The organism is Ruegeria sp. BHSA118 (assembly GCF_059613405.1).
The window spans coordinates 1-42,664 of sequence record NZ_JBXWSM010000035.1 but is presented as its reverse complement, the minus strand read 5'-3'; the positions used below and the strand labels follow the sequence as shown (position 1 = coordinate 42,664).

Genomic DNA, 42,664 nt, shown 5'->3' with positions numbered 1-42,664 from the left:
GATCAAGTTCGCGCGGTTGATGTTTCGGCCCGCATTCGGCCCGCGCGGCGGAAACAGGACTTTGTCCAGAAACTGGTTGGAAAGATAGAAATAGCCCACGCAACCCGACACGCCGATGGCGATCGTCAGCAGGCCTTGAAGTGCGGGTGTCATGGTGCGCCCATCCGTTTGGCAAGTGGGGCGGCCCTAGGACCGCCCCATGAGTTGGTCACTTGATTGCGTCCCAGGACGCCTGGATTTCACGTGCCACGGTGGCTGCGTCTTTTGCACCCGACGAATAATCCACCATCCCGGTCCAAAAGGTACCTGCCCCGACCGCACCCGGCATCAGGTCAGACCCGTCAAAGCGGAAGGTCGTTGCGTTGGTCAGAATTTCGCCTTGTCCGCGCTGTGAATCATTCGAATAGTTCCCGGGGTCTGCACCCAGATGGGGCGTCAGGAAACCATCCTGCGACATCATGATCTCATGGGCGAAAGGTGTCTTCAGAAACTCCATAAAAGTTTCGGCCGCGGGAGTTGGATTGGTGATTGTGAACAATGTCCCTGCCCCAAGCACCGGTGTCCCCAGATCTTTTTCGGCGTAAGCCGGGAAGTAAAAGAAATCAGCATCCACCCCCAATTCCGTGCCTTCCGGAAAATAGGCGGGGATAAACGAAGCCTGACGATGCATCATGCAGGCCGGCGGACTGTCGAAAAGACCTTTGGGGCTGTCACGGAAATCAATTGCCGCCGTGTCGTCTGCGTCGCCTACAACATAGTCGTCATTGCGGGTAAAGATGCCATATTCCTCAATCGCGGCTACGACGCGGGGATCATCGAATTTCATCTCGTTCGACACCCATTGGTCATAGACTTCAGGTGGTTGCGTGCGCAGCATAAGATCCTCGACCCAGTCCGTCGCGGGCCAACCCGTTGCGCCGCCAGAGGCCAGACCGACGCACAAAGGCGTCTCGCCGTCCTCGACCATCTGATCCATCAGAGCTTTGAACTCCTCCATGGTTTCGGGCACTTCATACCCAAAATCTTCGAAGTTTTCAGGCACATACCAAACCAGCGACTTGACGTTCACATTGAAGAAGAACCCGTAAAAATCGTCAGACCCTTGCGCGTTCTCAAACGTACCCAGATCGACCCAGGATTGACCGGCGGCGAAGTTTTCCCTGATCCAGTCCGCGGTGCCTTCGGCCAATGGCGTCAGATAGCCCTGTTTTGCAAGGTTTGCAGCCAGACCGGGCTGCGGGAACACAGTCAGATTCGGCGCCGAGCCTGCGGCCGCGTCAATCAGGATCTGCTGTTCCAGAGAATCCGAACCCACATAGCTGGAGCTCGCGCCTGTCGCTTCGTCAAAATAGGCCACGAGGTTTTCGAAGGACTTGCCCTCGCCAGCCAGCCAGGGGCCGAAAATGGTCAGGCTTTCGCCGGACAGATCATTTGCGTCGGCAAAGGCCTGAAACCCATCCCAGTCAAAACTGCCCTCGCCGATAGCGTGGATCATCTTACCCTCTGCCTGAACTGATCCGGCCATCAGGGCGAATGCCGCCGCACCTGCGTAAAGCCCGTGTTTCATTAAATCCTCCTCCCAAGCTTTCATGTATTCAAAGACTCACTTTCAAAGCGCTTTGGATACCGTGTGTTATCCGCTAAAATGGGCGCCCTGTCAATATTTTGCTTCCCAGTGCCAAAATTAATTATATTTTCTGCTTTCAACGCAAAACAAGTTGACGGAGACCGCATTTGCCCACAAAACAAAAAAGAGCCACTAAATTGAAGGCGCTTTGAATCGCAAAATGAACCTGAAGCAGCTCTCGGAAGTTCTGGGCCTTTCGCAAACTACGGTCAGCCGGGCGCTGAACGGGTACCCCGAAGTGAGCGAGGACACACGTGCACGCGTTCAGGCCGCGGCGCGCAAACACGGGTACCGGCCGAACAGTCGCGCCAAAGGACTTGCGACCGGACGATCGATGGTGATCGGCCATGTCATTCCCAGCTCGTCCCGACACGAAATGGTCAACCCGATCTTCGGGGATTTCGTCGCCGGTGCCGCAAAGAAATACGCTGAACATGGCTACGACATGATGTTCACCAACGCCGACGACACTTCGATTGAAGAGGCGTATCGGAGTCTCTTTCAGCGCGGCGCGGTGGACGGAGTCGTGCTGCAAGGCCCCAAAGTGAACGAACCACGGATCGAAGTTCTGACCCGCATGGGCGTCCCATTCATCGTGCACGGACGCTCGACCGGCGTCGACGCTCAGTATGACTGGATCGACGTGAACAACAAAAGTTCGTTCATGCGCGCCACGCGCTTTCTGATTGACCTTGGCCATCGCCGTATCGCTCTGATCAATGGTCTGGAAGATATGGATTTTGCCCAACGCCGCCGCGACGGGTATCTCGAGGCGCTTGGGCAGGCCGGGCTTGCGCCCGATGCCGATCTGATGCGCAGCGCTGAAATGACAGAGGTTTACGGCCATCACGAAACGCAAAACATGTTGCGCCTGGAGACCCCGCCGACCGCTATTTTGTGTTCATCAATGATCTCTGCCATCGGTGTACGGCGTGCGCTATCCGAAAACGGGCTTGAGATGGGTACGGATGTGTCAGTGATCGCCCATGACGACGACCTGTCCTATTTGAAGAACGGGCAGGATGTTCCGATTTTCACGGCAACGCGCTCATCCGTCCGTCAGGCGGGTGAAATGGCGGCTGACATGTTGATCCAGCGCATCAAATCCCCGAATGATCCCGTCAAAACGAGGCTGCTGGAGGCCGAGTTGGTCGTGGGCAGGTCAACCGGCCCTGCGCCCAACAGGGTGCAACCATGAAACATGCACGCGCTGATTTTCCCAAAGATTTTCTCTTTGGTGTTGCCACCTCTGCGTACCAGATTGAAGGCCACGCACAGGGCGGGGCGGGGCGGACTCATTGGGATACCTTTGCGGCGTCGCCGGGCAACGTGGTGCGCGGGGAAAACGGCGACGTCGCCTGTGATCACCTGAACCGGTTCGAGCAGGATTTCGACCTGGTGCGCGAAGCCGGGTTCGACTGTTATCGTTTTTCGACCAGCTGGGCACGTGTACTGCCGGAAGGGCGTGGTCAGGTCAATCAGGCAGGGCTGGATTATTATGACCGATTGGCGGACGCTCTGCTGGAACGCGGTATCCGCCCCTGTGTGACGCTTTATCATTGGGAACTGCCGTCAGCGCTTGCGGATCAGGGGGGATGGTGCAATCGCGATATCGCGGATTGGTTCGTGGATTATACGCAGGTCATCATGGGTCGGATCGGCGACCGGATGTTCAGTGCCGCGCCGATCAACGAACCCTGGTGTGTCAGTTGGCTGAGCCATTTTGAAGGCCACCATGCGCCCGGTCTGCGCGATATCCGCGCTGCGGCCCGGGCGATGCATCACGTTTTGCTGGCCCACGGGCGAGCCATTCAGGCCATGCGCAGTCTGGGCATGGGCAATCTGGGTGCCGTGTTCAACCTCGAATGGTCCGAGCCAGCGGATGACAGCGCGGAAGCCCGGCTTGCGGCAGATCGCTATGATGCGATCTACAACCGGTTCTTCCTGGGCGGGGTTTTCAACAAGGAATATCCCCAAACAGCCCTGGAGGGGTTGGAGCCGCACTTGCCCAAGGGCTGGCAGAACGACTTTGAAACCATCGGCACACAGGTCGATTGGTGCGGGTTGAACTACTACACCCGAAAATTGATTGCCCCGGCGGACACCGCGTGGCCCTGCCTGCAAGAGGTTCCCGGGCCATTACCCAAAACGCAGATGGGATGGGAAATCGAGCCCTCTGCCCTCACCCGCTTTCTTGTCAGAACAAGGAAAGACTATACGGGCGCGCTGCCAATCTATATCACCGAAAACGGTATGGCGAGTGAGGAGCGCGTGCAGGACGATGATCGTATCGATTATCTAGACAGGCACCTTGCGGCCGTGCTGGATTCTTTGGCACAAGGTGTTCCGGTGAATGGCTATTTTGTCTGGTCGCTGCTGGACAATTATGAATGGGCCTTCGGGTACGAAAAGAGGTTTGGACTGGTGGACGTGGATTTCGAAACACTTGCAAGAACGCCCAAAGCGTCTTTCATGGCGCTGAAATCCGCCCTGTCCGGGGGTCAGAGCGTCTCTCAGCCGTTAGCGCAACCATTCGGTGCCGTGCACGGGCATTGGAACCTGGTCGCGGATATTGGCGGTACGAACACACGTCTGGGTGTCGTCACGAACGGAGAATTGGCAGATCTTCGAAAACACCCGACAGGGACATTGGAAGACCTGCTGGAGGCGCTCCATAACCTCAGGGACGAGATCGGAACCAACCCACAGGCCGTCGTAGCAGCCGGAGCCGGACCTGTCAGGGACGGAACGATTCAGCTGACCAACGCGAACCTGGATCTTTCGGAAACAGAGTTGGCGAAAGCAACAGGAGCAGAGCGCACCTTTGTCATAAATGATTTCACCGCTGCGGCGTGGTCGGTGGCCGAGGTGACCCGGTCGGATGTTGCGGTCTTGCAGGGTCAGGCAACGCCGCCCGCAGGCACACGGTTGGTTGTAGGGCCCGGAACCGGGCTGGGCGTTGGTGCCTTGCTTTATTCCGAAGGCAGGTATCACACAGTTTCCGGCGAAGGCGGGCACGTGGGTCTGTATCCGCGCCATCGCGACGAAGTTGATATCTTTGAAGCGGCGCGCCGGATCGCACCGGGCTGTTTCTTTGGGGACAGCCTGGCGCTGGAAGCAGAAATGTTCCTGAGCGGAACCGGCCTGCCGATCCTGTATCAGGCGGTTGAATTGGCAGCCGGTCAGGCGCAGACTCAGGCGCGCTTTGCAAAGGACATTCTGAACGATGCCCGCAACGGCACCGATCTCATTGCCGAAAAAGCGGCGCAGATTTTTACCACCCATCTGGGTGCCTTGATGGGTGATCTGGCGGTCACCTTGATGCCGGAGGGAGGCGTTTTCCTCGTCGGCGGCGTTGCCGAGAAAAACCGCTGGCTATTCAGTGACAGTTTCAAGGATGCGTTCAACGGCGGCGGCCGCTTCAGCGACTTGCGCCGTTCCCTGAACCTTTACGTGTCTGAACAGGCAGAGTTCGGGATCATCGGCGCAAACAACTTTTGCAAGAACGCGCTGAGACAGCAACAAGACTAACCGAAATCTCTTACCTAAAAGGACCAAGATATGATCCTGTGCTGTGGTGAAGCGCTGATAGATATGATCTCGGAACCGACCGCGTCGGGCGCATTAGGTTTTGTGCCACATACTGGTGGTGCAGTTCTGAACACAGCCGTCGCGATGGGACGTCTGGATGTTCCAGTAGGGATGCTGACAGGTTTGTCATCGGACATGTTCGGACAGCAACTGATCGATGCGCTGAAAGCGAGCCATGTGGACACAACACATGTGATCATCTCGGACCGTCCCACCACGCTTGCCTTTGTGCAGCTTTCGGATGGGCACGCGACTTACAGCTTTGTTGATGAAAACACCGCGGGCCGGATGTTGCTGCCCGAAGACATGCCCGATCAGCTTCCTGCTGTCTCGGCCCTGTATCTCGGCGGAATCAGCCTTGCGTGTGAACCTTGCGCAGATGCATATGCCGCCCTTCTGGACCGCCACGGTTCCGACCGGGCGGTGATGCTGGACCCGAATATCCGCCCGGATTTCATCAAGGATCAAACCCGGTTTCGAACGCGTTTGAACCGCATGATCTCGCGTGCGGATATCGTCAAGGTTTCAGACGAGGACCTGGACTGGATCATTCCGGGTGCTGAATCCGAAGCCGCGAAAGCGTCCGTGCTGTTGCAGGCGGGTCCTTCCATTGTCATCGTCACGCGTGGCAGCGACGGGGCGCACGGTTACCTGGCGGATGGTTCCGAAGTCTCGGTTCCTGTGAAGCCCGTTGAAGTGGTCGATACGATCGGCGCAGGTGACACGTTCAACGCCGGTGTCCTGACCGAGCTCAGCCGCGCAGGGCATCTGACCAAGTCAGGTCTGCGCGGATTGACGGTTGAAAGCCTGCAAGCAGCCATGGAACTGGGCGCTGAAGTGGCGGCTGTGACCGTTTCCCGAGCTGGGGCGGAACCCCCCTGGGCGTACGAACTTTGATCTGCGGGATGGCATGATGAAACGATCCGAAATCAACCGTATCAAGACCCGGGCACAGGCGTTCATTCAGTCCTTCGGTACCGTGTTGCCACCCTTTGCGGATTGGTCGCCCGAGAAAATGCGCAGCCCACTGGCCGAAACGATCCGCAGCCGCGGGCTGGGATGGGACATTACCGATTACGCCCAGGGCCGTTTCGATGAACTTGGACTGTTTCTGTTCACTCTGCGCAATGGTGAGGCGAAGGATCTGAAATCCGGGCGCGGGATGCTCTATGCGGAAAAACTGTTGATCTCGAAAGAAAATCAGCTTTCTCCGATGCACCGGCATATCATCAAGGCAGAAGACATCATCAACCGGGGCGGCGGCGATCTCGTTCTGGAAATCCATGCGTCGGATCCAAACGGTGGCGTCGACCGCGACAACCCGGTGACCATCCCAAGCGATGCCTGCCCTGTAACCTTGCAACCCGGAGAGCACTTGCGGCTTAAGCCGGGGCAAAGCGTAACTCTGATGCCCGGCATCTGGCACGCTTTCTGGGCCGAGCACGGCGATTGCCTTATTGGCGAGGTATCGACCGTGAATGACGACCGTACGGACAATGTGTTTGAAAGGCCAATCCCACGGTTTTCAAAGGTCGAGGAAGATACCGAGCCGGATTTTCTTCTTGTATCAGACTATTGACACCGTTCGGTCCGGGCTGGCGCAGCAGGGTCGCTGGCTCAACCGTTGCAATTCCGTCCGCCATCCTTTCGCCTGCCGCTTGACAAGCCTGGCATAGCCGGACTAGCTGAGCAGGATGGTTCCGTAAGGGATGAAAATGGGAACACGGTGCGGCGCTGGAATGTGCCAAGTCCGTGACTGCCCCCGCAACTGTAAGCGGTGAGCGACGCCACTTCACCACTGACCCGTAAGGGTTGGGAAGGTCGGCCAAGCAACGACCCGCAAGTCAGGAGACCTGCCATCGCACTATGAACCAACCTGAGGCGGGGCGTCTCGGAAGGAGGCTTGATGGCGCGTTTGCGTAATATCCGGGTATGTGCCCTCTGTCTGCATCTGGCAAACGACGGAGACGGCAATGACCTGCTATTCTGATCACTACGTTCTGATCTGTTCAACATGTCAGGGGACGATGTCTGCCGAAGCCGCGCAAGACGCGCTGGATGCCCGGTTGCCTGATGGTTTTGAAACCCGAATGGTGGCCTGCATGGCAGGTTGTGAACGGGCCATGACCGTCGGATTTCAGGCCCCGGGCAAAGCGCAATACCTGTTTGGCGATATCACGACATCCCGCGACCTGTCTGCCCTGGTCGAATTCGCGATCCAGTTCGGCGACAGTGACGATGACTGGACCAGCGCCTCGGACCGCCCCCCTGCCCTTTTCGCAAAGACCTTATCGCGAATTCCCGCGTTGCCATCCGGGGGGTCATCATGAGTTTTCTGATTGCAGAGAATTTGGAATATTACGCGCTCAATGGCGACATCCTGTTGCAGGACGTGTCCTTTCGTCTGGAAGAAGGATCAATTCTGGCAATCGCCGGGCCGAACGGCGCCGGCAAGACCACTCTGCTGAAACTGCTGTGCGGGATTGAACGGATTGCGTTGGGCGATGTTTGGATAGAAGGACAAAGCCTTCGGACCCTGTCCGCTCGCCAACGCGCCCGCTCCATTGCTGTGGTCGGGCAGCAGGAAATGCCCGACGGGCGGATGCGCCTGCAAGACTACGTTGCTCTGGGGCAAATCCCGATTCAGGGCGAACGTTCGGTGGCTCAGCACAAAGCTGATCTTGAACGGGTGCTGACGACGACCGAACTGTCGCATTTTGCCAACAAAACGATGGGTCAACTGTCCGGCGGAGAACGTCAGCGCGCACATATCGCGCGCGCGCTGGCCCAGAACCCGTCCTTGCTGTTTCTGGACGAGCCAACCAACCATCTGGACCCCGATGCCAAGGGGCACATGCTGTCTCTGGTCGCTGATCTGGGGGTAACGGTCGTCATGATCGTCCATGATTTGGTCATGATCCCGGAATTCGCCACCCATGTGGCGTTGATGAAAGCCACGCGTCTGACGGGGTTCGGGCCTGTTGGCGAAGTTCTGACCCCAGACCGGGTACGTGAGACATTCGGCGTGGATTATCTGTGCTTTCAGCACGAAGGCCGCATGATCCCCGCACTGGACATCCGAAAACGGAAACTGTCATAATAACAGGAGCTTACATATGATGCAGAAACTCTGGCCGGTGGTTGTTTTCGCTGGCTTGACAGGTGGCGCGGCAGCGGAAGCCGTCACCGTGGACAATTGCGGCGAACCGCTGGTTTTTGACTCGGCACCGGAACGTCTGGTCGTGCATGATATGAACATGGCGGATATGGCCTTTGCGCTCGGCCTTCAGGACAAGATCGTGGGTCTTACCGGGATTACGGGCTGGTATAAAACCAGCCCTGACTTTGATGCTCAGCGCGGCGACATCCCAGAGCTTGCCCCCAAATACCCGACGATTGAAAACCTTGTGGCCGTCGAGCCCGATCTGTTTTTTGCCGGTTGGTACTATGGCATGAAACCCGGCGGAGATGTCACGCCCGACACGCTGGAACCCTTTGATATCAAAACCATGATCCTGACCGAAAGCTGCGTGCATCTGGACAAGGATCGCCCCGAGGCCAGTATGAACCTGTTGTTTGATGACGTTCTGCGCCTGGGCAGGGTCATGCAAGTCGAAGACAAGGCCGAGGCGCTGGTTGCCGGCTGGAAGGACAAGTTGTCCGCCATTCAAGCAAAAACAGCCGATCTGGAAAAGCCCCGCGTATTCCTGTTGGACGGACCGGCCGATGCTCCGTTTACCGCCGGCAAGTTCGCCATTCCCGATGCAATGATCGCAGCCGCGGGTGGTGAGAACGTGACGCATGATCTGGATACCAGCTGGGGCCGCACGTCATGGGAAGCTGTGGCAGCGGCTAACCCGGAGTTTCTGGTGTTGCTCGATTATCAGTCCGGCAACGGCGCAGAGGACACTTTCCAGTTCCTCAAGGATCACCCGGTGATGTCACAAACGGACGCGGTAAAGAACGAGCGGTGGATTGGCCTGCGTTACGAAGAACTGACGCCCGGTCCGGCAAATATCGAGGCGATCGAGAAGATGGCGAAGGCGATGCATCCGGAGACCAACTGATATGGTCCAATTGGGCCGTTTGATAGTGCTGGGGGCGGTTGTTCTGACCGCCCTTTTGCTGTTGTCGATCGTCTATGGGACCACCCCAATCCCCGTGCGCGAAGTTTTTACGGCCATCGGTCTCGGAACCGGTCTGATGGAAGGAGACATGTCGCCCTTGCACCGGATCGTCTTCGACCTTCGCCTGCCCCGCGCCCTGTTTGCCGCCGTGATTGGTGCGGGACTGGGCGTCGTTGGTGTCGTTCTGCAAACAACGACGCGAAACGATCTGGCCGATCCGTTTCTGTTCGGTCTGTCCTCGGGTGCTGCTGCCGGCGCCGTTCTGGTGATCACCGTCACAGGGGATGTCCTGGGAATCTGGACGTTGCCTTTGGCGGCGTTTTGCGGTGGTCTGATCGCCTCCGGCATAGTTCTGGCGCTGGTTCAGGGCTTGCGCACGAGCGCACCCGAAAAACTGATCCTGGCTGGCCTGGCGGTGTCCTTTCTGTTTTCCGCGATCACCAACTACCTGATTTTCTCTGGCGACAATCGCGCTGCTCATTCGGTGATATTCTGGATGCTTGGCGGTCTGGGACTGGCAAGATGGGAAACGTTCCCCCTTGTCCTGATCGGATTGGGCCTGATCCTGAGCTATTCACTTTACCGCAGCCGGTGGCTTGACGCGCTGCTGACCGGGGATTTCACAGCCTCGTCACTGGGTATTCCCGTTCAAGGTCTGCGCTTCAGCATGTTCTTCGTTGCCGCGTTGGCGACGGCCAGCTTCGTTTCCGTTGCTGGTGTCATCGGCTTTGTCGGGCTGATGGTGCCTCATATTGCACGCGGTATCGCCGGAACTCTGCACCGAAACCTGCTGATCGTCTCGGCGATCGTGGGTGCGATACTACTGACACTGTCCGATATCCTGTCACGCCTACTTCTGGCTCCGCAGGAATTGCCCGTCGGAATCGTCACAACGTCAATAGGATCACTTTTTGTCTTTTTGTATTTGTTCAAATCTGATCGCGGGAATTAGTTTCCGAAGGTTGGGCAACACTGTCATTTCTCAGCATTGATGAGGTCAAGCAGTTCAGCATGCAGTTCAGGGGTTGCGGCGGAAACGACCGCGCCATCTGAATCGAGGGTCAACGCATGCCCCTGCCAATCGGTCATCACTCCGCCAGCAGCCGTGACCAGAGGTGAGAGCGCCAGATAGTCATAAGGTTGCAGATCGTAATCCACCACAGCATCGACATGCCCCGAAGCAAGCAAGGCATGGGGATAACAATCATAGGCAAATCGGCGCGTCTGCCCTGCATTCATCAGCCGGCTGAACAGGTCAGGATGATCGCGATAAATCTTATCGCCTTCATTCACATACAAAACCGATTGATCCAGACGCGTGGTGCGCGACACCTTTATCGGTCGCCCGTTCAGGCTGGCGCCGTCACCAATCACACCCAAATAGGACTCATGCAAGGCCGGCATTCCGACCAGCCCCAACCGAGGGCGCCCATCCACAAGGTGCGCCAAAAGGAACCCGAACAAAGGATGGCCGGACAAAAACGAACGGGTTCCGTCAATCGGGTCAATCACCCACATATGACGCCCGTCGCCTGCTTCTTGCCCGTGCTCTTCGCCAAAAATGCCGTGCCCGGGAAAATGCTGGTTCAGGTAGGTGCGTACTTCTGCCTCAACTGCCTTGTCGGCCTGCGTCACCGGGCTTTCATCCTGTTTGAATTCAATGCCCAATGATCCCCGAAAAAACCGCATCGCGGACTCCGAGGCAATATCAGCAATCTTCATCGCGTGCTCAGTCAACGCATCTGGGGTTACCATTTCCGGTCCTTTCGGCTGAAGTCATCCAGTCTCCGACGGATGAAAGGTTGTTGGCCCTGAAAGCTGAATGAGAAGTCATGCAGTTCAGTATTCAGATGGGCATGAGGTGTGACAATACTGAAACTTTATCAATGGCTTATGGATCGAAATTCGTCAGATTCGACGAACATTCGGACACTCGGGGCGGATTTGCCCTGTTTGCATGCTTTCCCCATGTATTCCGATCGCTGTGCGTGTGTCGGTTGATCAGCTCTTGCACCCTCGGGTCAGGTTTTCACCCGGCTCATCTGAGGGTCGTAAAGCGGTTGCAGCGTCACTTCGCACGGAACCCTCTGAGTGGCGACATCCAATTCATATGTCCCTGACGTGACGTATTTCGCGTCGACACCCGTGGCGTTTCGGATGTAACCGTAGCCGATCGACTTTCCGACGGTGTAACCATAGCCGCCCGAGGTCAGCCATCCGACCCTTTCGCCATTCCGATAGATCGTTTCACGCCCCAGAAGAACGACGTCGGCGTCAACCGTGAAACATGCCAGCATCTTCTTTACACCGCCGGTTTTTTGCGCCTCAGATGCGGCGCGTCCTTTGAAATCAATATTTTTCCGGAGTTTCACGGCCCAGCCCAAGCCGCTTTCGAACGGCGTGTGATCCGGCCCGATATCCGAGCCCCAGGCGCGATAGCCTTTTTCAAGACGCAGCGATTCAATCGCCCTGTAGCCCGCATTGATCAAACCATGCGGGCGCCCTGCCTCCATCAAGGCGTCATACACGGTCTGTGCATATTCTACCGGCAGGTGCAGTTCCCAGCCCAGTTCACCCACATAAGTCACGCGCAGCGCCTTGACCGGGCACCCCGCAATGCCGATGGTGCGGATCGTGCCAAACCTGAACCCGCTGTTCGAGACGTCATCGCGCGTCACCGCCGCCAGAATCTCACGCGCTTTTGGTCCCATCAATGACAGAACCGCATTCGATGAGGTGATATCGAACAGCTGGCAATTCATGCCCTCGGGAATGCTGCGGTTGATCCAGTCGAAGTCATGAGTGGCATAGCCGGTGCCGGTGACGATATAGAATTCATCATGAGCCACGCGCCCAACGGTCAGATCACACTCGATCCCGCCCTTGTCGTTCAGCATTTGGGTATAGACAAGCGCGCCAACCGGCTTGTCCACATCATTGGCGCAGATCCAGTTCATCGCTGCCAAAGCATCGGGGCCCTTGAGAGCGAATTTGGCGAAAGATGTCTGATCGAACACCACAGCCGCTTCACGTGCCGCTTTATGTTCGCGCCCTACGGCATCGAACCAGTTCTGGCGGCCAAAGCTGTATTCATCCTTGGGCACCTCGCCCTTTGACACGTCCGCGTACCAGTTGGGGCGTTCCCAGCCCAGTTTCTCGCCAAAACACGCTCCCTGCTTTTTCAGCGTGTCATAAAGCGGCGATTTTCGGCAGGGGCGGCCCGAGTCATGTTCCTCATGCGGCCAACCCATTGTGTAGTGCTTGCCATATGCCTCGACAGTACGGGTGCGAACCCAGTCGGTGTCGAAATGCGGGCGGCCAAAGCGGCGGATATCGGCAGACCACAAATCGAAGGGCGGCTCACCCTTGTGCACCCATTCCGCCAGCGCCATGCCCGCGCCACCGCCAGCCGCGATGCCAAAGGCATTAAAGCCTGCGCCGACGAAGAAGTTCCTCAACTCGGGCGCTTCGCCGATGATGAAATTGCCATCGGGCGTGAAACTTTCTGGCCCGTTGGTCAGGGTTTTCACCCCTGCGTTTTCCAACGCGGGTACACGACCCAACGCAAGCTCCATAAGCTGTTCGAAATGATCGAAGTTGCTGTCGAGAAGGGTATAGTGGAAACCTTGCGGAATACCCTTGGTCGCCCAGGGGATCGGGTTCGGCTCGTAGCCGCCCATGACCAGCCCGCCTACTTCTTCCTTGTAATAGGTCAGCCGGTCGGGGTCGCGCAGGGTCGGCAGGTTACCGGGCACGTCGAAAGGTTCTGTCACCATGTACTGGTGCTCCATCGGAACCAGAGGAACGTTGACGCCAAAGCGGCTGGCAAAGGTACGGGACCATTGCCCGGCGCAGCAGATCACCTTTTCACACTCGATCCGACCTTGTTCGGTGATTACCGCGCGAATTTTGCCATCTTCGATCTCGATATCGGTGACTTTGGTATCTTCGAATATCTTCGCCCCGGCCATGCGGGCGCCCTTGGCCAATGCCTGCGTGATATCTGATGGATTGGCCTGACCGTCTGTCGGCAGGTAAGCCGCGCCGATCACGTCAGAGACATCCATCAAGGGCCAAAGCTCCTGCGCCTCGGATGGGGTCAGAAGCTGCATGTCCAGACCGAAGGAATGCGCCGTTGTGGCCTGGCGTTTCACCTCGGTCCAGCGTTCCTCGTTGCAGGCCAGACGCAAGCCGCCGTTCATCTTCCAGCCAGTGCCAAGCCCTGTTTCCTCTTCGATCTTGTTGTACAGATCGACGGAATAACCCAGCAATTGCGTGATATTGGCGTTCGAACGCAACTGACCCACCAGACCCGCGGCGTGGAAGGTGGTGCCCGAGGTCAGTTTCTTGCGCTCCAGCAGCACCGTATCCGTCCAGCCCAGCTTGGCCAGGTGATAGGCGGTCGAGCAGCCGATGATCCCGCCACCGATAATGACGGCTTTGGCTGTTTTCGGAAGGTCGGTCATGTCTGTCCTCAGGTATTTTTGAAATCGGTAAGGGCTGCGCGGAACCGCGCCAGGTTTTCAGCTGTGTAGGCTGCGTAATCAAAGTCGATATCCGAGGTAATCTCGGACACCATGCTCCACATGGTTTCCCGCAGCAGCGAGGCGCATTTCATCGCCGTATAGCGGTGGCGCAGGTCGTCGGTGACGGGGGTCTGGAAATAGGTTGCCAGCATCCAGTCTTCCTGTTCGGGGGAAAGCCCGTTATTCGAGGCCAGTCCGCCCAGATCAAACAACGGCGAGTTGAACCCGGCATAGTCGAAATCGATCAGCCACAAGCGGGTGCCATCATCCAGAAAATTGCCGCAGAGCAGGTCGTTATGTCCGAACACGATGTCATACGGCCCTGCCTCATGTTCCAGGTGCGTGCCTGCGTCGATCAGATCGGGGATCAGCTTTACATGGGCGCTGCCATTCTCGGTCAGCGTTGCGGCATAGTCCCGGATGACGTGGAACACCCAGAATACCAGCGATGGCCCACGCAGGTGTTTCGGCACTTCGACATGACAGGCTTTCACCAATTCCAGAACACGGGGCAGCATGTTCGGATGGCGAACATCTTCTTCCATCAAGGTGCGGCTTTCGATGAATTCCAGCACAGTCAGATCGCCCGAGGAATGCAGCACGGCAGGCGAAAGACCTGCCGCATTGGCTGCCTTGCTGGCGGCCAGCTCGTTGAACCGCATCACCTGATGCAGGGGGATGTCGTCGCCCACACGCACCACATAAGACCCGCTGCCATCCGTAACCTTGTAGTTCATATTGGTGATGCCACCGGTCAGCGGAGTGGCCTCGATCTCTCCCTTCCAGATCGGCAGAGCGCGGATGCGGGTCATCAGGTCGGGATGGCTCATATCAACTCTCCAGTCCAAAGCGGATGCGGGCCTGACGGGCACTGGCATTGATCAACCGATCGGCGATGATGGCGATGAAGGCAATCGACAGGCCGGCCACCAGACCGCGGCCGGTATCGGCCTTGGTCAGGGCGATATAGACCTCCTGCCCCAGATCGCGGGTGCCGACGAGGGCGGTGATCACCAGCATTGACAGCGCCAGCATGATCGTCTGATTGACGCCCAGCAGGATTTCAGGCAACGCCATTGGCAGACGGATATGGCGCAGCAGCTGCCTACGTGTGCAGCCCGAAACCAGACCCGCCTCGATCAGTTCTTCGCCGACCGAACGCACGCCATGGGCGGCATAACGGACCGCCGGGGCCAGCGCATAGAGAACGATGGCGATCAGGGCGGTGAAATCGCCAACCCGGAACAGCATGACGACGGGAATCAGATAGACAAAGCTGGGCAGGGTTTGCAGCGTGTCGATCAGAAGATTGATGACCGTTCCAGCGCGTTTGTTCAGCGCCGCCAGAACACCCAGAGGCACCCCGACCAGCGTCGCCAGAATGACAGATGCGCCGCACAGATACACTGTCACCATCGCCTTTGACCACAGGCCCGACACAAGTATCAGCGAGGCCATTCCGCCACACAGCAACGCCAGCCGCCAACTGCCTGCGTGCCAGCCCAGCAGGGTCAGCATCGCGATGGCCCACGGCCACGGAATACCCAGCAGAACCGTTTTGATCGGGATCATGAACCAGGTCAGGAAGAAGACCTTGATGGCCTCGAACGTGTCGAAATAATTGACGTTCAGGTATTTGACCGTGTTGTCCCAGAACGCGCCCGTCGTGATGGTCTGACCTTCGGGATATTCCAGCAGCAACGGCGAGAACTGGCCCAGCACCCACGTCAGCACCAGCAGGGTCAGCACCAGAACCGTGCGTCGATGACGCGCGATCCACGAGCCCGGCTGTTCATGATGCACCTGCCCCATGCGCTCGGCAAAAGCCTGGCTCAGACGGTCGACGGCGATGGCCAGTACCACGATGGCAATCCCGGCTTCGAACCCTGCCCCAATGTCCAGACGGCGCAGCGCAGCGAGAACGTCAAACCCCAGCCCTCCGGCCCCGATCATCGAGGCGATGATGACCATGTTCAGGGTCAGCATGATGACCTGATTGACACCCACCATCAGGCTGTGGCTGGCCGAGGGCACAAGCACGCGCCACATCAACTGCCGCCGGGTCGTGCCCGCCATGCGTCCGAAATCCAGAATCTCAGGATCCACACCTTTCAGCGCCAGCGTGGTGATCCGCACCATCGGCGGGGTCGCATAGATGATCGTGGCGACCAAGGCAGAGATTGGACCAAAGCCAAACATGAACAGGATCGGCACCAGATAGGCAAAGATCGGGATCGTCTGCATCAGGTCCAGAATGGGCGAGATGATCTTTTCAAAAAGCGGATGGCGATAGGCGAGAATGCCCAACAGCAACCCTCCGCCCGCGCCAATCGGCACCGCGATCAGGACCGAGGCCAGCGTCACCATCGCGCTGTCCCATTGTCCAAAAACGGCCAGATAGATGAAACAGGCCCCGACCAGGGCGGCCAATCCCCAATCGCGGCAATACTGCCCCAAAGCGATCACGGCAGTGATCACCACGATCCAGCTGACCGCGGGCAGGATGACCTGCGCGTCATTTCCCTGACCGCTGACAAAGCCGTCGGCCAGCAGGGCCAATACCAGATTGTAGGGCTGCTCGATCAACCACGCGATGGCGCGGGTGACATCGGTGAAGGACACCGGCCCGATGGCGGCATCCTCGATCAGCCATGTCATCGCCGAGGAAATGTAGGTTTTGAACGGGATCACCCAGGCCGAAGGGAACTTGGTCAACCAGCGCGCATCCAGCGCCTTGCTCAAATCACGACCGAAATAGCCAAGCACGATGGTGACCAGAACAAGCAGCAGAATGGCCATCTGGCTGCGGGTCAGGCGGATCATGCCGTGTCTCCGCCGCCGAACAGAACATGCGCAACGGCCTTGCGGTCAATCGCTCCGACGGGCTGGCCGTCTGCATCCACGACAGGGATCGGCGCATCTGACGCGATAATCCGTTCCGCCACGTCCGAGATGCGCGTGGATTGAGAGATCGGATCGCCCTCGCCCACAGCGCCGGGTGTCATGACACCGCCGACGGTCAGGACCTTGGAACGGGGAATATGTTTCGTGAATTCAGCCACATAACCGGTGGCCGGGTGCATCACCAGCTCTTCCGGCGTGGCGATCTGGATCACCTCGCCGTCCTTCATGATGGCGATGCGGTCGGCCAGGCGAACTGCCTCTTCGAAGTCATGGGTGATGAAAACGATGGTCTTGTGCAACCGCTCCTGCAACCGCAGGAATTCATCCTGCATCTCGCGCCGGATCAGCGGATCGAGGGCCGAGAACGGCTCATCAAGAAACCATAGATCAGGCTCGGTCACCAAGGAACGGGCAATGCCGACGCGCTGCTGCTGGCCACCGGACAGCTCACGCGGATAATAATCCTCACGCCCCTTCAAACCGACCAGTTCCACCACCTCGCGGGCCTTGGCGTCGGCTTCGGGTTTGGGTGTGGCCTGAATCGTCAGCGGGAACATTACGTTCTGCAAAACGGTCAGATGTGGCAGCAAAGCGAAATGCTGGAACACCATGCCCATCTTGTGACGCCTGATTTCGATCAGCTCGTTTTCGCTGGCGCGCAAAAGGTCAGCATCGTCGAACAGAACTTCACCGGCGGTTGGTTCGATCAACCGGGACAAGCACCGAACCAGAGTGGATTTGCCGGACCCCGACAGGCCCATGATGACAAAAATCTCGCCTTCCGAGATCTCGATATTTGCGTTGCGCACTGCGCCGATCACGCCTGCCTTGCGAATATCTTCAGCCGTCGGTTCAGGGGTTGTCCGCAGCAACCGATCTGCGTTGGGGCCATAGAGCTTCCAGACGTTTCGGCACGACAGTTTGGTCTTGGGGGGCATCAGGGGGGTCCGGTTCATTCGTGAAAATGGCCAGAGCGGTCCGAGAGAGCGACAGGCCCGCTCTGGCCAGTGGATTACTTCGAGATCCAGCCAGACCAGCGGTCTTTGTTGGTCTCCATCCACTCTGCAACAACGCTGTCGATTTCCACGCCGTCCAGATCGGCCTTGCCGACCATGGCGCTCATTTCATCATTGTTGATTTTGTAGGCTTCGATGATGTCATAAGCGCCCGGCCATTTTTCGTGCAGGCCAGACCAGGCGGCTTTCCAGATCGGGCCACGCGGCTTGCCGCAATCATAGGCCATGTTCGGGTTCACACCAACCGAAGGGTCGCTGTAACACTCTGGCGTAAATGGCGGAAACTCGACGAACTCGCCTTCGTATTTCGCCGGCGCCCAATGTGGGACATAGACCCACAGAACAATCGGATCCTGTCTTTGATAAGCGGATTCCAGTTCTGCAAACAGGGCCGCGTCGGTGCCCGCATGGACGACTTCGAAATCCAGTTCAAGCGCTTCGACACGCTCGTCATCAAAGCCGCCCCAGGTCACCGGGCCGCCGACATATCGCCCGTTCGGAGCAGTTTCCGCCGTCGCGAATTCCTCAGCGCAGTCTTTCAGCGCCTCCCAATTCGGCAATCCCGGGCACCGTTCCTTCATGTAGCTGGGATACCACCATTCTTCGATCGCCATCAGGCCGGTTTCGCCGACATTGACAACCTTGCCGGTGCCGGTTGCCTCGTCCAGCGCTTCGCGTCCGGTGGTTTCCCAGATTTCCATTGCCAGATGCAGGTCACCCGTCTTCAGACCGGCGAACTGAGCAATGTAATCCGCCTGAACATATTCAACGTTGTACCCGGCTTCCTCCAGGATCGAACCCATGATCTTGGTGTTGATCAACTGCCCCGACCAGTCGTGTAGCGTCAGTTTGATTGGGTCCGTGGACTCAACGGCCAAAGCAGTTGTTGCGGCTCCGGCGGCCAATAGGGCCAGCGCGGAAATTCCCATTTTACAATTCATAACACCTTCTCCCTGTCGTGATTTTTTTCGATGAATCGGTGGTATTGAGTATAGACGACCACATCGTGGGGTTTTGTGTCAATAAAAACCACGTAAAGCCACATAAATTCCTGACAGAGGCAAGTTTCAACGGCTAACCTTTTGTAGAACGTTGCTTTATGTGGGTATTGTGGTATGGCTTAACGTCCCTTATGACGATGCCATCAGAGCGCGAAACATGAACCTGCCGACCACAAACCAACGAGAAGAAGAAATCCTGCGCGCCCTTTTTCGCGCGGGCGGGTCGTGCCGGGTAAGCGTTCTGGCGAATGAACTTGGGGTCAGCCTGGAAACCATTCGGCGAAACGTCCGCAATCTGGAAGAACGCGGCATCGTGCGCAAGGTCCATGGCGGGGTTCATCTTCTCGAAGACATTCTGGAACCGTCGCTGCAAAGCCGCCTGGACAAGAAGGTTGACGCGAAAGAGAAACTGGCGAAAGCGGTTGCCGAGGTCATCAGTGACGGTGACTCCGTTTTCCTCGATATCGGCTCTACTACCGCTTATGTGGCGCAGGCGCTTTGCAACCACAGCGATCTCTTTGTCGTAACGAACTCGGTTTTTGTGGCGCAGGCATTGGCTTCAAGAAACAACAACCGGGTCTTCATGGCAGGTGGCGAGCTGCGGTCGCACGATGGGGGCGCATTTGGTGTTGAAGCTCAGGACCTGATCAAACGTTTGAACGTCCGTTTCGCCGTTCTTTCAGTCGGGGCGGTCAATGCGGATCCGGGCTTTATGCTGCACGATTTGCAAGAAGCAAACCTGGCCCGCGTCGCCATTCAAAACGCACAGGTCCGCATTGTCGTGGCCGATGGCGAAAAGCTGGGAAAGCGCGCGCCGGTTACATTGGAACCTGCCGACAAGATCAATCTGTTCTTTACCGATGTGAACCCGCCCGAGGATATCTACCAGATGCTTTCGGCGAATGAAATCGACCTTGTTGTCGCCGAATAAGCGCCTAACGCTTTTCGGCAATGACCCACACCGGGTGGTAGGTCAGAGGAACCCTGCCGTCTTCTCCGAACTTTTGCACGTAGTCAGCTTCGAACCGGGCCAAGGTGGACCGGGTCCATGCACCCTGAGCCCGGCCATTTACCCCTGTTCTGCGCAAATGCTTCAGCACATCTCTGGGTGTGTCAAAATAGGATGGCCGAACGCTTTGGCCAGCCGTCAGAATTTTGAACGGCTTGTCTATGGCGGCTGCAAGGGTGTCAGGCAGGCAAAGGCCCGGCGCACGGGCTGTCGATCCGATTTGCGCAAGCTCTTGATATTGCAATGGGCCAAACCCCGAAATGGCCAGCCACCCTCCGGGTTCAAGCGCTTCGGCAGCCTTTTGCAGCAAACCGGCCGGATCCTCCATCCATTGGATCATCGAGGCCGATGCGACCAAGTCCAGCTTTGCGGGCCATTCGATCAGGCGGACGTCTCCGCCCATGAAAGCCGCTTTTTCCGCATCTGCCGTCGCCCGAGCCTGCGGCGCGATATCGTTCAGGTAAAGATCGGGAAGGTCAAAGTTCTGCCGCAGCAACCGGGTCAGATGGCCTGTGCCGCATCCCAGCTCGAAGGCCACATCAAACCGGTTCGGCGCGCCAACCCGGCGCATCTCGGAAACCAGCTTGCGGGCAACCCAGGCCTGCTGGCTGGCTGTATCGTTGTAAGTCTGGAAGCTTCGGCTGAAGCTTCGCTGCACCTTGTCTGACAATTGCGCGGTCATGACATCCACTCCGCCCAGCTTTGCCCCGGTTGGAAAGGTATATGCGGAGCAGCGACGCCCTTGACCACATCCGGGGTTGCGGCCCAGGCCATCCTTTGAGCATTGGACGGAATGATCCGGTCCCGCTCTGATATCCAAATCCGATCAAAGCCGGGATCAGGCGCCGAACCACGTTCGATGACCGCGTGAAGTTCCTTTCTTGCCTGCTCGATGTCCAGTTCAGGTATGTCAGCAGACAGTCCGGCGCGTCGGCAGAACTTGATGAAACTTGCCGAAGATAGCTGATCCGCCGTGGCCCGGACAATATCGGGCGCGATGCCTCGGTCTGCGCAGGCAGGATGCAACGTACCGCTGACGGCAACCAGCCGGTCAGGGCGAAACCCTGTGCTGGCCAACCAATGGGCCGCGGATGCGACACCGAAAGAGAACGCAAGCATTTCGACGCGGTCATACCCGGCCAGATCGGGCAAGGGATCATCGAGCCGGGTATAGTCATCCAGCAGCAGAACAGATCCACCTTCGGTCAACCCGCGGAACGGGGCAGCACCCAGCGCCCACCCCGCGAAGACCAATGTCAACTTGCTGTTATCCGATTGCGCCAGCCACCGGTGTTTCATCGCTGCCCTCCGGCCAAAGCGACCATCGCGCTGGTGATCCGGCCGAGCTCATCAGGTGAAACAATGTAAGGCGGCATGCAATAGATGTTGCGCGCAAAGGGGCGCAGCCACACTCCGGTTTCAGGGGCCAGCCGATGAGCGACCGAAGGATCAACCGTTTCCTTCATTTCGATAACGCCAATGGCACCCAGAACCCTGACATCTGCAACGCCCGACAAACCGCGCGCTGGCTCCAGTTCGGTCCGCATCTGGTCTTCGATATCGGCCACCTGGCGTTGCCAGTTCCCCTCGGCCAGAAGTCTGAGGCTGGCCGAACCTGCGGCGCAGGCCAGAGGGTTGGCCATATAGGTCGGGCCGTGCATGAACACTCCGGCCTCACTGTTGCCAATGCCATACGCCACCTGCTTGCTGGTTACGGTAGCAGCAAACGAGATATGCCCCCCGGTCAATGCCTTGCCCAGACACATTATATCCGGGGTGATGCCTGCATGATCGGTGGCGAACAGCTTGCCGGTTCGGCCAAATCCGGTTGCGATCTCGTCGAAAATGATCAGCACGTCATGGGCATCGCACATGGCGCGCGCCGCGCGCAGCCATTGGGGATGATAGAAATACATGCCCCCGGCGCCTTGAACCACGGGTTCAAGGATCAGGGCCGCGAGTTGATCGCCCTTGCCGGCCAGCAGTCGTTCCAGCGCCTCCAATCCGTTCAGCGCCGGGTCTTCGGGCCAGTCATCCCCCAACCGAACCTGGGGACGCGGCAGGAAGTGCTGGATCGACAATGCCCCTCGGAACAGCCCGTGCATACCCGTCACCGGGTCACAGACGCTCATCGCTTTCCACGTGTCACCGTGATAGCCGCCCCGAATTGTGGCAAATTCGAATTTGCGGGTGCGGCCATGGGCCATTTGATACTGCACCGCCATCTTCATCGACACTTCGACCGAGACAGACCCGCTGTCGCAATAGAAAATGCGGTCCAGCCCCTCGGGCAACATGTCGACCATCCTGCGCCCCAGATCAATGGCCGGATGGTGCGTCAGCCCCCCGAACATCACATGAGGCATCTTTTCCAGCTGGGACTGCATGGCGGATGTGATTTCGGGATGCTTGTGGCCGTGGATGGCGCACCACCATGACGACATGGCGTCTATCATCTTTGCGCCGTCCTCCCGATAAAGATACACGCCCTCGGCCCGGTCGATGAGATGCATCGCACCGGGATCGGCCACGTTGGTATAGGGATGCCAAAGGTGGTGGGCGTCAAACTCCAGCGGGGTCACAGAAACCTCCGTATGGTCGCCACGTCTATGGGCGAGAAAGCTTCTGACAAGCTTTTCTGCGTCAGGTCGCCAAGATAAGGCAGACGTCCGAGGTGTCGAACCTTGCTCATTTCGACAATGGTTTGTTCCACGTCGGGCTCCGGATCTCCGACAAAGGCAACGCCGACCACTTCGCACCCAGCGCCTCGGAGCGCCATCAGGGACAACGTGGTATGGTTGATCGTTCCCAACGCCGTGCGCGCGACCAGAACGACCGGGGCCTGCCATTGGGCAATCAGATCCAGATAGTAGGACTTGCGGTTCAGAGGCACCATCAGCCCCCCTGCCCCTTCCACAACCAGCGGCCCGTCAACCTGCGGCAGCGCCAGCCGGGACAGATCGATCTCTATGCCCATATCTTCGGCAGAAAGATGGGGTGAGGCAGGCATGTTCAGGCGATACGCCTCGGGCAACACGTCCACGCCGGACAAGGTGCAGACCGTTTCCGTGTCCGTTGCATCCTCGAGCCCCGATTGAACCGGCTTCCAGTAAGTGGCGTTCAGGGCCGCCGTCAGGCCAGCCGAAAAAACTGTTTTTCCGACGCCGGTGTCGGTTCCGACAATGACCAGAGCGCTCATGCGGCCTCCGATTGGTGGCTGGAGATGGTTGCGAACAAGGTCGAAATGTCCTCGGGGCTGACATTCCCGGTGATAGAGACGCGCAGACGGGATGTGCCTTTTGGAACGGTAGGCGGGCGAATACCGCGAATGTCAAACCCCTGATGTTGCAAAGCCTGTGCCATCGCCATCGTGCGGGCCTCATCCCCAAGAACGACGGGAATGATCTGGCTGTTCAAGGCCGCGTCAGGCACCCCTGTTTCACGGGCGGCATCATGTGCATGACGCAGACGTTTGCGTGCAGCAGTGACCAAATCGTCATTCCCGGCCAGTTCACGCAGGACAGCCCGTACCAGAGCAGCATTCAGAGGGGACGGCGCCGTTGCAAAGATAAAGGGTCGTGCGCGGTTGATAAGGGTATCGATCATCGCCCGCGGGCCACAGATCAGCCCTCCCGAAACTCCAAGCCCCTTGCCGCAGGTGTGCAGGGTCAGAAGGTCAGCGCCCAGATCATGCGCCAGACCTTTTCCATTTGCCCCGAAAACGCCGGTTGCGTGCGCCTCATCCACGATCAGAACTGCCTGGGCTTCACGCGCCAGACATGACAAATCTTCCAGCGGAGCCAGATCGCCTTCCATGGAATAGACGCTTTCAACAGCAATCCATACCTGACCCGGCCCACCAGCGGATTGCCATTCGGTCAGAACGCTTCGCGCATCCGCGACGTCGTTGTGACGAAAAGCGCGCAGATCCGCTCGGCTGGCGCGCATCCCCTCGTGGGCGCTGGCGTGAACCAGTTCGTCATACAAAACCAGATCCCCGGCAGCAGGCAGGGTGGAAAAGATTGCCTGATTGGCCTGAAACCCTCCACCCATGAACAATGCGGCCTCGGCCCCAAAGAACGCAGCTGCTTCGTGTTCCAGCGCCTCATGCTCTGGGTGATTTCCCCGCAGCAGCCGCGAGCCGCCCGAGCCGACGGGCACGCCGCGCGCCAGCGCCGCCTGTGCGGCCTCTTGCAACAGGCTTGACCCGGCCAAGCCCAAATAGTCGTTGGACGCAAAATCCAGCCCGCGCGCCGGGATCAAAACCCGGCGGCGGTGCCGGGCTTCCAGCGCATCGAGCATGGACTCTAGTCGTTCGACTGCTTTCATTCGGCGGCTTCCGTGCGCTTATGGTCTTCAGCCGTTTCGGCCTGAAGGCCAAGTTTTGCAAACAGGATCGAGTCGGTGTCTTCTTCGGGGTTTTCCGCTGTCAAAAGAGTTTCACCGACAAAGATGGAATTTGCGCCGGCGAAGAAGCACATCGCCTGCATCTCGTCACTCATGTCGCTGCGCCCGGCGGACAATCGAACATAGGCTTTGGGCATCAGGATGCGAGCGGTTGCGATGATCCGCACAAAGTCGATTGGATCAACCGGTTCCGCATCAGCCAGCGGGGTATCAGCCTGTGGCATCAGCATGTTGATCGGCACCGAATCCGGCGGCGGGGTCATGTTGGCCAAAGTCAGCAACATGTCGATACGGTCGCCAGTGTGTTCGCCCATCCCCAGAATACCACCCGAGCAGACCTTGATTCCGGCTTCCTGCACCCGGTTCATCGTGTCGATCCGGTCCGCGAAAGTACGGGTGGTGATCACTTCGGAATAATAACGTTCGGACGTATCGATATTGTGGTTGTAATAGTCCAGCCCGGCATCGCGCAGCTGCACCACCTGGGTGTCATCCAGCATGCCCAGCGTCATGCAGGTTTCCATGCCCATCGCCTTGACGCCTTCCACCATGGCAACCAGAGCAGGCATATCGCGCGGCTTGGGCTCGCGCCAGGCTGCCCCCATGCAGAACCGGGTCGCACCACCGTCGCGGGCCTTTTTGGCCTCGGCCAGCACACGCTGAACCTCGATCAGTTTCGATGCAGGCAGGGTGGATCCGTTGCGGGCCGATTGCGAGCAATAGGCGCAATCTTCGGCGCACCCACCGGTTTTGATCGACAGCAGCTTAGAGGTCTGGATCTTGTTCGGATCAAAGTGCTCGCGGTGCACGGTCTGTGCCCGGAACAATAGGTCCATCAACGGGAGGTCATGAACAGCTTGCGCAGACTTTCGGGTCCAGCCGGAATGAGGGATGATCATTTTATCTATAAAACTTCCTGCAGCTTGCGTTGCCGTGGATTTATTATCGATAAAATCTGAAGACGCAACCGTGTTGGCGCAAACGATCCAAAATCAAGCGGAAATGCCGCGCTTTTCAGAAATCAAGACCCAGATCAACGGTTCGGGCGGAATGCGTCAGCGCTCCGGACGAGATGTAATCGACCCCGGTCGCCGCAATCGATGCGACCCGGTCCAACGTCACATTACCGCTGGCTTCGGTCTTCATCCGCCCGTCCACCATGGCAACCGCTTCGCGCAGCATTTCGTCATCCATGTTGTCCAGCAATACGACGGATGCGCCGCTAATCCTGAGGACTTCGGCCAACTGGTCCAGTCGATCGACTTCGATCTCTACGGCCATCATGTGGCTGGCTTGCGCTTTGGCGGCCTCGAGAACCTGACGTACACCCCCGGCGGCGGCAATGTGGTTGTCCTTGATCAGGATCGCGTCAGACAAAGAGTAGCGATGATTGAAACCGCCGCCATGCAGCACGGCCTGTTTTTCGACGATGCGCAGTCCGGGCGTGGTTTTGCGGGTACAGGTCATGCGGGCATTCGTGCCCTTTGTCTGCTGAACAAAGCTGGCAGTTTTTGTGGCAATACCGGTCAGGCGACCGGCAAAATTCAGCGCGACCCGCTCACCCGACAGGATCGAGGCCGCGGAACCTTTGATGGTCATCAACGTGTCGCCGCGCCGACAGGGCTGGCCATCCTTGACTAGCACCTCAACGTCAAGCGTCGGGTCGACCAACCGGAACGCAATCGTCGCCACCTGCATGCCCGAAACGACGGCGTCCTCACGTGCATTCAGCCGGGCCGTATAAGTCGCGTTCGGCGGGATCACGGCGCGGGTGGTGACGTCACCGTATGCTCCCAGATCCTCCATCAGCGCCGTACGGATGACGGGTTCGAGGATCAGATCGGGCAGGGTCGCAAAACTCATGGTATTTCCTTGCAGGCTTCGGCGCGAATGTGCAGCGCGTCGCTAAGATACATCCGGGATCGTTTGCCGGGGCCGTCGGCAGTTTCCGGAAAGTCGGATCGCTCATGCGCGCCGCGGCTTTCTTCGCGCTGCAATGCCGCCGCGGCGATCAGGGTTGCTGTGGCACACATGTTTCTGAAGGACGGGCATGTGCCATGCTGCTCTTCGAGCGTGGCAATCCTGCGCAATGCCCGGCATAACCCGGCGCGGTCACGTACCACGCCAACATCGCGCGACATGGTCGTGCGCAACAGACTGACCGCATCGGACGTATCAGGGATGTCAGCTTGATCAAATCGAAGGGTCACAGGTTCCGACCCGGAAGTGTCCGGCATCGAACGCGCAATGTCCTCGGCACAGATGCGTGCAAACACCAATGCTTCGAGCAAACCGTTCGAGGCCAGCCGGTTGGCGCCGTGAAGGCCGGTCGAAGACGCCTCGCCGCATACCCACAACCGGTCCAACGTCGCGCGGCCATCGGTACCTGTGGCAATCCCGCCCATGTGGTAATGCGCTGCCGGCGCGACCGGGATCGCATCCCGTACCGGATCGATTCCGTTGCGCGCGCAATATGCGGCAACCGCCGGGAAAAGTTCGTTGATTTGCGCGCCCAAAGCCTTGCGGGTATCCAGCATCGGGCGGTTGCCAGCCTGTACCTCGGCAAAAATCGCGCGGGCCACAACGTCGCGCGGGGCAAGCTCGGCATCAGGATGAACGGCCTGCATGAAACGCTCGCCGTGCTTGTTTATCAGTATTGCCCCTTCTCCGCGCAGGGCCTCGGTCGCCAGCGGGGCTGGGTCTTCACCCACGTCCATGGCGGTGGGGTGGAACTGCACGAATTCGGCGTCGGCAATCATTGCCCCGGCCCGTGCGGCCATTCCGATGACCTGCCCCCGGATGCGGGCCGGATTGGTCGTCAGGGCAAAAAGCCCGCCAGAACCGCCGCCCGCCAACAATACGGCAGATCCACGAAGCGTCACAGGCGCGGATCCGCCTTCCGAGGCGTCCTGTAAAACCACGCCCACCACGCGCCCATCCGTCACTTCCAGCGCAACGGCAAGGACCCCTTCCAACACCTGCACCGAAGCAGTTTCGTGCACTCGTTCGATCAGGGCGGCCATGATTTCACTGCCGGCCTGATCCCCCTTTACCCGCACGACACGGGCGAAACTGTGCGCGGCCTCACGGGACAGGACGTACCCGCCACCCTCGGTGCGATCAAATGGTGTGCCCAAAGTGGTCAGGTCCAGAATATAGTCCCGCGCCTCTCGCGTCACCAAATCCGCAACGTCAGGATCGACGGTGCCTGCCCCGGCATTGACGGTATCAACGGCGTGGCTTTCCGGACTGTCGGCCAGGTCCATCGCCGCCGCCACGCCACCCTGCGCCCATGCCGAACTTGCACCTTCGCCCAAGGGATCAGGAGAGATGATCACCACAGGTCGCGGTGCCAGTTTCAGCGCAGCATAAAGCGCGCCAATCCCGGCCCCGACAATAATGACGCGATCCGTGGTGATGTCGGTCATTGCCGATCAGATGCCGAGCTTGCGGGACAGATCAATCATCGCCTGAACAGATTTACGGGCCTTGTCTGCCACGTCTTCGGCGACCTCGACCTGGCCGTCCATCGTGTGCAGCGCATAGAGGATCTTTTCAAGCGTGATCTTCTTCATGTACGGGCACATATTGCACGGCCCTACGAAATCGACCTCGGGCAGTTCATCCGCGATGTTCGACGCCATCGAACATTCGGTGATCAGCATCGCCTTTTCAGGTTTCTCATCATGCACATATTTGATGATCCCGCTGGTTGAACCGGAATAATCCGCCTCGGCCACCACATCCGGCGGGCATTCCGGGTGCGCAATCAGGCGCGTTCCGGGGTTCCATTCGCGGAAGTCGCGCAGGTCCTGTGCGGTGTATTGTTCATGCACAATGCAGGAACCGGGCCAATACACCACGTTCTTGTGGCTTTGATTGGCAACATTCTGCGCCAGATACTGATCCGGCGTCATGATGACCGTATCGCTCTCCATCGCATTCACGATTTGCAAGGCGTTCGACGAGGTGCAGCAGATATCCGAGGCCGCTTTGACCTCGGCCGTGGTGTTCACGTAAGACACAACCGGCGCGCCGGGGTATTTGGCCCGCATTTCGTCGATTCCTTCGGCAGTAATCGATTCTGCCAAAGAACAGCCCGCTTCCATGTCGGGCATCAGAACAGTTTTCCCGGGGCTCAGAATTTTCGATGTCTCGGCCATGAAATGAACCCCGGCCTGAACGATCACATCCTCTTCCACCTCACTGGCCTTGATCGCCAGTTGCAGGCTGTCACCCACGAAATCGGACACACCATGATAGATTTCCGGTGTCATGTAATTGTGCCCAAGGATCACGGCGTTACGCTCTTTCTTGAGCGCGTTGATCGCCCGCACATATGGCGCATAAATTGCCCAATCCGGCGGGCTGATCACACGATCCATACGGGCAAACGTGTCTTTCATCTCATTGGCCAACGTGGCCGATGGGGCGAGGTCATAGACGTCCGAAAGAACAGTGCGGACTTGTGCAATATCGAGCAACGGGCGAGCCACCTTTGTCAGTTGTCGTTAGCCTGGCGGGCTGCTTAACGGCTTAGCCCTAGCGGAAACATCCCCGGTTCGAAACCGGAAAATGAGACGTTAGCGCTAAGCCATGCAGACAAATTCAAAGATGAATGGCAAATCAGCCCAGAATCCCCGGCAGGCGCAGCCCGTGTTCACGCGCGCAGGCCCTGGCATCCTCATAACCCGCATCTGCGTGACGCCAGACGCCAGAAGCCGGATCGTTCCACAGAACCCGTTCGAGACGTTTGGCCGCTGCATCGGTTCCGTCGGCGCAAATCACGACACCCGCATGTTGGCTGAAACCCATGCCAACGCCGCCTCCGTGGTGCAGCGAGACCCATGTCGCGCCCGAGGCGGTATTGACCAGCGCGTTCAGCAGCGGCCAATCCGACACGGCGTCCGAGCCATCCTTCATCGCCTCGGTTTCACGGTTCGGCGACGCGACCGAGCCGCTGTCGAGGTGGTCACGACCGATGACGACTGGTGCCTTCAACTCTCCGGTTCTGACCATCTCGTTGAATGCCAGCCCAGCCTTGTGGCGATCGCCCAGTCCGATCCAGCAAATCCGCGCAGGAAGGCCCTGAAAGGCGATGCGCTCCTGCGCCATGTCGAGCCAGTTGTGCAGATGAGTGTTTTCGGGGAACAGTTCCTTCATCTTTGCGTCGGTTTTGTAGATATCCTCGGGATCACCCGACAGCGCGCACCAGCGGAACGGGCCGATGCCGCGGCAGAACAACGGGCGGATATAGGCGGGCACGAAACCGGGAAAGGCAAAGGCGTTTTCCAAGCCTTCGTCCTGCGCCATCTGCCGGATGTTGTTGCCATAGTCCAGGGTTGGCACACCCGCGTTCCAGAAATCGACCATGGCGGCTACGTGTTGCTTCATCGACGCTCGGGCTGCCTTTTCCACGGCCTTGGGGTCGCTTTCCCTCTTGTCTTTCCACTGCGCCATGCTCCAGCCCAATGGCAAATAGCCGTTGACCGGATCATGGGCGCTGGTCTGGTCGGTCACGATATCGGGGCGCATGCCGCCCGCCTGCATGCGACGGTAGATTTCGGGAAAAATCTCGGCGGCATTGCCCAGCAAACCGACCGATTTCGCCTCGCCCGCCCTGGTCCAGCGGTCGATCATTTCCAGCGCTTCGTCCAGCGTCTCGGCCTTTTCGTCGAGGTACTTGGTACGCAACCGAAAGTCGATGCTGTCCGGGTTGCATTCCACGGCCAGACAACAAGCCCCTGCAAAGACAGCGGCCAGAGGCTGCGCGCCGCCCATTCCACCCAGTCCCCCGGTCAGGATCCACTTACCTGTCAGGTCACCGCCATAGTGCTGACGCCCGGCCTCGGCAAAGGTTTCATACGTGCCCTGCACGATGCCCTGTGTGCCAATATAGATCCACGAGCCAGCGGTCATCTGGCCATACATCATCAGACCTTTCTTATCGAGCTCGTTGAAGTGGTCCCAATTTGCCCAATGCGGCACGAGGTTCGAGTTCGCGATCAGCACCCGAGGCGCATCGGCATGCGTCCGAACGATGGCGACCGGCTTGCCGGACTGCACCACCAGCGTTTCATCCTCTTCCAGATCCTTCAGGCTGGCAACGATGGTGTCAAAATCCTTCCACGTCCGCGCCGCGCGGCCAATTCCGCCATAGACAACCAGCTCATGCGGGTTCTCGGCCACATCCGGGTGCAGATTGTTCATCAGCATCCGCATCGGGGCTTCGGTCATCCAACTTTTGGCGTTCAGTTCAGGCCCTGTCGGGGGATAGATGTCACGGGTGTTTTTACGAGGATCGGTCATCGGGCAAGCTCCAATGCAGTGTCGTGGATAGCGTCAAGAATGTCTTTGAGCCACCGGCGCAGGCGGTCGGCTTTGTCGGTGTCAAATGCCCAGGGCGGCGCTTCAGTTTTTAAGTAGGCCGACTGAGCCAACTCCATCTGGATCGCGTGAACCCCTTCCGAGGGGCGCCCATAATGGCGCGTTGTCCATCCGCCCTTGAACCGCCCATTCAGAACAGCCGTATAGGGCGAGGACGCCGCGAATTCATGCGTTATGGCTTCGATCTCCGGTGCGCAGGTCGCCCCATTGTTCGTACCGATGCTCATATCGGGCAAAGTACCTTCGAACAGAAAAGGAATATGACTGCGGATCGAGTGGCAATCATACAGCACCGCAACCCCATGCGCCGCCTTCACGCGTTCCAGCTCGGCCTTCAGGGCGGCATGATACGGTGCATGAAAAGCTTCCCGTCGTTCGAGGATATCCTTTTCGGAAGGCGGGATGTCCCAGATGCCCTGGCCGTCAAAATCCGTCAGCGGCACAAGAGAGGTCGTGTTCTGGCCGGGATAAAGCGACACGCCCGATGGGTCCCGGTTGGCGTCGATCACATATCGGTGGAAGGTCGCCCGAACCGTGGTCACACCGGGCAGAAGTCCTTCATACAAGGTATGAATATGCCAATCCGTATCCGCCAAAGTCTTGCCCCGCGCATTCAACTTGGCTTCGATCGTGGCCGGAACATGGGTACCGGTATGTGGCAGACCCAGCACGATGGGGCTGTCACCGCGCGAAATCTCGACCGGGCCGCTCATGCGCCAAGTTCCGGCATGGCGATGCCTGTGCCACGGGCAATCTCACCACTGGCAATCAGGGCTGAGGCTGCTTCGATCTCGGGCGCCATATAGCGATCGTCACCCAAGGCCGGCACCACCGCACGCAGCCGTGCCATCACGGCCTGCAACGTTTCGCTCGTAGGCAGTGGCGCGCGGAACTCGACCCCCTGTGTGGCACACAGCAGCTCGACCCCCAGAATGCGTTCAAGATTGGCAACCATCTGCCCCAATCGCCGCGCACCATGGGCCGCCATCGAAACGTGATCTTCCTGATTGGCCGATGTGGGCGTCGAGTCCGTCACGCATGGATTGGCCAGATGCTTGTTTTCGCTCATCAGTGCGGCGGTCGTCACCTCAGCGATCATATAGCCCGAATTCAGACCCGGATTAGGCGTCAGAAAAGGCGGCAGATCAAAGCTGAGCGCTGGATCGACGATCAACGCAATGCGGCGTTGTGCAATTGCCCCGATCTCGGCCACGGCAAGCGCAATCATGTCTGCGGCAAACCCAACGGGTTCGGCATGAAAATTCCCGCCCGAAACGATCAGACCGGTTTCCGAAAGAACCAGAGGATTGTCCGTCGCCGCGTTGGCCTCGATTTCCAGCGTTGTTGCGGCCTGCCTCAGCACATCCATCGCGGCCCCCACCACCTGAGGCTGGCAGCGGATACAATACGGGTCCTGAACCCGGGTATCGCCATCCCGATGGCTTTCACGAATGACCGATCCGGCCAGCAGCGCTCGCATGGTCACGCCGGCCTCAATCTGCCCGCGATGCCCGCGAAGCGTGTGGATTTCCGGTTGCAACGGGGCGGTCGAACCCATGATCGCATCCGTCGTCAGCGCCGAAGTAACCAGCGCGCTTTGCGCCGCCTGCCACGCGCCAAACAGGCCGGACAGTGCAAAGGCCGTCGAAAACTGGGTGCCATTGATCAGCGCCAGCCCTTCTTTGGGCCCCAGTTCGATCGGTTGCAGACCCGCTTTGGACAGCGCTGCGGCACCGGGCATCACATCGCCACCGAATTTGGCCTCACCAGCGCCCATCATGACGGCAGCCATGTGTGACAAGGGCGCAAGATCACCCGAAGCCCCGACCGAACCCTGCGCCGGGATTATCGGGGTCACACCTTTGGACAACATCCCTTCCAGCAGGGTGATCACCTCTGGCCGAACCCCCGAGGCCCCGCGCCCCAGGCTCAGCAATTTCAGAACCATCATCAATCTGGCAAGGGCGCGCGGGATCGCAGGGCCCACGCCGCAGCAATGGCTAAGGATCAGGTTGCGCTGCAAGGTTGCTGTGTCCTCGGCCGCGATTTTGACGCTCGCCAATTTCCCGAACCCCGTGTTCACGCCGTATACGGCGACCTCTCCCGCCGCCGCATCGGCGATGCGCTTGTGCGCTTCTTCGACGGCCGGGTGGCAAGCGGGGTCCAAACGAACAGCGCGCTCTTCGCGAAAGACCTGTTCCAGTTGCGACAGGGTAACGGTGCCCGGGGTAAGGGTGAGGGTCGTCAAAATATTCCTCCGAATATGCGGGTATGAAGAGGGTTGAAGCCGATGCGATAGGCCAACTCCGCAGGATGTTCGACATTCCAAACCGCCAGATCAGCGCGCCGCCCAGCTGAGATCTGACCGCAGTCAGCCAACCCGAGAGCACGGGCCGCGTGAACCGTCACGCCTTGCAGGGCCTCCTCTGGCGTCATGCGAAACAGGGTGCATCCCATGTTCATCGCCAGCAACAGCGAGGTCATCGGCGCCGAACCGGGGTTGCAATCCGTGGCAAGCGCCATGGGCACAGCATGCCGGCGCAACAGGTCAATCGGTGGCGCCTGTGTTTCGCGCAAAGTGTAGAACGCCCCCGGCAGAATAACGCCAACGGTACCGGCCTGCGCCATGCCCCGAACACCTGCTTCATCAAGATATTCTATATGATCTGCCGATAGCGCGCCGTATCCGGCAGCCAGTTTTGCGCCGCCCAAATTCGACAATTGTTCGGCGTGGATCTTGATCGGCAGGCCAAGCTCTGTCGCGACATCAAAAAGCGGGATCAACTCTTCCGGTTGAAAGGCGATGCCTTCACAGAAGGCATCGACCGCGTCGACCAATCCCTCGGCATGAGCGGCGCGAAGCGTGGGAATGCACACCTGGTGAATGTAGTCCGACGCCCTGCCCTCATAGTCCTGAGGCACCGCATGAGCCCCCAAAAAACTGGTTAGAACACGGACGGGGCGATGATCGGGCAACGACCGAGCCGCGCGCAACATGTTCAATTCAGTATCGTCATCCAATCCGTAACCGGATTTTACTTCGATGACCGATACCCCTTCGGCCAGCATCGCGTCCACACGCGGCAATGCTTTTGCGACCAACTCTTCCACTCCGGCTGCGCGCGTGGCTTTTACCGTCGAGATGATCCCACCCCCGGCGCGCGCAACCTCTTCATAGCTCGCGCCGTTCAGGCGCATTTCGAACTCTTCGGCGCGATGGCCACCGTGAACCACATGAGTGTGGCAATCGATCAGGGCGGGCGTAACCAGGCGCCCACCCATTCGATCCCGTGGCTGGTCGGCGAAACGTGATGGAAGATCAACAACAGGGCCGACCCATGCGATGCGCCCGTCCTGCAGCGCGATCGCGGCATCCGAAACCAAACCGTATGGCGCGCCGCCTTCGGTCATCGTTGCGGCGTCAAGATCCGTCAAAACCCGCGTTTGCGTCTGCATGTGACTCCCAACCCCCGTGCATTTCCTTCTTTTCTAGTACATTTCTATCATTTATATGTCTATGCATAAAATGAGGTGAAAAATGGCTATCTTCGCTAATCGAGCATTTCTGAGCACCGGTTGGGCTACGAACCTGCGGATAGAAATCAGGCAAGGGCTGATAGTGTCGCTGCAACAGGACGCGGCGGCGCAAGAGGGCGATACATGCATCGACACTTTGCTGCCTGCGCTGGCCAACTTGCACAGCCACGCGTTCCAGCGCGCGATGGCAGGGATGACCGAATATCGAAAGGCCGGTCGCGACAGCTTCTGGACGTGGCGGGAACTGATGTATCGTTTCACCGCGCATCTGACGCCCGATCAGGTGCAGGCGATTGCCGCTCTGGTCTATATGGAGATGCAGGAAGCCGGCTATGCCTCGGTTGGTGAATTCCATTATCTGCATCACCAGCCAGACGGCACACCTTATGGCAATCTTGCTGAGTTGTCCCAGCGGATCATGGCCGCTTCGGCCGAGACGGGGATCGGGCTGACGCATCTGCCCGTACTTTATTCCTATGCGGGGGTCGGCGAGCAACCGCTGGAAGCGGGCCAGCAACGATTTGGTAATGATGTGGACCGCTATCTGGCGTTGGTCGAACAGGCGCAGGCGGCACTGGGCGATCTGCCGGATGACTGTCAGATAGGCATTGCCCCGCATTCCTTGCGCGCGACGTCACCGAAAGATCTTGCCCGGGTTCTGGACGCTAAAACGACGGGACCTGTTCACATTCACATTGCGGAACAACCCATGGAAGTTGAACAGGTTCACGAGGGTCTGGGCGCCCGCCCGGTGGAATGGCTGCTGAACAATGCATCGGTAAACCAGCGCTGGTGCCTCATCCACGCCACTCATATGACGGAAAAGGAAACCCGCGATATGGCCGCAACGGGCTCGGTCGCTGGGCTTTGCCCTATCACAGAGGCCAATTTGGGGGATGGCCCCTTCAATGGCGCCGTCTTTCTTGAAGCCGGTGGTCGTTTCGGGGTCGGGTCGGATTCAAACGTGTTGATTTCGATGACAGAGGAACTGCGTACGCTGGAGTATTCTCAACGCCTGCGAGATCTGTCGCGCAATGTCCTGGTCGAAGGGGACGGTTCGGTTGGACAGACACTGTATTGCAATGCGGCTTTGGGTGGTGCGCAAGCCCTGGGGCGCGCGGCGGGTCAGATCGCAGAAGGGAAGCTGGCGGATCTTGTTGCCATTGACAGTCAGGATCCCGCGCTTTGTGCCCTGCGTCCTGAACAGTTGCTTGACGGGTTGGTCTTTGCCGCGAAGGATCACGTAGTGACCGATCTGTGGTCGGCTGGTCGCCATCAGGTACGCCAGGGCCGTCATATTGCTCGGGATCGGATCGTATCTGACTATCGGCGGGCCATGGCCGATCTCCTGCCGAGGCTGTGAGCTTGCTGCCGCCTTTACGGGCTGACAGAAATGGCCTCATAATAGCAATATGTTTATACGTAATTGGATGAACACCTCGTGACCGATCAAAAACATCTCGGCTTTCAAGACATTCGGGACGAAGTCGTGAATCGCATTCAGACCCGTGTCTGGCCGCAGGGCAGCCTGTTGCCCACCGAGATGGAACTGGCAGCCGAATTCGGCGTTGCACGGGCGACGGTCAATCGGGCCCTGCGGGAACTTGCCGAACAGGGAATTGTCACCCGCAAACGCAAGGGTGGCACGCGTGTTGTGACCACACCGGTAAAGCAGGCGAAATTGCCGATCACTGTCGTTCGGCAGACCATCGAAGAAATGAACGCCGAATACCGCTATGCTCTGGTCAGCCGAACACTGATCGATTGCCCCGCGTGGTTGCAGGCAAAGTTGAGCATCCCGGAAGGTGCGCAGGTCGTCCATCTGCAATGTATGCACCACGCCGACAACCGTCCATTCCAGTTCGAGGAACGCTGGATCAACGCCAGCACCGTGCCTCAGGTTCTCGACGAAGATTTCCTGACCACCGGGCCGAATGAATGGCTGCTGTCCGAGGTGCCGTTTTCAAACGCTGAAATTGCCTTCTCTGCCGTCCCCGCAACAGGGCATTTGCAGGAGTTTCTGGCGGTACCGCCCGGCACACCGTTGTTTCAGTTGGAACGCACGACATGGTTTCGCAGCGATCCTGTTACTTTCGTGCGCATGACTTTCCACCAGGGATACCAGATGCGCACCACGTATTGAGGCCAGAGCACCGAACAGGTTTTGACATATGAGAAAAACCTTATCGCTTCGATCCCACCTTTCTGCCTGTTGTGGCAGTCACCTTTGCCCGCTCAGCTTCCGAAGCGGTCGAGTTTTGGTTCTCGTTGTCGGGCCTATAGGTCGGTATTACGCCAACCGGGGGATTTTCCAGAATGTAGGCGCCAATTCTCGCCAGCATTGGAAATCTGGGGCAATTGGGACGGGTGGCGACGCCAAGATCCCCCAGTTGTCTGGGCCCGTTGAACGGGATGAAACACAAAGGCCAGTTATTCCGCTTGAACTGCTCGGCAGCCAAGGCCGAGACAATTGTACAATCGTCGGAATGGCAAATATGGCGGCAGAACGTCTCAAACCTCAGCGCGGTCAGGTCGAAACGCTTGCTGATCCGGGTTGCTCCATCTTGTTTGGGGGGGCATCGGTGTCATCGGTCAGGACGTGATCTCGAACCAGGTCGAGACCGATGTAATGTTTTCAATAGTGAATGTCATTCGCTCGGATGATGGCGACGTGATTGTCGGTAGCGATCTGACCAATGCGCTGAACGGCGCGGACGGCGATGAACTGCTGATCGGTGAAGGCGGTGATTTCGCATCCGGATTGTTCAGGCGGAACACCAGATCAGTGAATTGCAACTGGCCCTGATCAGCCAACAAAAACTTCGGTACGAAGGGATTGCCCAATAGCTGGCTGCCGTTGAAATGCAGCTTGATCTGGTCCGTCCTCAATCTACTGGGGCCGCGGATCGCCGCAAAACGATCGAGATTCTGGCCCCGACCAGCGGCCGGGTCGTCAATCTGGCGGCTTCGACCATTGGCGGGGTGATCAGACCCGGAGAGCACATCATGGAAATCGTGCCTGCCGGTCAGGAGTTGATCGTAAACACAGGCGAACGTGCGGTGATTGCGTATCAGGCACAGCCTGTCAGCAAGCGTCTGGCCAGAACTTTCATCAAGTAAAGGGTTTTACAAGACTTACATCTTTAAACTGTTGTGTATCGAGTGTTTTGGTGAGTGAGCGATGGCCTGCGCCCCTGTTCCGGGCGCGGGCCATCACTTTTGTGGATCAGACCCCGTAACGGGCAAGAAACATGTCAACGGCCTGAGCAGCGACCTGATCTATTTCTTCCTGGGTAAACGTGTTTTGAATGCCAAAAGCCGCCCGGGTCCAGATCCGCACTTTGCACAGTTCGGAAAACTGCTCGGCAGCGATATGTACATCATCAATGGCCAATTCGCCCTTGGCCACGGCTTTTTCCAGATACTCGGCCATCTGTCGCTGGCCGTTTTGCGGCCCTGCCTCATAGAACGCACGGCCAAGTTCAGGAAACCGGTCGCGTTCGGCAACGCAGATCCTGAAAACCTGCTGCGCGAAATCTGACACAAGGAAGGCCGTCAATTGCGTCGCCGTGATCTGAAGCACTTCGCGGGCAGGCTTGGTTTCGTCGATCATCGAGATGACCCGCTCGGCCATCAGGCAGCATTCTGTCTGGGCCACTTCCATGAACAAAAGGCGCTTGTCCGGGAAATAGCTGTAAAGCGTTGCCTTTGACACGCCAGCCGCGCGGGCAATGTCATCCACACTTGCCCCTTCAAACCCATCCGCCATGAAAACCTCTCGAGCCCCGCGCAGAACCTGGTCGAATTTACGGCCGGTGCGCAGGATGGTGGCGGTCTGGGTCATGTCTTCTCCTCGATCGATAGCCGCGCCAGTTTATAAACCGTTCGGTTTAGATACAACGATTCTCGAATATTTCAGCGAAGCGGAGGTTGCATTTGCTTTGATGTCGGGTACTTGCAGCGCGTTCAAACCGTGCTAGGACTGGGCCCATGGTCGAAATCTTTCTGCGCACCCTTCCGTTTTTCGCGATTATCGGCCTGGGCTTTTGGGCGGGGCGCACGCGGTTCTTCACGGCTGAAGCCACGGCATATCTGACCAAGTTCGTCTTTTTCTTTGCGCTGTCGGCGATGCTGTTTCGCTTTGCGGCCACCCTTCCCTTTGCCGAGATTTTCAATGCCCGGCTCATCCTTGGATATCTGCTGGGAACCATGACCGTATACGTTCTTGCGTCGGCCATCGCCTGGCTGCGCAAGCTCGACATTCCGACCGCTGCGGTCGAAGCTCAGTGCGCGGCCATCGGCAATGTCGGGTTCCTCGGGCTGCCCATGCTTTCCCTATTGTTTTCCGAGGCTGCGATCGGGCCCGTGATGCTGGTCCTGACCGTCGATCTGGTCGTGTTCTCTTCCCTGATCGTGATCCTGATCAATGGCGGCCGTGACGGTAGATTGACCCCGACCACCTTCAAGCTGATCGGAATGGGATTGGTCCGCAATCCCATGATCGTATCCATCTCGGCCGGTCTCATCTGGTCCTCGCTGCAATTGCCTGTTCCTGAACCTCTTGGCGATTTTCTGACCATTCTCGGTGGTGCAGCGACTCCGGGTGCATTGTTCGCTATTGGCGCATCATTGGCGGACAAGTCGGCTGAACGTGTCCAGATCGCGGCCTGGTTGAGTTTCTGCAAACTAGTGATCCATCCGGCCTGCGTTGCGGTCGCACTTTTATGGCTGATACCAATTGATACTTTTCCCGCAACTGTTGCGATCTCTGCCGCTGCTTTGCCTGTTGCGGGCAATGTTTACATGCTGGCCGCGCATTACGGCATTGCCCCGCATCGCGCATCGGCGGCAATCCTTCTATCCACAATTGTCAGTATTCTCACCGTGCCGATGGTGATCGCCTGGGCGGGCACATTCTGACCTTCACCTTTTCGAAAAATACTCTCAACGAAGGCGCACAGACTTTACGTCGGGACCGCGGATCGTTAGCCATGTTGCGACTCGAAAACAAGGACGGTGCCTGATGGAAACCCTTTCGGAAAATGCCTGTTTCGGCGGTGTGCAGGGCGTGTACCGCCACGCCTCCTCGTCGTGCAAGTGTGACATGACTTTTGGCCTGTTTCTTCCAGCCGAGGCCAAGGACGGCCCGGTCCCGGTTCTTTGGTATTTGTCGGGATTGACCTGTACACATGAGAACGCAATGACCAAAGCCGGAGCTCAGGCGTGGGCCGCGGAACAGGGAATTGCCGTGGTGTTTCCGGATACGTCGCCGCGTGGTGAAGGCGTCGCAGATCACGAGGATTACGATCTGGGTCAGGGCGCGGGATTCTATGTGAACGCGACACAGGAACCCTGGGCGCCGCATTTCCGGATGTGGGACTATGTTGCCGAAGAGCTGCCCGCCCTGCTGTTCGAAAACTTCGCCATCGACAGCGAACGCCAGGCCATTACAGGCCATTCCATGGGGGGGCACGGCGCCCTGACACTTGCCATGAACCTGCCCGGACGCTTCCGTTCGGTATCAGCCTTTGCGCCGATCTCGAACCCGACCGGAGCGGATTGGGGGCGCAAACAGCTGAACGCCTATCTCGGTGGCGACGAAACGCTTTGGGCAAAACACGATGCGTCTTTGTTGATGAAGAAAACCGGCTTTGACGGTCCGATCCTGATTGACACCGGTGCAAACGATCAGTTCATGGATCTTCTGCGCCCCGAAGCGTTGGCGCAAGCCATCGCCGAACGCCGCCAGCAAGCGACGTATCGCTTCCAGCCGGGTTACGATCATTCGTACTTCTTTGTGTCCACGTTTATGGAAGATCACGTAATTTTCCATGCCGAGGCCCTGTACGGAGACTGAGGGATGAGCAGTTACGATTATGATCTGATCATCATAGGGTCAGGGCCTTCTGGGCGTTCTGCGGCGATTCAGGCAGGCAAACTGAAACGGCGTGTGTTGGTCATCGACCGCAAAGACCGTTTTGGTGGGGTCTCTGTCCACACCGGTACAATTCCGTCCAAGACCCTGCGCGAAACGGTTCTGAACTTGTCGGGCTGGCGCGAGCGCAGCTTTTACGGGCGTTCCTATCGGGTAAAGGATCAGATCCGGGCAGAAGACTTGAAAGCCCGCCTGCATATGACCCTCGACCATGAAGTCGACGTGTTGGAGCATCAGTTCAACAGGAACCACGTCGAAACCCTGGACGGTCTGGCCAGGTTTGTCGGGCCGCACGAAGTAGAGGTCGCAACCGATGCCGGTGAGACAACGCGTGTGACGGCCGCGAAGTTCCTGATTGCGACAGGTACGAAAACCTATCGTCCGGATTATGTCCCGTTCAACGGCAAAACGGTGGTGGATGGTGACGAATTTCTGGAAATGGCAGAGATTCCGCGCTCGCTGGTCGTTATCGGCGCCGGGGTCATTGGCGTGGAATATGCCACGATGTTTTCAGCTCTGGACGTGCGTGTGACGCTGATTGAACCCCGCGACACGTTTCTGGATTTCATCGACAGCCGGTTGATCCACGACTTTACCCATCAGATCCGCGAAAACGGTGTCGACCTCCGTTTGGGCTCGGCTGTCGAGAAGATTGAAGACGCCGGTGAACATGTGGAAGTGACCCTTGAAAACGGTCGCCACGTTCGCGCTGAAATGCTTCTGTTTGCGGCCGGACGCATGGGAGCGACGTCCAAACTCAATCTGGATGCCGTCGGGTTGGAAACAGACCACCGCAACCGGATCAAGGTAGACCGCAAGACATATCAAACGGTGGTACCGCATATCTATGCCACGGGCGATGTGATCGGACATCCGTCGCTGGCATCGACCTCTTTGCAGCAGGGGCGCGTGGCTGCCTGTCACGCGCTTGAAACGCCCACGCTGCCGGAAAGCCCGTGGTACCCCTATGGCATCTATTCAGTGCCCGAAATATCAACCTGCGGAATGTCGGAAGAAGAATTGCAGGAGCGCAACATCCCCTACGAGGTCGGTGTCGCACGGTTCCGCGAGACGTCACGCGGGCATATCATGGGGCTGGAACACGGTATGTTGAAAATGCTGTTCTCGCTCAAGACCCGCAGGGTGCTGGGTGTCCAGATCGTTGGCGAAGGCGCGACGGAGCTGATTCACATCGCGCAGGCCGTGCTGAACCTGAAAGGTACGGTGGACTACTTCGTTCAGAACACGTTCAACTACCCGACACTTGCCGAAGCGTATAAAATCGCGGGCCTGGATGCGTTCAACCGCATGCCCATACCCGAGGAATTCAAGGTCAAAAAGAAACCGGTGGAACCGGCAAAGAAAGAGGCAAAGAAGGCGTGACGACGCTGTATGTCGATGGCGATGCCTGCCCCGTAAAAGCCGAGGCCGAACGGGTCGCGACGCGGCACAAAGTGCCAATGGCGCTGGTGTCCAATGGCGGGCTTCGTCCTTCGGCCAACCCGCTGGTGCAGGTCATTGTCGTTTCCGAAGGCGCCGATGAGGCCGACAAGTGGATTGCCGAACGCTGCGGAGCAGGGGATGTCGTCATAACGTCCGACATCCCTTTGGCCGCAAAATGCGTCGAATCGGGCGCACGCGTGCTGCGCCCGAATGGTGAAACCTTCACCGCGGCAAATATTGGCCAACAACTGGCAATGCGTGACTTGATGGCCGATCTGCGCGCGGCCAATCCGTTGGGAACCGGCGGCGGTGGGCGACCCTTCGGCAAAGCCGACCGCTCGCGGTTTCTGGACGCCTTGGAACGGGAAATACGTGCTGCCAGAAAGGGATGATCATTCCTTTCGCCAGATCAAATACTGACCCGAATTCCGAAACGCCCGTTTACAAGTACTTCATTAGAACGCACCCTGTGCTGGAATTCCGATCAGGCTTTTCGAATACGGAGACTGCGTTATGAAAGTACAAGGCACCCATTATCGGTCTATTTGGTGGGACAAACCGGCAGGCAAGGTTCGGATCATCGACCAAAGGTGGTTGCCGCATGATTTTCGGGTCGTAACCCTGAAAACGCTTGATGAATTTGCAGCGGCGATACGGGATATGTGGGTCAGGGGCGCACCTTTGATAGGCGCGACCGCTGCGTTTGGAATTGCCGAGCAGATGACTCGGGACAGCTCAGAAGCCTCGTTTGACGCCGCGTACGACGTTTTGCATGCAACCCGACCCACGGCAATCAACCTGCGCTGGGCATTGGACAGGTGCCGAGAAGCGCTGATGCCGCTTGCTCCGGGTGATCGTGCCGAGCGCGCCTGGTCGCTGGCGCAGGAGATTGCAGACGAAGATGTCGAGATCAACGCTGCAATCGGCCGGCATGGGTTGAAACTGATCAAGGATATCGCCGCCCGAAAACCCGCTGGTGAGCCGGTTCGGTTGCTGACGCATTGCAACGCGGGATGGCTGGCGACTGTGGATTGGGGCACGGCCACAAGCCCGATGTATCACGCGCATGACGCGGGCATCCCCCTGCACGTCTGGGTGGATGAAACCAGACCGCGCAACCAGGGCGCGCTGACATCCTGGGAATTGGGCGAACA

Annotated in this window: 38 protein-coding genes, 3 pseudogenes and 1 riboswitch; of the genes and pseudogenes, 19 read left to right on the top strand and 22 right to left on the bottom strand. The window is 58.3% G+C overall.

Annotated features, from left to right (window positions below; translation table 11 throughout):
• Window positions 1–153: pseudogene (locus tag AC2FNN_RS12250) on the bottom strand (alpha-glucoside ABC transporter permease); the annotation flags it as partial.
• Between the two features lie 55 nt (window positions 154–208).
• Entirely contained in the window at window positions 209–1,567 is a 1,359-nt protein-coding gene (locus tag AC2FNN_RS12245; protein ID WP_496758855.1) for an ABC transporter substrate-binding protein, read from the bottom strand.
• A 220-nt stretch (window positions 1,568–1,787) separates the two neighbouring features.
• Between AC2FNN_RS12245 and AC2FNN_RS12240 the strand changes: the two genes are divergently transcribed.
• From AC2FNN_RS12240 to AC2FNN_RS12200, 9 genes and pseudogenes are all read left to right on the top strand, one after another.
• A complete protein-coding gene (locus tag AC2FNN_RS12240) occupies window positions 1,788–2,825 on the top strand; it encodes a LacI family DNA-binding transcriptional regulator (RefSeq protein ID WP_496758854.1) in 1,038 nt (345 codons plus the stop codon).
• Window positions 2,822–4,126 (top strand): annotated as a pseudogene (locus AC2FNN_RS12235) (GH1 family beta-glucosidase); the annotation flags it as partial. The gene AC2FNN_RS12240 and the pseudogene AC2FNN_RS12235, both read left to right, overlap by 4 nt.
• Window positions 4,100–5,158 carry a glucokinase gene (locus AC2FNN_RS12230; RefSeq protein ID WP_496758856.1) on the top strand — a complete coding sequence of 353 codons (1,059 nt, stop codon included), beginning with the start codon at window positions 4,100–4,102 and terminating at the stop codon, window positions 5,156–5,158. The pseudogene AC2FNN_RS12235 and the gene AC2FNN_RS12230, both read left to right, overlap by 27 nt.
• Before the next feature lie 30 nt (window positions 5,159–5,188).
• Window positions 5,189–6,115: a carbohydrate kinase family protein gene (locus AC2FNN_RS12225; RefSeq protein ID WP_496758853.1), complete on the top strand. Its 927-nt coding sequence runs from the start codon at window positions 5,189–5,191 to the stop codon at window positions 6,113–6,115.
• A 16-nt stretch (window positions 6,116–6,131) separates the two neighbouring features.
• Complete coding sequence (locus tag AC2FNN_RS12220) at window positions 6,132–6,797, top strand: D-lyxose/D-mannose family sugar isomerase (protein ID WP_496758852.1); 666 nt, start codon at window positions 6,132–6,134, stop codon at window positions 6,795–6,797.
• Between the two features lie 99 nt (window positions 6,798–6,896).
• Window positions 6,897–7,093, top strand: a riboswitch (cobalamin riboswitch).
• Between the two features lie 98 nt (window positions 7,094–7,191).
• Window positions 7,192–7,548: a DUF1636 family protein gene (locus AC2FNN_RS12215; RefSeq protein ID WP_496758851.1), complete on the top strand. Its 357-nt coding sequence runs from the start codon at window positions 7,192–7,194 to the stop codon at window positions 7,546–7,548.
• The gene (locus AC2FNN_RS12210) at window positions 7,545–8,318 is read left to right on the top strand and encodes an ABC transporter ATP-binding protein (protein ID WP_496758850.1); all 774 of its coding nucleotides are present in this window, start codon (window positions 7,545–7,547) and stop codon (window positions 8,316–8,318) included. Before AC2FNN_RS12215 ends, AC2FNN_RS12210 begins: the two co-directional genes overlap by 4 nt.
• A gap of 16 nt (window positions 8,319–8,334) precedes the next feature.
• Entirely contained in the window at window positions 8,335–9,285 is a 951-nt protein-coding gene (locus tag AC2FNN_RS12205) for an ABC transporter substrate-binding protein (protein ID WP_496758849.1), read from the top strand.
• A gap of 1 nt (window position 9,286) precedes the next feature.
• Window positions 9,287–10,297 (top strand): FecCD family ABC transporter permease, encoded by a 1,011-nt coding sequence (locus AC2FNN_RS12200; protein WP_496758848.1) that lies wholly within the window; start codon window positions 9,287–9,289, stop codon window positions 10,295–10,297.
• Window positions 10,298–10,320: 23 nt separating this feature from the next.
• On the opposite strand, the gene AC2FNN_RS12195 is transcribed toward AC2FNN_RS12200, so the two are convergent.
• The 6 genes from AC2FNN_RS12195 to AC2FNN_RS12170 all read right to left on the bottom strand — a co-directional run bounded on the left by AC2FNN_RS12195 (window position 10,321) and on the right by AC2FNN_RS12170 (window position 18,732).
• On the bottom strand, window positions 10,321–11,100 hold the full coding sequence (locus AC2FNN_RS12195) for an inositol monophosphatase family protein (protein WP_496758847.1): 780 nt from the start codon (window positions 11,098–11,100) through the stop codon (window positions 10,321–10,323).
• 266 nt (window positions 11,101–11,366) lie between these two features.
• The gene (locus AC2FNN_RS12190) at window positions 11,367–13,811 is read right to left on the bottom strand and encodes a GcvT family protein (protein ID WP_496758846.1); all 2,445 of its coding nucleotides are present in this window, start codon (window positions 13,809–13,811) and stop codon (window positions 11,367–11,369) included.
• An 8-nt stretch (window positions 13,812–13,819) separates the two neighbouring features.
• The gene (locus AC2FNN_RS12185) at window positions 13,820–14,701 is read right to left on the bottom strand and encodes a phosphotransferase (protein ID WP_496758845.1); all 882 of its coding nucleotides are present in this window, start codon (window positions 14,699–14,701) and stop codon (window positions 13,820–13,822) included.
• A 1-nt stretch (window position 14,702) separates the two neighbouring features.
• Window positions 14,703–16,694: an ABC transporter permease gene (locus AC2FNN_RS12180; RefSeq protein ID WP_496758844.1), complete on the bottom strand. Its 1,992-nt coding sequence runs from the start codon at window positions 16,692–16,694 to the stop codon at window positions 14,703–14,705.
• The gene (locus AC2FNN_RS12175) at window positions 16,691–17,713 is read right to left on the bottom strand and encodes a quaternary amine ABC transporter ATP-binding protein (protein ID WP_496758843.1); all 1,023 of its coding nucleotides are present in this window, start codon (window positions 17,711–17,713) and stop codon (window positions 16,691–16,693) included. The genes AC2FNN_RS12180 and AC2FNN_RS12175 overlap by 4 nt, the downstream gene beginning before the upstream one ends.
• A 74-nt stretch (window positions 17,714–17,787) precedes the next feature.
• Window positions 17,788–18,732: an ABC transporter substrate-binding protein gene (locus AC2FNN_RS12170; RefSeq protein ID WP_496758842.1), complete on the bottom strand. Its 945-nt coding sequence runs from the start codon at window positions 18,730–18,732 to the stop codon at window positions 17,788–17,790.
• A gap of 217 nt (window positions 18,733–18,949) precedes the next feature.
• Between AC2FNN_RS12170 and AC2FNN_RS12165 the strand changes: the two genes are divergently transcribed.
• A complete protein-coding gene (locus tag AC2FNN_RS12165) occupies window positions 18,950–19,723 on the top strand; it encodes a DeoR/GlpR family DNA-binding transcription regulator (protein ID WP_496758841.1) in 774 nt (257 codons plus the stop codon).
• A 4-nt stretch (window positions 19,724–19,727) separates the two neighbouring features.
• Here AC2FNN_RS12165 and AC2FNN_RS12160 read toward each other — a convergent pair whose 3' ends face one another.
• The 13 genes from AC2FNN_RS12160 to hutI form a co-directional block, all read right to left on the bottom strand.
• Entirely contained in the window at window positions 19,728–20,483 is a 756-nt protein-coding gene (locus tag AC2FNN_RS12160) for a methyltransferase domain-containing protein (RefSeq protein ID WP_496758840.1), read from the bottom strand.
• The gene (locus AC2FNN_RS12155) at window positions 20,480–21,100 is read right to left on the bottom strand and encodes a pimeloyl-ACP methyl esterase BioG family protein (protein WP_496758839.1); all 621 of its coding nucleotides are present in this window, start codon (window positions 21,098–21,100) and stop codon (window positions 20,480–20,482) included. The genes AC2FNN_RS12160 and AC2FNN_RS12155 overlap by 4 nt, the downstream gene beginning before the upstream one ends.
• A complete protein-coding gene (gene bioA / locus AC2FNN_RS12150; RefSeq protein WP_496758838.1) occupies window positions 21,097–22,383 on the bottom strand; it encodes an adenosylmethionine--8-amino-7-oxononanoate transaminase in 1,287 nt (428 codons plus the stop codon). Before bioA ends, AC2FNN_RS12155 begins: the two co-directional genes overlap by 4 nt.
• Entirely contained in the window at window positions 22,380–23,000 is a 621-nt protein-coding gene (gene bioD / locus AC2FNN_RS12145) for a dethiobiotin synthase (protein WP_496758837.1), read from the bottom strand. The genes bioA and bioD overlap by 4 nt, the downstream gene beginning before the upstream one ends.
• Window positions 22,997–24,130 carry an 8-amino-7-oxononanoate synthase gene (locus AC2FNN_RS12140; RefSeq protein ID WP_496758836.1) on the bottom strand — a complete coding sequence of 378 codons (1,134 nt, stop codon included), beginning with the start codon at window positions 24,128–24,130 and terminating at the stop codon, window positions 22,997–22,999. Before AC2FNN_RS12140 ends, bioD begins: the two co-directional genes overlap by 4 nt.
• Window positions 24,127–25,107 carry a biotin synthase BioB gene (bioB, locus tag AC2FNN_RS12135; RefSeq protein ID WP_496758835.1) on the bottom strand — a complete coding sequence of 327 codons (981 nt, stop codon included), beginning with the start codon at window positions 25,105–25,107 and terminating at the stop codon, window positions 24,127–24,129. The genes AC2FNN_RS12140 and bioB overlap by 4 nt, the downstream gene beginning before the upstream one ends.
• A gap of 115 nt (window positions 25,108–25,222) precedes the next feature.
• The gene (gene nadC, locus AC2FNN_RS12130) at window positions 25,223–26,071 is read right to left on the bottom strand and encodes a carboxylating nicotinate-nucleotide diphosphorylase (protein WP_496758834.1); all 849 of its coding nucleotides are present in this window, start codon (window positions 26,069–26,071) and stop codon (window positions 25,223–25,225) included.
• Window positions 26,068–27,636, bottom strand: a complete 1,569-nt coding sequence (locus tag AC2FNN_RS12125; RefSeq protein ID WP_496758833.1) for an L-aspartate oxidase — start codon at window positions 27,634–27,636, stop codon at window positions 26,068–26,070. Before AC2FNN_RS12125 ends, nadC begins: the two co-directional genes overlap by 4 nt.
• 6 nt (window positions 27,637–27,642) lie before the next feature.
• Window positions 27,643–28,692: a quinolinate synthase NadA gene (gene nadA, locus AC2FNN_RS12120; RefSeq protein WP_496758832.1), complete on the bottom strand. Its 1,050-nt coding sequence runs from the start codon at window positions 28,690–28,692 to the stop codon at window positions 27,643–27,645.
• Window positions 28,693–28,834: 142 nt separating this feature from the next.
• Window positions 28,835–30,517: a urocanate hydratase gene (gene hutU, locus AC2FNN_RS12115; RefSeq protein ID WP_496758831.1), complete on the bottom strand. Its 1,683-nt coding sequence runs from the start codon at window positions 30,515–30,517 to the stop codon at window positions 28,835–28,837.
• Window positions 30,514–31,308 (bottom strand): N-formylglutamate deformylase, encoded by a 795-nt coding sequence (hutG, locus tag AC2FNN_RS12110; RefSeq protein WP_496758830.1) that lies wholly within the window; start codon window positions 31,306–31,308, stop codon window positions 30,514–30,516. The genes hutU and hutG overlap by 4 nt, the downstream gene beginning before the upstream one ends.
• A complete protein-coding gene (gene hutH / locus AC2FNN_RS12105) occupies window positions 31,305–32,843 on the bottom strand; it encodes a histidine ammonia-lyase (RefSeq protein WP_496758829.1) in 1,539 nt (512 codons plus the stop codon). The genes hutG and hutH overlap by 4 nt, the downstream gene beginning before the upstream one ends.
• Window positions 32,840–34,051, bottom strand: coding sequence for an imidazolonepropionase (hutI, locus tag AC2FNN_RS12100; protein ID WP_496758828.1), 1,212 nt, complete (start codon window positions 34,049–34,051; stop codon window positions 32,840–32,842). The genes hutH and hutI overlap by 4 nt, the downstream gene beginning before the upstream one ends.
• Window positions 34,052–34,133: 82 nt before the next feature.
• Here hutI and AC2FNN_RS12095 point away from each other — a divergent pair, with 82 nt between their 5' ends.
• The 4 genes from AC2FNN_RS12095 to AC2FNN_RS12080 all read left to right on the top strand — a co-directional run bounded on the left by AC2FNN_RS12095 (window position 34,134) and on the right by AC2FNN_RS12080 (window position 37,252).
• A complete protein-coding gene (locus AC2FNN_RS12095) occupies window positions 34,134–35,495 on the top strand; it encodes a formimidoylglutamate deiminase (protein ID WP_496758827.1) in 1,362 nt (453 codons plus the stop codon).
• Window positions 35,496–35,573: 78 nt separating this feature from the next.
• On the top strand, window positions 35,574–36,275 hold the full coding sequence (gene hutC, locus AC2FNN_RS12090; protein WP_496758826.1) for a histidine utilization transcriptional repressor HutC: 702 nt from the start codon (window positions 35,574–35,576) through the stop codon (window positions 36,273–36,275).
• Between the two features lie 411 nt (window positions 36,276–36,686).
• Window positions 36,687–36,938, top strand: a complete 252-nt coding sequence (locus tag AC2FNN_RS12085) for a hypothetical protein (protein WP_496758825.1) — start codon at window positions 36,687–36,689, stop codon at window positions 36,936–36,938.
• 56 nt (window positions 36,939–36,994) lie between these two features.
• Entirely contained in the window at window positions 36,995–37,252 is a 258-nt protein-coding gene (locus AC2FNN_RS12080; protein WP_496758824.1) for a hypothetical protein, read from the top strand.
• Window positions 37,253–37,358: 106 nt separating this feature from the next.
• Here AC2FNN_RS12080 and AC2FNN_RS12075 read toward each other — a convergent pair whose 3' ends face one another.
• Window positions 37,359–37,976, bottom strand: a complete 618-nt coding sequence (locus tag AC2FNN_RS12075; RefSeq protein ID WP_171169500.1) for a TetR/AcrR family transcriptional regulator — start codon at window positions 37,974–37,976, stop codon at window positions 37,359–37,361.
• A gap of 146 nt (window positions 37,977–38,122) precedes the next feature.
• Between AC2FNN_RS12075 and AC2FNN_RS12070 the strand changes: the two genes are divergently transcribed.
• From AC2FNN_RS12070 to AC2FNN_RS12050, 5 genes and pseudogenes are all read left to right on the top strand, one after another.
• Window positions 38,123–39,052: an AEC family transporter gene (locus tag AC2FNN_RS12070; protein ID WP_496758823.1), complete on the top strand. Its 930-nt coding sequence runs from the start codon at window positions 38,123–38,125 to the stop codon at window positions 39,050–39,052.
• A gap of 103 nt (window positions 39,053–39,155) precedes the next feature.
• Window positions 39,156–39,989, top strand: a complete 834-nt coding sequence (gene fghA / locus AC2FNN_RS12065) for an S-formylglutathione hydrolase (protein WP_496758822.1) — start codon at window positions 39,156–39,158, stop codon at window positions 39,987–39,989.
• Between the two features lie 3 nt (window positions 39,990–39,992).
• Window positions 39,993–41,450, top strand: a complete 1,458-nt coding sequence (gene sthA, locus AC2FNN_RS12060; RefSeq protein ID WP_496758821.1) for a Si-specific NAD(P)(+) transhydrogenase — start codon at window positions 39,993–39,995, stop codon at window positions 41,448–41,450.
• Window positions 41,447–41,902, top strand: a complete 456-nt coding sequence (locus AC2FNN_RS12055) for a YaiI/YqxD family protein (protein ID WP_496758820.1) — start codon at window positions 41,447–41,449, stop codon at window positions 41,900–41,902. Before sthA ends, AC2FNN_RS12055 begins: the two co-directional genes overlap by 4 nt.
• Before the next feature lie 121 nt (window positions 41,903–42,023).
• Window positions 42,024–42,664: pseudogene (locus AC2FNN_RS12050) on the top strand (S-methyl-5-thioribose-1-phosphate isomerase); the annotation flags it as partial.

Bases quoted from the DNA above. Each gene is read 5' to 3' on its own strand.
- AC2FNN_RS12095 (WP_496758827.1), top strand. From the start codon at position 34,134: ATGGCTATCTTCGCTAATCGAGCATTTCTGAGCACCGGTTGGGCTACG.
- sthA (WP_496758821.1), top strand. From the start codon at position 39,993: ATGAGCAGTTACGATTATGATCTGATCATCATAGGGTCAGGGCCTTCT.
- hutI (WP_496758828.1), bottom strand. From the start codon at position 34,051: ATGCAGACGCAAACGCGGGTTTTGACGGATCTTGACGCCGCAACGATG.
- AC2FNN_RS12160 (WP_496758840.1), bottom strand. From the start codon at position 20,483: ATGACCGCGCAATTGTCAGACAAGGTGCAGCGAAGCTTCAGCCGAAGC.
- AC2FNN_RS12190 (WP_496758846.1), bottom strand. From the start codon at position 13,811: ATGACCGACCTTCCGAAAACAGCCAAAGCCGTCATTATCGGTGGCGGG.
- AC2FNN_RS12080 (WP_496758824.1), top strand. From the start codon at position 36,995: ATGCAGCTTGATCTGGTCCGTCCTCAATCTACTGGGGCCGCGGATCGC.
- AC2FNN_RS12155 (WP_496758839.1), bottom strand. From the start codon at position 21,100: ATGAAACACCGGTGGCTGGCGCAATCGGATAACAGCAAGTTGACATTG.
- AC2FNN_RS12200 (WP_496758848.1), top strand. From the start codon at position 9,287: ATGGTCCAATTGGGCCGTTTGATAGTGCTGGGGGCGGTTGTTCTGACC.
- AC2FNN_RS12125 (WP_496758833.1), bottom strand. From the start codon at position 27,636: ATGACCGACATCACCACGGATCGCGTCATTATTGTCGGGGCCGGGATT.
- AC2FNN_RS12075 (WP_171169500.1), bottom strand. From the start codon at position 37,976: ATGACCCAGACCGCCACCATCCTGCGCACCGGCCGTAAATTCGACCAG.
- hutG (WP_496758830.1), bottom strand. From the start codon at position 31,308: ATGAGCGGCCCGGTCGAGATTTCGCGCGGTGACAGCCCCATCGTGCTG.
- nadC (WP_496758834.1), bottom strand. From the start codon at position 26,071: ATGAGTTTTGCGACCCTGCCCGATCTGATCCTCGAACCCGTCATCCGT.
- AC2FNN_RS12195 (WP_496758847.1), bottom strand. From the start codon at position 11,100: ATGGTAACCCCAGATGCGTTGACTGAGCACGCGATGAAGATTGCTGAT.
- bioD (WP_496758837.1), bottom strand. From the start codon at position 23,000: ATGAGCGCTCTGGTCATTGTCGGAACCGACACCGGCGTCGGAAAAACA.
- AC2FNN_RS12245 (WP_496758855.1), bottom strand. From the start codon at position 1,567: ATGAAACACGGGCTTTACGCAGGTGCGGCGGCATTCGCCCTGATGGCC.
- AC2FNN_RS12185 (WP_496758845.1), bottom strand. From the start codon at position 14,701: ATGAGCCATCCCGACCTGATGACCCGCATCCGCGCTCTGCCGATCTGG.
- AC2FNN_RS12240 (WP_496758854.1), top strand. From the start codon at position 1,788: ATGAACCTGAAGCAGCTCTCGGAAGTTCTGGGCCTTTCGCAAACTACG.
- AC2FNN_RS12140 (WP_496758836.1), bottom strand. From the start codon at position 24,130: ATGAAAGCAGTCGAACGACTAGAGTCCATGCTCGATGCGCTGGAAGCC.
- fghA (WP_496758822.1), top strand. From the start codon at position 39,156: ATGGAAACCCTTTCGGAAAATGCCTGTTTCGGCGGTGTGCAGGGCGTG.
- hutU (WP_496758831.1), bottom strand. From the start codon at position 30,517: ATGACCGATCCTCGTAAAAACACCCGTGACATCTATCCCCCGACAGGG.
- AC2FNN_RS12210 (WP_496758850.1), top strand. From the start codon at position 7,545: ATGAGTTTTCTGATTGCAGAGAATTTGGAATATTACGCGCTCAATGGC.
- AC2FNN_RS12070 (WP_496758823.1), top strand. From the start codon at position 38,123: ATGGTCGAAATCTTTCTGCGCACCCTTCCGTTTTTCGCGATTATCGGC.
- AC2FNN_RS12215 (WP_496758851.1), top strand. From the start codon at position 7,192: ATGACCTGCTATTCTGATCACTACGTTCTGATCTGTTCAACATGTCAG.
- AC2FNN_RS12175 (WP_496758843.1), bottom strand. From the start codon at position 17,713: ATGCCCCCCAAGACCAAACTGTCGTGCCGAAACGTCTGGAAGCTCTAT.
- AC2FNN_RS12170 (WP_496758842.1), bottom strand. From the start codon at position 18,732: ATGAATTGTAAAATGGGAATTTCCGCGCTGGCCCTATTGGCCGCCGGA.
- AC2FNN_RS12180 (WP_496758844.1), bottom strand. From the start codon at position 16,694: ATGATCCGCCTGACCCGCAGCCAGATGGCCATTCTGCTGCTTGTTCTG.
- AC2FNN_RS12220 (WP_496758852.1), top strand. From the start codon at position 6,132: ATGAAACGATCCGAAATCAACCGTATCAAGACCCGGGCACAGGCGTTC.
- AC2FNN_RS12230 (WP_496758856.1), top strand. From the start codon at position 4,100: ATGGCGCTGAAATCCGCCCTGTCCGGGGGTCAGAGCGTCTCTCAGCCG.
- AC2FNN_RS12225 (WP_496758853.1), top strand. From the start codon at position 5,189: ATGATCCTGTGCTGTGGTGAAGCGCTGATAGATATGATCTCGGAACCG.
- bioB (WP_496758835.1), bottom strand. From the start codon at position 25,107: ATGATCATCCCTCATTCCGGCTGGACCCGAAAGTCTGCGCAAGCTGTT.
- AC2FNN_RS12165 (WP_496758841.1), top strand. From the start codon at position 18,950: ATGAACCTGCCGACCACAAACCAACGAGAAGAAGAAATCCTGCGCGCC.
- AC2FNN_RS12205 (WP_496758849.1), top strand. From the start codon at position 8,335: ATGATGCAGAAACTCTGGCCGGTGGTTGTTTTCGCTGGCTTGACAGGT.